This is a genomic window from Streptomyces sp. NPDC017979 (assembly GCF_044328175.1).
Lineage (GTDB): Bacteria > Actinomycetota > Actinomycetes > Streptomycetales > Streptomycetaceae > Streptomyces.
In genome coordinates, this window is sequence record NZ_JBIRGU010000005.1 from 334,148 (window position 1) to 391,377 (window position 57,230).

51 protein-coding genes (2 of these 51 running past the window's edge) are annotated in these 57,230 nt (G+C 72.2%); 24 read left to right on the forward strand and 27 right to left on the reverse strand.

What is annotated here, in order from left to right; all coding sequences use genetic code 11:
• The 3 genes from ACH4E8_RS17075 to ACH4E8_RS17085 form a co-directional block, all read right to left on the reverse strand.
• On the reverse strand, window positions 1-604 hold the 5' portion of the coding sequence (locus ACH4E8_RS17075) for a methyltransferase domain-containing protein (protein ID WP_398448856.1). The gene continues 497 nt to the left of window position 1, outside the view; 604 of the gene's 1,101 nt are visible here — the first part of the coding sequence; its start codon is at window positions 602-604; its stop codon lies off the left edge, out of view.
• A 161-nt stretch (window positions 605-765) separates the two neighbouring features.
• Entirely contained in the window at window positions 766-1,002 is a 237-nt protein-coding gene (locus ACH4E8_RS17080) for a DUF397 domain-containing protein (RefSeq protein ID WP_398448858.1), read from the reverse strand.
• On the reverse strand, window positions 999-1,841 hold the full coding sequence (locus tag ACH4E8_RS17085; protein ID WP_398448860.1) for a helix-turn-helix transcriptional regulator: 843 nt from the start codon (window positions 1,839-1,841) through the stop codon (window positions 999-1,001). The genes ACH4E8_RS17080 and ACH4E8_RS17085 overlap by 4 nt, the downstream gene beginning before the upstream one ends.
• A 146-nt stretch (window positions 1,842-1,987) precedes the next feature.
• On the opposite strand from ACH4E8_RS17085, the gene ACH4E8_RS17090 reads away from it, so the two are divergent.
• A complete protein-coding gene (locus tag ACH4E8_RS17090) occupies window positions 1,988-2,422 on the forward strand; it encodes a hypothetical protein (RefSeq protein WP_398448862.1) in 435 nt (144 codons plus the stop codon).
• 135 nt (window positions 2,423-2,557) lie between these two features.
• A complete protein-coding gene (locus ACH4E8_RS17095; RefSeq protein WP_361967846.1) occupies window positions 2,558-2,935 on the forward strand; it encodes a helix-turn-helix transcriptional regulator in 378 nt (125 codons plus the stop codon).
• A gap of 190 nt (window positions 2,936-3,125) precedes the next feature.
• Here the strand turns inward: ACH4E8_RS17095 and ACH4E8_RS17100 are convergent, their stop codons facing one another.
• From ACH4E8_RS17100 to ACH4E8_RS17120, 5 genes are all read right to left on the reverse strand, one after another.
• On the reverse strand, window positions 3,126-3,392 hold the full coding sequence (locus ACH4E8_RS17100; RefSeq protein ID WP_398448864.1) for a hypothetical protein: 267 nt from the start codon (window positions 3,390-3,392) through the stop codon (window positions 3,126-3,128).
• Between the two features lie 179 nt (window positions 3,393-3,571).
• On the reverse strand, window positions 3,572-4,612 hold the full coding sequence (locus ACH4E8_RS17105) for a hypothetical protein (protein WP_398448866.1): 1,041 nt from the start codon (window positions 4,610-4,612) through the stop codon (window positions 3,572-3,574).
• Entirely contained in the window at window positions 4,609-5,121 is a 513-nt protein-coding gene (locus ACH4E8_RS17110; RefSeq protein WP_398448868.1) for a hypothetical protein, read from the reverse strand. The genes ACH4E8_RS17105 and ACH4E8_RS17110 overlap by 4 nt, the downstream gene beginning before the upstream one ends.
• Window positions 5,122-5,307: 186 nt before the next feature.
• Window positions 5,308-6,327: a hypothetical protein gene (locus ACH4E8_RS17115; RefSeq protein WP_398448870.1), complete on the reverse strand. Its 1,020-nt coding sequence runs from the start codon at window positions 6,325-6,327 to the stop codon at window positions 5,308-5,310.
• 10 nt (window positions 6,328-6,337) lie between these two features.
• Entirely contained in the window at window positions 6,338-11,041 is a 4,704-nt protein-coding gene (locus ACH4E8_RS17120; RefSeq protein ID WP_398448872.1) for an RHS repeat-associated core domain-containing protein, read from the reverse strand.
• 234 nt (window positions 11,042-11,275) lie between these two features.
• Between ACH4E8_RS17120 and ACH4E8_RS17125 the strand changes: the two genes are divergently transcribed.
• Both ACH4E8_RS17125 and ACH4E8_RS17130 read left to right on the forward strand, forming a co-directional pair.
• On the forward strand, window positions 11,276-11,863 hold the full coding sequence (locus ACH4E8_RS17125; RefSeq protein WP_398448874.1) for an exonuclease domain-containing protein: 588 nt from the start codon (window positions 11,276-11,278) through the stop codon (window positions 11,861-11,863).
• A 75-nt stretch (window positions 11,864-11,938) separates the two neighbouring features.
• On the forward strand, window positions 11,939-12,565 hold the full coding sequence (locus tag ACH4E8_RS17130; RefSeq protein ID WP_398448876.1) for a hypothetical protein: 627 nt from the start codon (window positions 11,939-11,941) through the stop codon (window positions 12,563-12,565).
• 258 nt (window positions 12,566-12,823) lie between these two features.
• Here ACH4E8_RS17130 and ACH4E8_RS17135 read toward each other — a convergent pair whose 3' ends face one another.
• The 5 genes from ACH4E8_RS17135 to ACH4E8_RS17155 form a co-directional block, all read right to left on the reverse strand.
• Window positions 12,824-13,174 (reverse strand): hypothetical protein, encoded by a 351-nt coding sequence (locus ACH4E8_RS17135; protein WP_398448878.1) that lies wholly within the window; start codon window positions 13,172-13,174, stop codon window positions 12,824-12,826.
• A 13-nt stretch (window positions 13,175-13,187) separates the two neighbouring features.
• On the reverse strand, window positions 13,188-13,616 hold the full coding sequence (locus ACH4E8_RS17140; RefSeq protein ID WP_398448879.1) for a hypothetical protein: 429 nt from the start codon (window positions 13,614-13,616) through the stop codon (window positions 13,188-13,190).
• A 200-nt stretch (window positions 13,617-13,816) separates the two neighbouring features.
• Window positions 13,817-14,605: a hypothetical protein gene (locus ACH4E8_RS17145; protein WP_398448881.1), complete on the reverse strand. Its 789-nt coding sequence runs from the start codon at window positions 14,603-14,605 to the stop codon at window positions 13,817-13,819.
• A gap of 336 nt (window positions 14,606-14,941) precedes the next feature.
• Entirely contained in the window at window positions 14,942-15,718 is a 777-nt protein-coding gene (locus tag ACH4E8_RS17150; protein ID WP_398448883.1) for a hypothetical protein, read from the reverse strand.
• Between the two features lie 106 nt (window positions 15,719-15,824).
• Window positions 15,825-17,507, reverse strand: coding sequence for a serine/threonine-protein kinase (locus tag ACH4E8_RS17155; RefSeq protein ID WP_398449223.1), 1,683 nt, complete (start codon window positions 17,505-17,507; stop codon window positions 15,825-15,827).
• Window positions 17,508-17,754: 247 nt separating this feature from the next.
• Between ACH4E8_RS17155 and ACH4E8_RS17160 the strand changes: the two genes are divergently transcribed.
• Complete coding sequence (locus tag ACH4E8_RS17160) at window positions 17,755-18,303, forward strand: RICIN domain-containing protein (protein WP_398448885.1); 549 nt, start codon at window positions 17,755-17,757, stop codon at window positions 18,301-18,303.
• A gap of 691 nt (window positions 18,304-18,994) precedes the next feature.
• The gene (locus tag ACH4E8_RS17165) at window positions 18,995-20,383 is read left to right on the forward strand and encodes an aspartate aminotransferase family protein (RefSeq protein ID WP_398448887.1); all 1,389 of its coding nucleotides are present in this window, start codon (window positions 18,995-18,997) and stop codon (window positions 20,381-20,383) included.
• Window positions 20,384-20,586: 203 nt separating this feature from the next.
• On the opposite strand, the gene ACH4E8_RS17170 is transcribed toward ACH4E8_RS17165, so the two are convergent.
• Both ACH4E8_RS17170 and ACH4E8_RS17175 read right to left on the reverse strand, forming a co-directional pair.
• A complete protein-coding gene (locus ACH4E8_RS17170; RefSeq protein ID WP_398448889.1) occupies window positions 20,587-22,155 on the reverse strand; it encodes a TerD family protein in 1,569 nt (522 codons plus the stop codon).
• 1,397 nt (window positions 22,156-23,552) lie between these two features.
• The gene (locus ACH4E8_RS17175; protein ID WP_398448891.1) at window positions 23,553-23,990 is read right to left on the reverse strand and encodes a hypothetical protein; all 438 of its coding nucleotides are present in this window, start codon (window positions 23,988-23,990) and stop codon (window positions 23,553-23,555) included.
• 102 nt (window positions 23,991-24,092) lie between these two features.
• Here ACH4E8_RS17175 and ACH4E8_RS17180 point away from each other — a divergent pair, with 102 nt between their 5' ends.
• The 3 genes from ACH4E8_RS17180 to ACH4E8_RS17190 all read left to right on the forward strand — a co-directional run bounded on the left by ACH4E8_RS17180 (window position 24,093) and on the right by ACH4E8_RS17190 (window position 28,137).
• The gene (locus tag ACH4E8_RS17180) at window positions 24,093-24,782 is read left to right on the forward strand and encodes a GntR family transcriptional regulator (protein WP_398448892.1); all 690 of its coding nucleotides are present in this window, start codon (window positions 24,093-24,095) and stop codon (window positions 24,780-24,782) included.
• Window positions 24,779-27,400, forward strand: a complete 2,622-nt coding sequence (locus ACH4E8_RS17185; RefSeq protein ID WP_398448894.1) for a glycosyltransferase — start codon at window positions 24,779-24,781, stop codon at window positions 27,398-27,400. The genes ACH4E8_RS17180 and ACH4E8_RS17185 overlap by 4 nt, the downstream gene beginning before the upstream one ends.
• A gap of 86 nt (window positions 27,401-27,486) precedes the next feature.
• Entirely contained in the window at window positions 27,487-28,137 is a 651-nt protein-coding gene (locus ACH4E8_RS17190; protein WP_398448896.1) for a hypothetical protein, read from the forward strand.
• Window positions 28,138-28,465: 328 nt separating this feature from the next.
• Here ACH4E8_RS17190 and ACH4E8_RS17195 read toward each other — a convergent pair whose 3' ends face one another.
• Window positions 28,466-29,221: an SLATT domain-containing protein gene (locus ACH4E8_RS17195; protein WP_398448897.1), complete on the reverse strand. Its 756-nt coding sequence runs from the start codon at window positions 29,219-29,221 to the stop codon at window positions 28,466-28,468.
• 320 nt (window positions 29,222-29,541) lie between these two features.
• Between ACH4E8_RS17195 and ACH4E8_RS17200 the strand changes: the two genes are divergently transcribed.
• The 8 genes from ACH4E8_RS17200 to ACH4E8_RS17235 all read left to right on the forward strand — a co-directional run bounded on the left by ACH4E8_RS17200 (window position 29,542) and on the right by ACH4E8_RS17235 (window position 36,516).
• Entirely contained in the window at window positions 29,542-29,877 is a 336-nt protein-coding gene (locus tag ACH4E8_RS17200; protein WP_361542918.1) for a YbaB/EbfC family nucleoid-associated protein, read from the forward strand.
• A 142-nt stretch (window positions 29,878-30,019) separates the two neighbouring features.
• Complete coding sequence (recR, locus tag ACH4E8_RS17205; protein WP_398448899.1) at window positions 30,020-30,619, forward strand: recombination mediator RecR; 600 nt, start codon at window positions 30,020-30,022, stop codon at window positions 30,617-30,619.
• A complete protein-coding gene (locus ACH4E8_RS17210) occupies window positions 30,612-31,268 on the forward strand; it encodes a DUF5063 domain-containing protein (RefSeq protein ID WP_398448901.1) in 657 nt (218 codons plus the stop codon). Before recR ends, ACH4E8_RS17210 begins: the two co-directional genes overlap by 8 nt.
• A 224-nt stretch (window positions 31,269-31,492) precedes the next feature.
• Window positions 31,493-32,764, forward strand: a complete 1,272-nt coding sequence (locus tag ACH4E8_RS17215; RefSeq protein ID WP_361967886.1) for an aspartate kinase — start codon at window positions 31,493-31,495, stop codon at window positions 32,762-32,764.
• A complete protein-coding gene (locus tag ACH4E8_RS17220) occupies window positions 32,761-33,828 on the forward strand; it encodes an aspartate-semialdehyde dehydrogenase (RefSeq protein ID WP_398448903.1) in 1,068 nt (355 codons plus the stop codon). The genes ACH4E8_RS17215 and ACH4E8_RS17220 overlap by 4 nt, the downstream gene beginning before the upstream one ends.
• A 395-nt stretch (window positions 33,829-34,223) precedes the next feature.
• A complete protein-coding gene (locus tag ACH4E8_RS17225) occupies window positions 34,224-34,937 on the forward strand; it encodes a SigE family RNA polymerase sigma factor (protein ID WP_398448905.1) in 714 nt (237 codons plus the stop codon).
• A 167-nt stretch (window positions 34,938-35,104) separates the two neighbouring features.
• A complete protein-coding gene (locus ACH4E8_RS17230; RefSeq protein WP_398448907.1) occupies window positions 35,105-36,229 on the forward strand; it encodes a hypothetical protein in 1,125 nt (374 codons plus the stop codon).
• A gap of 2 nt (window positions 36,230-36,231) precedes the next feature.
• Window positions 36,232-36,516 (forward strand): hypothetical protein, encoded by a 285-nt coding sequence (locus tag ACH4E8_RS17235; protein ID WP_398448909.1) that lies wholly within the window; start codon window positions 36,232-36,234, stop codon window positions 36,514-36,516.
• A gap of 397 nt (window positions 36,517-36,913) precedes the next feature.
• Here the strand turns inward: ACH4E8_RS17235 and ACH4E8_RS17240 are convergent, their stop codons facing one another.
• The gene (locus tag ACH4E8_RS17240) at window positions 36,914-37,723 is read right to left on the reverse strand and encodes an SURF1 family protein (RefSeq protein ID WP_398448910.1); all 810 of its coding nucleotides are present in this window, start codon (window positions 37,721-37,723) and stop codon (window positions 36,914-36,916) included.
• A gap of 27 nt (window positions 37,724-37,750) precedes the next feature.
• Window positions 37,751-39,673: a S9 family peptidase gene (locus ACH4E8_RS17245; RefSeq protein ID WP_398448912.1), complete on the reverse strand. Its 1,923-nt coding sequence runs from the start codon at window positions 39,671-39,673 to the stop codon at window positions 37,751-37,753.
• A gap of 70 nt (window positions 39,674-39,743) precedes the next feature.
• On the opposite strand from ACH4E8_RS17245, the gene ACH4E8_RS17250 reads away from it, so the two are divergent.
• Complete coding sequence (locus ACH4E8_RS17250) at window positions 39,744-40,574, forward strand: class I SAM-dependent methyltransferase (protein WP_398448914.1); 831 nt, start codon at window positions 39,744-39,746, stop codon at window positions 40,572-40,574.
• Window positions 40,575-40,675: 101 nt separating this feature from the next.
• On the opposite strand, the gene ACH4E8_RS17255 is transcribed toward ACH4E8_RS17250, so the two are convergent.
• Both ACH4E8_RS17255 and ACH4E8_RS17260 read right to left on the reverse strand, forming a co-directional pair.
• Window positions 40,676-40,966, reverse strand: a complete 291-nt coding sequence (locus ACH4E8_RS17255; protein ID WP_398448916.1) for a DUF6191 domain-containing protein — start codon at window positions 40,964-40,966, stop codon at window positions 40,676-40,678.
• A 219-nt stretch (window positions 40,967-41,185) separates the two neighbouring features.
• Window positions 41,186-41,761: a TerD family protein gene (locus ACH4E8_RS17260; RefSeq protein ID WP_398448918.1), complete on the reverse strand. Its 576-nt coding sequence runs from the start codon at window positions 41,759-41,761 to the stop codon at window positions 41,186-41,188.
• A 151-nt stretch (window positions 41,762-41,912) separates the two neighbouring features.
• On the opposite strand from ACH4E8_RS17260, the gene ACH4E8_RS17265 reads away from it, so the two are divergent.
• Complete coding sequence (locus tag ACH4E8_RS17265) at window positions 41,913-42,332, forward strand: ArsR/SmtB family transcription factor (protein ID WP_398448920.1); 420 nt, start codon at window positions 41,913-41,915, stop codon at window positions 42,330-42,332.
• Window positions 42,333-42,385: 53 nt separating this feature from the next.
• On the forward strand, window positions 42,386-43,042 hold the full coding sequence (locus ACH4E8_RS17270) for an SRPBCC family protein (protein WP_398448922.1): 657 nt from the start codon (window positions 42,386-42,388) through the stop codon (window positions 43,040-43,042).
• A 61-nt stretch (window positions 43,043-43,103) separates the two neighbouring features.
• Here the strand turns inward: ACH4E8_RS17270 and ACH4E8_RS17275 are convergent, their stop codons facing one another.
• Window positions 43,104-44,498 (reverse strand): chloride channel protein, encoded by a 1,395-nt coding sequence (locus ACH4E8_RS17275; protein WP_398448924.1) that lies wholly within the window; start codon window positions 44,496-44,498, stop codon window positions 43,104-43,106.
• A gap of 261 nt (window positions 44,499-44,759) precedes the next feature.
• Here ACH4E8_RS17275 and ACH4E8_RS17280 point away from each other — a divergent pair, with 261 nt between their 5' ends.
• Both ACH4E8_RS17280 and ACH4E8_RS17285 read left to right on the forward strand, forming a co-directional pair.
• Window positions 44,760-46,157 carry a hypothetical protein gene (locus ACH4E8_RS17280; RefSeq protein WP_398448926.1) on the forward strand — a complete coding sequence of 466 codons (1,398 nt, stop codon included), beginning with the start codon at window positions 44,760-44,762 and terminating at the stop codon, window positions 46,155-46,157.
• A 232-nt stretch (window positions 46,158-46,389) separates the two neighbouring features.
• On the forward strand, window positions 46,390-46,860 hold the full coding sequence (locus ACH4E8_RS17285; protein WP_398448928.1) for a hypothetical protein: 471 nt from the start codon (window positions 46,390-46,392) through the stop codon (window positions 46,858-46,860).
• Window positions 46,861-46,950: 90 nt separating this feature from the next.
• Here ACH4E8_RS17285 and ACH4E8_RS17290 read toward each other — a convergent pair whose 3' ends face one another.
• From ACH4E8_RS17290 to ACH4E8_RS17300, 3 genes are all read right to left on the reverse strand, one after another.
• Complete coding sequence (locus tag ACH4E8_RS17290) at window positions 46,951-48,078, reverse strand: SMP-30/gluconolactonase/LRE family protein (RefSeq protein WP_398448930.1); 1,128 nt, start codon at window positions 48,076-48,078, stop codon at window positions 46,951-46,953.
• 404 nt (window positions 48,079-48,482) lie between these two features.
• The gene (locus ACH4E8_RS17295) at window positions 48,483-49,148 is read right to left on the reverse strand and encodes a response regulator (protein ID WP_398448932.1); all 666 of its coding nucleotides are present in this window, start codon (window positions 49,146-49,148) and stop codon (window positions 48,483-48,485) included.
• Window positions 49,142-50,602 carry a sensor histidine kinase gene (locus ACH4E8_RS17300; protein ID WP_398448934.1) on the reverse strand — a complete coding sequence of 487 codons (1,461 nt, stop codon included), beginning with the start codon at window positions 50,600-50,602 and terminating at the stop codon, window positions 49,142-49,144. Before ACH4E8_RS17300 ends, ACH4E8_RS17295 begins: the two co-directional genes overlap by 7 nt.
• Before the next feature lie 165 nt (window positions 50,603-50,767).
• Between ACH4E8_RS17300 and ACH4E8_RS17305 the strand changes: the two genes are divergently transcribed.
• Both ACH4E8_RS17305 and ACH4E8_RS17310 read left to right on the forward strand, forming a co-directional pair.
• A complete protein-coding gene (locus tag ACH4E8_RS17305; RefSeq protein ID WP_398448936.1) occupies window positions 50,768-52,123 on the forward strand; it encodes a glycosyltransferase 87 family protein in 1,356 nt (451 codons plus the stop codon).
• Between the two features lie 8 nt (window positions 52,124-52,131).
• Window positions 52,132-53,280: a glycosyltransferase family 4 protein gene (locus tag ACH4E8_RS17310; RefSeq protein ID WP_398448938.1), complete on the forward strand. Its 1,149-nt coding sequence runs from the start codon at window positions 52,132-52,134 to the stop codon at window positions 53,278-53,280.
• A 19-nt stretch (window positions 53,281-53,299) separates the two neighbouring features.
• Here ACH4E8_RS17310 and ACH4E8_RS17315 read toward each other — a convergent pair whose 3' ends face one another.
• From ACH4E8_RS17315 to ACH4E8_RS17325, 3 genes are all read right to left on the reverse strand, one after another.
• Entirely contained in the window at window positions 53,300-55,777 is a 2,478-nt protein-coding gene (locus ACH4E8_RS17315) for an ATP/GTP-binding protein (RefSeq protein WP_398448940.1), read from the reverse strand.
• Window positions 55,778-56,207: 430 nt separating this feature from the next.
• A complete protein-coding gene (locus ACH4E8_RS17320; protein WP_398448942.1) occupies window positions 56,208-56,993 on the reverse strand; it encodes a hypothetical protein in 786 nt (261 codons plus the stop codon).
• 119 nt (window positions 56,994-57,112) lie between these two features.
• On the reverse strand, window positions 57,113-57,230 hold the 3' end of the coding sequence (locus ACH4E8_RS17325; RefSeq protein WP_398448944.1) for a DUF488 family protein. It continues 572 nt past the right edge of the window; only the last 118 of its 690 coding nucleotides appear in the window; the start codon falls outside the window, past its right edge — the gene reads right to left on this strand; its stop codon occupies window positions 57,113-57,115.

Below are 57,230 nucleotides of genomic sequence, written 5' to 3' on the forward strand. Positions count from 1 at the left end.
CGTGCCCGAGCCGGCCCCACGGCAACACGATGCGCCCGCCGGGCCGGGTCTGCGCCACCCACGCCCAGGGCACGCGATCCACGGCGTACGTGGCAATGACCCGGTCGTACGGAGCGGTGGCGGGCGCGATGGGGTCGGAGGCCCCGAGCGACCCGTCACCGACGCGGCCCCGGACTCCCGGCGCGTGTTCCCGCAGCCGTACGCGTGCGGTCTCCGCCACCGTCGGGTCCGTCTCCACCGTGGTGACCCGCTCGCCACCGACCCGCGCCGCGAGCAGCGCGGCGTTCCATCCGGTGCCGGTCCCGAGTTCGAGCACCCGGTGTCCCGGCTCCAGGAGGAGCGAGTCGAGCATGTCGACCACGACCGCCTGGCACGACAAGCTCGACGTCGGAAGCCCGTCGATGACCTGGGTGACCGCGGGTGCGTCGGGGTCGGCGTAAAGAAGTTCGACCCACTGGGCGGGGTCCACGGCCCGGTCCACCGGGACGTAGGCGTTCCCGTCCCAGTGCCACAGCCGGTCCGGAGCGAACAGATCTCGCGGTAGCCCGGCGACGGCTTCCCTGATCCACGGGGACCGGCCGGGCCAGCCCCCGTGCTGCTCCATGACCCGGTCAAGCATCGCGCGTCGGGCCGGGAGTGCGTTTGCGATCACTTTTTCCCGTGCCTGCCGTCAGACGGTTCAGATACATCAGATGGAGGCGACGACAGGTGCGTACGCCCCCGTCCGGATCGAAGGCGGGCGCGTACGCACCTGTGTGCGGCGCCTTACTTGGTCCAGGTGAGGAAGGCGTCCCAGGCCGCCGTGTCGACGGCGAAGACGGGGCTGTCGGTGAGCTTGGAGTCACGGACGTGGACGGTGTGGGGGCAGGTGGCGACCTCGACGCACTCGCCACCGCTGTCGCTGCTGTACGAGGACTTGCGCCAGTCGAAGGCGACCTCGATGCACTCGCCACCGGCAGAGCTGCTGTAGCTGGACGTGAACCACCGGGGGGACTTGGTCATGGATTCTCTCCTGCCAACTGCTTGATGAGGCCCAGCGATGCTCGGGGATCCAGGGCCTGTGATCGGATCTTCGCATAACGCTGGGCGTAGGTACTGACCTTTCCTTGATCGCTGACCAGGACGCTCTCGTCCTGGATTTCCATGTAGACGACGCGGTCGTGGTCGGGCGTCTCCGCCAGTGTCATCCCGCCGCGAACACCAGCGTGCTTGCCACTGAGCCCACAGTCGAGCGGCAGTACCTGGATGGTGACGTTGTCCCGCTCGGCCTCCTCCAGCAGGAACAGGAGCTGTCGCCGCATGATCTCCGCACTGCCGATGGTGCGCCTCAACGCGGCTTCTTCCAGAATGAGTTCGATGTGGGGCAGTGGCTTGCGGTCGAAGAGCGCCTTCCGTCCCATCCTGATCTCGACGAGTTCGTTGACCTGCTGCTCGGACAGCGGTGGATAACCTCCGCCGATCAGTGCCTTGGCGTACTCCTCGGTCTGGAAGAGTCCATGCACGACCGTCGCCGTATACAAGAACAGACTCAGGACCTTCTGCTCCTCCAGCGACCAGTTCTTGAACTGCGCCGGCAGCTTCTCCAGTCGCACCGGCACCCGCGCCGCCTCGAAGAACCCCATCCCCTCCCCGAGGTGCTTCTCCAGCTTCTGGAGCATCTGGTCGCTGACCGCGTGCGTGTACGTCTCCAACGCGCTCACCGCCTGCGCGGTGTACCCCATCGCCTTGCCCAACTGCTCCTGGGACCACCCCTTCTTCAGGCGCAGCTTCCGAGTCATCTCGGCGATCATCCGTGCCGTCGGCCCGACGTACCCCTTGCTGGCGCTCTCTGAACCGGTCATGTTCGATCACTCCTTGTCGTGTTCGGACTCAAATGAACTCAAGTGAACTCAAGGTCTCCTCCGCGAATTCCATCCGCCGGCAAATTGCATTGAGGCGCACCTAAGGAAGCCCCAGGTAAACCGCGCAGCCATGGAAAACGCTATCCGTGCATCTCGACAATGTCCCTGTGAACAGAGAAAGTTGCCTCCTTGGTGCCGGTGTGAACTGGCTTCCGCACGCTGGAATCGACATCCGGAAGGCCGGGCTCCATTTCGATGCCATCCGCGTGGACGGCGACCCCGGTCGCCGCCTCGCGAATCTCCTCGAAGGCGTGACCGTCGGCGATCCCGGGCCCATCTACGTCCGTTCGTCCGGGAACCGCGCGGTCTACTTCCTCCTGGCGCCCGGGAGTACGAACCTGAGCGACTGGCCCGACGGGATGACGTGCTTCAACCGGGGCCCGAACCGGGTGTGTTACGTCCCGCTGCCCGCCGTCGGCGGCGGCACCTGGCCGCTGGGCTGGTGGTTCCCGCCGACCGGGCCGGACGACTTCGTGCACCCGTTGCTCCTGCGTAACGCAGGCTTGGCCGTGCTCAAGTGACGGCGGAAGCCTGTCCGGGACGCGTCCCGGACAGGCTCCACGACCCCAAAAGGGTTCCCACGCGGTTAGATTTCCCCTCGGGCGCTGTCCAACACACAGCGGTGTTGCAGCTCGCCCAAACAGGGGGAAGAAACGATGCTCCAGAAGCTCTACAGCATGCCCGCGTATCACCAGTCGAGCCTGTTCAAAAGGTCTCAGGAATTCGTCCGACAGAATTTGAAGGACCCTGACCTCTGCCCCGACGCGGTGGCCGCGGCGCACCATGTGTCCACCCGCCATTTACAGCGGGTGTATCAGCACCACGGTTACACCGTCGCCGCATTCATCCGCCACGAACGCCTGGACGCAGCGCGTCGCGACCTCGCCGACCCGATGCAGTCGCACCGCCCGATCCACGCGATCGCCACCCGGTGGGGCTTTTCCCATCCGGCCGTCTTCACCCGCACGTTCCGCACGGTCTACGGCCTCTCGCCGCGCGAATACCGGACGCACGCGTCCCTGGTCGCCTCCTAATGCTCTGACCAAGCACGGTCTCCCGGTCCGACCATGGACCGGGAGACCGGTAGCGGGGCGGGCACAGGGCGGTCGGCCGCCGCCCGGCCCGGCGTGACCCGTCACGTTCAGGACCCGGACGCGAGCGTGACCTCGACGAGAACCCCGGGAGGGCAACCCTCACCCGGGACCATCGGGAGCACGGGATCCCTCACATGCGACCCGCGCACTCTTCCGGCACTCCGTACCAGCGTTGAGTGATGCCGGATCTTCCGTCGGACTGCCGAGCGGCCTCCGCGAGGGCCTCGTCCTCCTCAAGCCGCAGTGCCAGCAGCTCGCAATCCACCTCCAGGGGCGGCCTGATGGAGGGCGCCGGTTTCTCAGGCGCCCGGCTCTCGCCGTCCAGGAGCGTGGTGGCCATGAGCCCGCCGACGCACAACACCGCCCAGAAGGTCACGAACCAAGAGCGGGCGCTCATCGACGGGCCGGACGGTGGGCGAGCGACCTGCCACCTGTTGCGACCTGATCCCCGGTGCGAACCCTCGTATCCAATGCCTCTCCCCTGGCACGTCGGTGCCAGCACCGTACTCCGGCGCATGGTGCACGCGGCGGGCCGGGCTCAGGTGGACGGGGGGCCAACGTGTGTCGTCAGAGGTGTCAGACCGTGGTGCGCCAGCGGTGCACGATGTCGTCGTGGACGGTGAGCCAGGTGCCGTCGCCGAGGGGGAGCGGGTCGAGGAACGTCGTTCCCGGGTAGTCGACTTCGGCGACGGGCACCAGGGTGCGGGCGTCGAGGAGCAGGTGCCTGGAGGCGGGGGCCCAGTTCTCCTCGGCGATGGCTGCGAGGACGTGGTCCTTGTCGAGGAAGCCGGGATGGAACCCCACGAACTGCATTCCCTCGGGAAGGACTGCCTCGGCGTCCGCGGTCGCCTCGGTGCCGTCGACGTTGTAGCGGCTCAGCCACTGGCCGCCCACGTGGAGCATGAGGGTGGCGTCGCTCGTGGGCGGGCCGGCGAACAGTTCGTCGTCGACTCCGGCGGCTTCCCAGCCGAGGGAGCCGTCATCGACGGAGATGGTGAAGGCGTAGAAGGTGTCGCCTTGGGCTGCGTTGAGAGTGATGTGCGAAGGGTCCGTCAGGGATTGCTGGAAGACGTACCCGGCGCCGGCCGACGGGAGCTTCGCTTGGAGCACGGGACGTCCGTCGGAGAGGTCGAGCGCGACGCACAGATCGCCGTCGTAGGAGAGGGGCGGGGCCGACGGGTCCGGAGTGGTGACAAGGAGCAGCCGGCCTGAGCCGTCCGGCACACAGGCGCCGTAGCGGTCCTCGTCGCCCCAGGGCTCGTGCTCGTACCGCCAGCGGATCGTGCCGTCGGCTCCGTACACCGTGACGGCTCCGGCTCCGGTCACCGCCAGTCCGCCGTCCGCCAGCGGGGAGGCGAAGCCGTGGTCGAACCCTCGACGGAGAGACGGCCAGGTGCGGACCTCCTCGAAGACACGGGACGGGTCACGGCTCACCTTGCCGACGACGATGTCGAGGTCCGCACCGGTCTCGGAGACGAGCCAGGTCGCGCCCTGGCGCGCCAACCAGGCGTCGTAACGCCCGTGGCGGTCACCGAAACCGGGGAAGGGCTCCCGGGCGACGAGTTCGGCGGGTGGGGAGCCGGGTGGGGCCGGGCGGGGCCTCGGGGGGTTGGTCACTGGTCGAGTCGGCCCATTTCGCGCAGCACTTGCAGCCAAGGGTCGTCTTCTTCGGCGTCGGTGACGGTCCGGAAGCGGGGGCCGAAGACGGTGTCCCGGAGGAACGTGTCCAGGTCCTTGCCCCATTGTTCGAACACGTCGCTCTGCCACCAGGTGACGCCCTGGTCGGGGAAGCCCCAGACCGTACCGTCCGAGCGCTTGAGGAAGAGCGGGTCCTCGTGGACCTTTCCGAAGCAGAACCAGCCTTCCCGACCGAGGGCGACGGGGGCCCCTTGCACGGTGTCGGCGAAGACCTGACCGCCGGCGGTGTCCTCGGCTGCGAAGAAGACCACGTTGCTGAAGATGCCGCCGTTGGCCACGGTGAGGCAGTCGCGGTACGCCTCGGGCACGGTGGGGTCGATCTCGTCCGTGCGTCCGGCAGGGACGGAGTTCATCACGTCCCACTCCGCTTCCCGCGGCAGCAGCGTTCGTGCGGTGTCCAGCAGGCGGCGCACTTCCGGGCTGATCATGAGGGTGGTCCTTCGATCTCGATCCTGTTCGGCGGGTGAATTCGAGCCGGTCTCTGAACTGCGGCCGGACCCGCTACGGCGCCAAACGCATGCCCTGAACCGGGGCACCCGGATCCCCGCCTCAGGTGGACGGGAGTCCGTGTCTCGTCGTTGTCGGGACAGGTTGAACGCCCGTCGTCACAGGTGTCAGACCGTGGTGCGCCAGCGGTGCACGATGTCGTCGTGGACGGTGAGCCAGGTGCCGTCGCCGAGGGGGAGCGGGTCGAGGAACGTCGTTCCCGGGTAGTCGACTTCGGCGACGGGCACCAGGGTGCGGGCGTCGAGGAGCAGGTGCCTGGAGGTGGCGGACGAGTCCTCCTCGGCGACGGCCGTGAGGACGTGGTCCTTGTCGAGGAAGCCAGGGGAGGATCCCACGAACCGCAGCCCCTCGGGGAGGACCTCTTCGGCTTCGGCGAGGACCTCGGTGCCGTCGGCGTCGTAGCGGCCCATCCATTCGCCGCCCACGTCCAGCTTGATGGCCGCGTTGTCCATGACGGGGCCGGCGAACGGCTCGTTCTCCAGGCCGACCGTCTCCCACCTGAGGGCGTCGTCGTCGACGGAGATGGAGAGACCGTAGTAGGTGTCGCCCTGGAGCGCGGTCAGATAGAGCTGGGGCGGGTCGGTCAGGGATTGCTGGAAGACGTACCCGGCACTCGCTGACGGGATCGTCACCCGGGCCACGGGACGTCCGTCGGTCAGGTCGAGGGCGACGCACAGATCGCCGTCGTACGGGAGGTCCGGGTCCGGGTCCGGACCCGGGGTCGTGACGAGGAGTAGCCGGCCGGCGCCGTCGGGCACGCACGCGCCGGAGCCGAGGCGCTCGTCGCCCCAGGGCTCGTGCTCGTACTGCCAGCGGATCGCTCCGTCGGCTCCGTACACCGTGACGACGCCGGAGCCGGTCACCGCGAGCCCGCCGTCCGGCAGCGGGGAGGCGAAGCCGTGGCTGTGACCCGGTCGGGGGGAGGGCCAGGTGCGGACCTCCTCGAAGATCCGGGACGGGTCACGGCTCACCTTGCCGACGACGATGTCGAGGTCCGCACCGGTCTCGGAGACGAGCCAGGTCGCGCCCTGGCGCGCCAACCAGGCGTCGAAGCGCCCGTGGCGGTCGCCGAAGCCGGGGAACGGCTCTTGGGCGACAAGTTCGGCGGAGAGGGAGCGGAGTGCCATGGAGCGCACCTCATGGTGAGTGTCGATCGGGCCAGTAGAACTGTCGTTGCTTGGTGCCTTGCGTACCTGGGTGGACCAACCCGTACATGGCCCCACCCGAACCACGGATGACGGGGGCGCAGAAGTCCGCGCACACGACCTTCGACGCCCCGCCGTGAGTGGGCAGCCAGGTGGGTTTGGCCTTGCCGTCGTTGAGTCTACTGAGGTAGTTGAGGATGTTCTGTTCCGCGTGGCCCCCCTTCTTCCCCGGCGGGACCTTGATGTAGGAGTCGTCCGGGATGGGGATGAGACCGAGCTTCTGCGCCAGCTTCACCTGGTCGTCGGTGAGTTTGGCCTTGCTGTTGCTGGCGACGAAGGTGACGGGACCCTTGGGCGTATCGGCGTGGATGATGGCGACGGTCTGGCTGTTGCGTGCCCTGCCCTCAGGCTTGAGGTTGTTGATCTGTACCGCCATGTCCTCCAACTGCTGCATGCAGGGCGCCAGCCCCATGGGATCCGCGCCCGTCGCCGGATTCTCGACGTAGCCCACCGGGTTCGGCGCCGGGTCGAGGCCGAGCGGATCGGGGGTGGTGTACTGGCCGGCCTCGGGGTCGTAGTGGCGGAAGTGGTTGTAGTGCAGACCGGTTTCGGGGTCCGCGTACTGTCCGGGGAAGCGCAGCGGGGTGTGGGCGATTGCGTCCCGGTTCCAACTGGTGATGCCCCACGCGGTGGACTGGCTGTGCCAGGCGATGGAGCCGTTCTCGTCGACGAGTTCGGTCGGGGTGCCGATCAGGTCGGTGACGATCGCGAAGAAGCGGGTGTCGGTGTCCTGGGAGCCGGGTTGGGCGGCGCTGCCGGCACGGTCGACCCCCGGCCTCGCTCGCGCCTCGGCCTGGGCGATCGGCCGCATGCCGTCGTATTCCCAGGTCAGGGTGGTGTTGGTGATGCTGTCGGTCTGCTCGGCCAGCCTTCCGCCGTCCCAGCTGAAGACCGTCTCTTCGACGACCGACCCGTCCGACCCGTGCCGGCGCTTCGCGGTCCTGCGGGCGAAGGCGTCGTAGGCGTAGGTCCACACCGTGCCGTCGGGAGTGGTGCAGGAGACCAGTCGGTCCTCGGCGTCCCAGGCGTACTGCCAGACCTCCGGCTTGCGGGACAGCCGTTTGCGGCGGCGCTCCACGGTGCGGCCCGCCGCGTCGTAGGTGTAGGAGACGGCGCCCGCCGTCAGCAGCCGTCCGCCGTCATGGGTCCGCGGGCCCCTCGCGTCGGTGTGCGGCGCGCGGTCCGGCCAGGTCGCGTCGGTCTGGTTGCCCTCACCGTCGTACTGGTACCGCTCGCTCCACCCCTGGGCGTCCACCCCGAGCGGGCGCCCGTCGGCGTCCAGCCGGTAGTGCCGGCTCAGCCCGGTCGTGCGCTCCGTGACGGACCGGAGCCGATGGCCGCCGTCGTAGGCGTACGCACGGGAGCGGAGGGTCGTCCCGCGGGCGGTCAGGCTCTGCTCGGTCACCCGCCCGCGGCCGTCCCACGACGTACTGAGGACGATCGGCCGGTCGGCGGTGCCGAAGGACCGGCTGACCTCCTGCCCACGGGCGTCGTGGGCGAACGTCACCGGTCGGCCCGCCACCTCCACCCGTGTGCGGTTGCCCGCCGGGTCGTACGTCCCCTCCGTGATCACTCCGGAGGGGGTCACGCGCCCGGTGCAGCGGCCCTCGGGGTCGTACGAGTACCGGACGGTGCGGTCGTCGACGGTCTCCGCGACGAGCCGGCCCGCCGCGTCCCGCTCCAACACCGTCGTCGAGTGCGGGGAGCGGGCGCCGACCAGCCGGCCGGCCCGGTCGTGGACGAAGGAGGTGACCTCGCCGTCGACGTCCTTCGCCACGAGCCGGCCCATGACGTCCAGGTGCTGGGTGACCGTCTGCCCCAGGGGGTTGGTGCGGCTCACGGTCCTGCCGTCGGCGCCGTAGGCGTAGGTGAGGGTCCTGCCGTGGAAGTCGGTCTCCGCCACCACCCGTCCGGTGCGGTCGTAGTCGTACGTCCATGTCTGCCCGGCCGAGTTGGCGACCTGGGTGAGGCGGCGCTCGGTGTCGTAGCGGAACTCGTAGCGCGCGCCGCCGGGGTCGGTGCGGGCGGTGAGCAGGTCGAAGTGTCCGTACTCGAAGCGGGTGGTGCCCCCGCCGTCCGCGGTCTCGGACAGGCAGTTGCCCTCGCCGTCGTAAGTCCAGGCGCGAACGGTGCCGTCCGGCTCGGTGCGCCCGGCCGGCAGGCCCTCGACGGTCCATTCGAGCAGGGTGACGGCGCCCAGCGGGTCGGTGATCCGCACGGGGCGGCCGAACGCGTCCCGTTCGACGGTGTGGACGCCGCCGAGAGGGTCCTCGTGGGCCACGGGCAGACCCGCAGCGTTCGGGGTGAGCCTTTCGACGGCCCCCGTGGCGTCGGTGACGGCGACGACCGCGCCACGGGCGTCATGGGCGAACCGGGTCGTGGCGCCGTCCGGGGCGAGGATCGCGTCGTTGTTCCCCGCGTCGTCGTAGGAGTGCCGCCAGACCGCCCCGTCGGGCCCGGTCGTCCTGGTCGGCATGGAGCGGGCGTCGTACTCGGCGACGGTGACGGAGCCGTCGGCCTCGCGCACGGCGGTCAGGTTGCCGTGCTCGTCCCAGCGCCAGGCCGTGGTGGCTCCGAAGCCGTCCGTACGGCTGACCAGCCGGTCGTGTTCGTCCCAGGTCTGGACGGTCGTCTGCCCGGAGGGGGCGGTGACGGCGGTGATCAGCAGCCGCTCGTCGACGCGGTAGACGGTGGTGGCACCGGTTGAGTCGGTGAAGCGGGTGACCGTGTCGGTGGAGTCCGGGACCGTTTCGTACGTGAAGGAGGACGAGAGGTAGCCGTCGGGGCCGACGGTGCGGGTGACGCGGCCGGCGGGGTCGTACGCGTAGCGGTAGGTGGAGTCGTTGCGGTCGGTCCACGAGGTCATGCGGGCGTCGGTGTCGTAGCCGAACCTGAGCGGCAGGCCGGAGGAGTTGGTGACGGCGTCGAGGTTGCCGTCGTGGTCGTAGCCGTAGGTGAGGACGGTGACGGGGCCGTCGGGGGTGCGTAGTGAAAAATCGGTGATGCGGCCGTTGCGGGTGGTGAGGGCGACTTGGTAGCCGCCGTCGTGGACGACCCTGGTCGGGGCGCCGTCGGGGGTGCGGTGGAGGGTGATTCCGTTGCCCTGCCGGTCTTCGACCTCGGTCAGCCAGTACGCGGTGGAGGCGTGGTAGGGGCTGCCGGAGAAGCTGCGGACCAGGCCCGACTGCGGGTCGGTGACCGCGTAGGTCGTGACGTCGCCGGCCACGCCGGCGTGGGTGAGGGGCAACTGCTCGCCCTCCAGCGGGAGGACGCCCTCGGTGTCGTCGGGGGCCGGCAGTCGCGGGTACAGCAGGACGGTGCCGTCGTCGCGCGCCCACAGCGCACTCCGGCCGCGGGGGTCGAGTTCGATGCGCTCGTCCAGGGTGGAGGCCCAACTGCGGCCGAACCAGTGCCCGTAGCGGTACCCCGACAGATGCGTACGGCTCAACACCAGCGGGAGCACGCCGGGCAGCGAGAGGTCCGTCTGTGCGAGCTGCATCTCACCCGAGGCGACGTCGACGGGGTCGGTCTCGCAGGTCCGCTTCGACGGCGGAATGCTGTTCGCCCGCGCGTTGAGCTGTGCTCCGTTGAGGGAGTTGGGTTTGGTGCGGACGTCGTCGGGGTGTTTGCGGGCGGGGTCGCTGGGGTTGGTGCGTTTGCGGGTGAGGTCGTCGTCGTCGCGTTTGCCGCTGCCGGTGATCTTCTTGAGGCGGTCGTCGATGTCTTTGTCGGTGTTGCGGTGGGTCTTGGAGCTTTGGCCGAGGGCGTCGGGGAGTTTCTTGCCGAGGTGGTTGCCGAGGTGGTTGTGGCCCTTGATGAGTTTCTCGACGACGCCTTCGATGGTGCCGTCGAGGACGGCGGTGAGGGAGTCCTTGCCCTTGGCGCGGCCGTGGTGTCCCTTGGCCTTGTCGATCTTGCCTTTGGCGCGGCCGTTCATCGAGATCTGGACGCCTGCGAGCTTTCCGCCGGTGTTGCCGTGGGCGTCGTGGTCGATGCCCAGGGTGCCGCCCGCGCCCCCGCTACCGCCGCCGCCGGCGGAGTTGAGTTGGGTGCTGTCGTCGGCGCCGGTGACGTCCATCGCGGTCTGGATCGCCAGATCCGTGACGATGCTCTCCAACGCGGCGACGGCGGGTTGGGTGAGGGTGGCGGTGATCTCGGCGACCGCGGCCTCCGCCATCTCCTTCAGGATCTTCTTGAACGCGATCCGGGTGGCGACGATCTTTCCGCCGGCGAGGAGGGCGGTGAGTCCTGCGGTGAAGGGGGCGGCGGCGAGTGCGATGCCGATGGTGGCGCAGAGGTCTGCGAGTTCGCCGACGGCTGCGATCTTGCGGGCGACGATGATGTCGGCGACGCGGTCGAGTGCGCCGGCGATGATGCGGGCCGCGCCGGCGAGGTCCTTGTTCTTGCCCTGGACTTTCTTCCAGTGTTTGTCGAGGGCGGTCAGGGACTCGCTCTGCCCGGTCGACAGCAGTCGTTGGATGTGGCCGTGTGCGGTGCCGGCGTCGTCGTCCGCGTCGTCCGCGAACTCCCGCAACGCGTCCGCCATGTCGCGGTACGCGTCCTCGTCGACGTTCGGCCAGCCCACGCCCACGACGTCCAACATCGTGTCGACGCCCTCAGGAATCGTGTAACCCACGACTCATCAACCCCCGTTGAATCGCCCTTTCTTGGGACGCTTCCAAGCATCGCACGGACTCGTTGTGGTGCCCATGTGTCGCAAAACCGGTGCTCGGGCGCGGTGGTGCGGCCCGTTCCCGGCGGGGAACAGCTCTCGGCGGGGAACAGCCCCTGCCCGACACGGACCCGTTGGGGTCCCCGCCCGTCGAAAACCCGGATGCTCGGCCGCGGTGGCGCGGCCTACCCTCGGCGCATGCGAACCGACGCCGCGCTCCTCAACGTCATCGACGTCGAAGCGACCTGTTGGGACGGGCAGCCGCCGCCGGGTTCGGTCAGCGAGATCATCGAGATCGGGCTGACGGTCGTCGACGTGCGGGAGCGGCGCCGCGTCTCCCGGCACCGGGTGCTGGTGCGGCCCACGAGGTCCGTGGTCAGTGAGTTCTGTCGCGAGTTGACCGGGCTGACGCAGGACGAGGTGGCGCGGGGCGTGAGCTTCGCGGAGGCGTGCCGGATCCTGGTCGAGGAACACGGGGCGGGGCGGCGGCCCTGGGCGAGTTGGGGTGACTACGACCGTCGGCAGTTCGCCCGGCAGGCCCGCGCCGACTCGGTGACGTACCCCTTCGGATATCCGGTGGAGCGGCTGCACACCAACGCCAAGGCCGTCTTCACCGAGGCGTACGGGCTGCGGCGCCGGCCGGGGATGGCACAGGCGCTCCAGATCGCCGGGCTGCCGCTCGAAGGGCGGCACCACCGGGGGGAGGACGACGCGTGGAACATCGCCGCGCTCGTGTTGGACCTGGTGGAACGGGACGCTTGGGCGGGCGCGAGCGGCCGCGGATGAGCACGGGGCGGTGGCCGCGGATGAGTACTGGGCGGTACTGACAGACTGGCCGGGACGTGAGCGACGGGGGTGCCGGTGCGTAAGAGGCTCGTGCGGAAGCTGTTGCGGGAGATGGGCGGCGGGGAGCCCGTCCGGCTCGCCCTCTCCGCGGTGAAGATGACGGAGGTCGCCCGGATCGCCTTTGTGGCACGGCAGTTCGGGTACGAGTACGCGGACCTGAAGCAGACCGCCAACAACAGGCTCGCGCTGTTCGTCGTGCCCGACCCCGGCCCGCAGGCCCGGGAGCGCGCGGCGCGGAACTGGGCGCGGTATCCGGACGCGGCCGACGGGGGCGCGCTGCCGCCTGTCGAGCCGGCTGCGGTCGAACTCCTCAAGGCCCGCATGGCGATCGACCTCGGACGGCAGTACAGCGACGCGCTACGCGTGGTGCTCAGCGTGCTCGCCCTCACGCCGATCGCCGCGGCCGTCGCCATCAGGTTCCGCGAGGACACCGCCGTCGTCGTGATCGCCGGCCTCGTCTGGGCCGTGCTCATGGCCCTGCTGCCCGTCGGCATCCGCGCCGGCCGACGCAGTCGGGAGGAGCACGCCGCCCGACTGCTGGCCGCCGGTTTCACCTCGGTGACCGACCGGAACGGGCGGCTGCGGTACGTGCCGCCGGGCGGGCTGCCCGGCCCGGGCGAGCCGATGCCCAGAGGGACGTAGCGGGACGCGGGCAGGCGCGGCCGGTCTCGTGCAGCAGGGCCGCGACGCGCGCACCGAGTTCGGCGTGCGGTCGGAAGCGCACAGCCGACGCACGGCCAGTGCACAGCCGGCGCGCAGACGTCGACGGTGCGTTCGCGCCGGCGGCACGGGCGCCAGACTCACGACGTCTGACGAAACGGTCGGCACGGCTGGTGCGGCGGCGCCGGAGCTTTGAAGCGTGCCCGGTTCAGGGGACCCGGGGAGCGCCGCCGACCGGGCTCAACCCAGCTTCTTGAGCTGCGCGTCCACGATCGCCTTGGACGGCTTCGCCTTGCCGCCGAGCAAGCTGGTGGTGAAAGTGGCGATCGTCGAACCCTTGCGGACGACCACCAAGTGGATGTCGGCGTTCTCGCTCGCCTCTTGCTTCACCACCTTCGTGGTGTAGGCGAGTGCCTCGTCCCCGGCGTTGTACGCCACGGGAACGATCTTCGAGTACTTGGAGGTGTCGTCGACGCCGTTGAACACGGTGAGGCCGGTGGCGCAGGTCGTCGCGGCCTTCTTGAGGTCCGCCATGGCGTCTTCCGCGCCGGTGCCGACGTGCGAGCTGAGCGTGGTGAGGACGATGGACATGCGGGCGAGGGCGTCAGCGACCTGTTCCTCCTTTGAGGGGGGAGGGCGCCGAGGACGCATGGGGAATCGGCGCGACCCCGCGCGTCGCGACGGCGCTGGCGACGCTGGGCGCCCCCTCGGTGAGGGCCATGGCCAGGGCCTGGCAGTTGGGGTTGTCCGTGACGGTGCTCCCCGGCTCCGGGAGTTCGTCGGGCGTCGGGGTCTTGAAGTGGTGGTCCTTCAGATCGGCCTTGGTCAGAAGCAGCTTCTCCAGGTCGGCCTGCGTCAGCGTCTTCGACACCGGGGCGGCCGGGGCGGCGGACACGGCGGCCGACGGTGAGCTCTTCGCGTCCTTCTTGGCGTCCTCCCCGCTGTCGCTGTCGCTGCCGCACGCGGCGAGCAGCAGGCTGAGGGAGACGGCGGACGCGGCGACGGCCGCTCTCCGGGCAGAGGTGTTCGACAACGTGCTTCCTCCGAGGTCTTCAGGGCTGCAGGTCTTCACGGCATGCAGAACCGTTGCGCCGTTTGTCCGGCTCGTACTCGGTCGGGAACGGCGCTCGTGGGACATCGCGACGCCCCGCTTCGGCGGCCGTGGCGTACGGCTGCCGAAGCGGGGACACGGACAGTCGGGCCGGCGAGCCTCGCGGCCGGCCCGGTGACGGCTCAGCCCAGCTTCTTGACCTGCGCGTCGGGGATCGCCTTCGACGGCGCCGCCTTCTCGCCGAGCAGCATGGTGAAGAAGTTCGCGATGGTCCCGCCCTTGCGGACCGTCACGAGCTGGGTTTCGGTGGGCTCGCCGTCGATGTCCATCGTCAGGGTGTGGGCGATCGCCTCGTCCCCGCCGCCGTACGCGGCCGGCGCCACCTTCGTGATCTTGGTCTTGTCGCCTTCCACGGTCACGCCGAAGCCGGCGGCGCAGTCCGTGCCCGCCTTCTTCAGGGCCGCCATCGCGTCTGCCGCGCCGGTGCCGTCGTACGTGCTGAGCGTCGTGAAGGTCATGCTGATGCGGTCGAGGGAATCGGCCGCGTTCTTGAGCCCGGTTTCGATCTTCTCGTCCGTCGAGGCGCCGGAGGGCGTCGGGGCGGTCTTCGGCACCGGCATGATCATGCGCGACACGCGGGCGACGGCGGTGCCGGGGGTGCCCTCCATGGCGGCTGCGGCCAAGGGGCGACAGGCAGGCTTGTCGGCCACGGCGCTCCCGGACTTCAGGATGTCGCCCGGCTCCGGGTCGGTGAACTCGTGGTCCTTGAGATCGGCTTTTGCCAGGGCGAGCTTCTCCAGCTCGGCCTGGGTCAGCGCCTTCGCCGCGGGTGCGGCGGCGGCCGACGGGGAGCCCTTCGCGTCGCCCTTGGCGTCCTTCTTCTCGTCCTCGCTGCCGCAGGCGGTCAGGGCGAGGCTCAGCGAGATCAGGGACGCGGCGACGGCAGTTCTTCGGACGGGGACCTTCGACACTTCGGTTCCTTCGAGAGTTCTGGTGTGGCAGGCGGGACGGCCTGGGGCCGTGCCCCGGGTCGGCGTGCGGCCGACGGGGTTGCCGCGACCTTCTTACTCGAACGGACAGACGAGTCGGGGTGCTTCGCGGTATTCGGGCCTATCACGCCGTATATCTGGCCTGGACTGGTCTGGCCTGGGCTGGAGTGACCTAGGTCGGCCTGGCGGTGAGGGCCTGGAGACGGCCTGGTCCGGAGCGGTCCGGAGTGGCCCGGCGGCGACTGGAGCGACGCGGCGGGCGTCGAAAGTTCCCGCGCCGGCAGCCGTGTCGTGACGGCTGCCGGCGCGGGGACGCACTCAGCCCAGCTTCTTCAGCTGCGCGTCGGCGATCGCCTTCGGCTGCTCCGTCTTGCCGCCGATGCTGAGGGTGTAGAAGTTCGCGACCGTCGCGCCCTTGCGGACCGTCACCAGGTGCGTCTCGGACGGCTTGCCGTCCATGTCCATCGTCAGGGTGTAGGCGAGCGCCTCGTCCCCGCCGCTGTACGTCGCCGGCGCCACCTTCGTGACCTTGGTCGTCTCGCCCGCCGCGGACACGGTGAAGCCGGCGGCGCAGTCCGTGGCCGCCTTCTTCAGCGCGGCCATCGCGTCCTCCGCGCCCTTGCCCTCGTAGGAGTTGAGCGTGGTGGCGGTGAAGGACAGGGTGCTCAGCGCCTTCAGCGCGGCCTCCGCCTTCTGCTCCTCCGTGGTGCCGGTGGACGAGCCGCCCGCCGGCATCGGCATGATCTGGCGCATCACCGCGGCGGTGGCGGGGGCCGGCGCGCCCGCGATGAGGGCCGAGGACAGGGGCTTGCACTCGGCCTTGTCCGAGGAGGCGTCCTTCGTCTTCGCGAGGTCGGCCGCCTTCGGGGTGTTGAACTCGTGGTCCTTCAGGTCGTCCTTGGTCAGGGCGAGCTTCTCCAGCTCGGCCTGCGTCAGCGCCTTCGCCGCGGGCGCGGTGGCGGCCGACGAAGAGCCCTTCGCGTCGCCCTTGGCGTCCTTCTTCTCGTCCTCGCTGCCGCCGCACGCGGCGAGCACCAGGCTGAGGGAGACGACGGAAGCGGCGACGGCGGCCCTGCGGACGGGGGTTCTGTGCACTTTCAGGTCCTTCTAAGCGGAGTGATGAGAACGCGGGGATTGCCGGGACCACGACTCGACTCCGGTGGGTCCACTGGGTCCGGCCGTGCTCTCGGGGCGGGGCTGTCTACTGCTTGGTGTAGCGGAGCGGGGCCCCGCTGGAACCGACCAGTTCCCGGATGACGGTGTCGTCGTCGGGCATCACCAGACGGCTCCACTGTCCCGGGGAGCACTTCGCCGGATCGCCGGACTCGACCTTCGTGGGGCCGAGTTCGAGGGGGGTGCGACCCGACTTCAGGACCGCCGACCACGTGCAGCTGTAGTCGGGGCCCGTGCCGGTGAGCTCCATGACCTTCTCGCCGGACGAACCGGCTGTGATGGTCATCGTACGGGCGTTCTGGCCATTTGCGGATTCAAAATTCGCGCGCCAGGTCCCGAGGTACGCATCGGGGACCCCGCCGTCGGTGCTGCCGCCCTCGACCGGGGCGTTCGCGGACGTCCGCGGCGACGCCTGGCCCTGCCCGCCGTCGGAGCTGTCGGAGTCGGAGTTGGCGTTGGCGTTGGAGTCGGATCCGGAGCCGGGGTTGGAGTCGGGGTACGCGGCGTAGAGCACGCCGCCGACCGCGGCGACGAACACGACCGCGGCGACGGCCACCAGGGCGACGACCGCCTTCCGCCGACCGGGCCGACGCGGGGGCGGTGCTGCGGTGCCCACCGCGGTGGGTTCCCTGGGCGGCAGCGCGGGCGCCTGCATCGGCGGCGTCGGCGCGGACGTCTGAACGGCCGCCGGGAATACGTGGGCCAGGGCCGGGACCGGGCCCGGGGGCGTCTGCGGCGGTGCGGGGGCGGGCCGGGCGTTCGCCGCCGCGTACGCCGCCGCCGCTTCCGCCGTGACCTGCTGCTGCGGCCCGGTGTGCTCCACCTCCAGCAGCCCTACGGCGTGCCGGCCCAACTCGGCCACCAACGCGCCCGGCAGCCACGGTTCCGGGCTCGGCTCCGTCGCCGTGCGCGCCAGTACGGCGGCGAGGTCCGGGCGTTCGGCGGGCTCCTTGCGCAGACAGTCCCGTACGAGGTCGACGAGCCCGTCCGGCACGCCCGTCAGGTCCGGCTCCTCCTGCGCGATCCGGTACATCACCGCGTGACCGCTGCTGTCGGTCGAGCCGAACGGCGGGCGCCCGGTGGCCGCGAACGCCAGGATCGACCCCAGGCAGAACACGTCCGCCGCGGGTGTGACCGGCCCGCCGCGCACCTGCTCGGGCGACATGTAGCCGGGGGAGCCGACGATCGCGCCGGTGCGCGTCAGGCCCGAGTCCGTCGCGGCCTCCAGGGCGCGCGCGATCCCGAAGTCGATGACCCGCGGCCCGTCGATGCCGATGAGGATGTTCGACGGCTTGAGGTCGCGGTGGATCAGCCCCGCGCCGTGGATCGACCGCAGGGCGTGCGCGAGGCCCGACCCCAGGATGCGCACGGTGCGCTCCGGCAGCGGGCCGTGGGCGCCGGCCACCACGGAACTCAGCGCGGGCCCGGCGACGTACCCCGTCGCCACCCACGGCACGGCGGCTTCCGTGTCCGCGTCCAGCACCGGCGCGGTCCACTCGCCGCCGACCTTGCGGGCCGCGGTCACCTCGTGCCGGAAGCGCTCGCGGAAGGACTCGTGCGCGGCGAGTTCGGGCCGTACGAGCTTCACGGCCACGGTGCGGCCGCGGTTGCTGCGGGCGAGATAGACCTGACCCATGCCGCCGGCGCCGAGGCGGGCGAGCAGTCGATAGGCGCCTATGCGGGTCGGATCACCCGGCGCGAGCTGTTCCATCGCCATCCCCCCGACCCCGTCCCGCGTTGCTGGCTGGGAAGAGGATAGGCGTCGATCGCCGGGGTGCGTCCGCCGACCCTGGTCAGGACGGCGTGAAGGTGTGCTCATACGACCGGGGTTAAGGCGGCGATCGCGCGTTCATCCGATGGCGGGAAGATCGCCTGCCGTGCCTTTCCCTTGGCCTCGTGCAGCCGAACACTTTGCGGGCGGGGCGAACGGTTCGCCCGCGATTCCGAAGGGTGTTCTCATGCGTGCGGTGCGTTCCGGCATGAAGGCGAAGAGGTCGCTGCTGGGCCTGGCGGCGGCGGGCGCCGTCGCAGCGGGTCTCCTGACGGCGCCGGGCGCGCAGGCGGCGCAGCCCGAGCTGTACGCCGTCCAGACCTTCGCGGACCTCTGCTTCGAGGTGCGCGCGGGCACGCCGGGCGCGGCGGGGGCGGCGGCGGACCCGGTGCTGGTGCAGGAGAGCTGCTCGTCGCTGGCGAACCAGCAGTTCGAGTTCCTGCCCGCGGGCAGCCGGCTCTTCCAGATCCGCAACCTCGACACCGAGCTGTGCTTGGACGTGAAGGGCGCGAGCGCGGAGAGCGGGGCGCGGGTCGTGGGCGCGGCGTGCGGGGCGGCGCCGAGCCAGCGGTTCGAGGTGCTGCCGAACGGGGAGGGCTTCGAGATCCGCACGTTCGCGGACCAGTGCCTGGACGTTCGGGGCGTGAGTACGACGGCGGGCGCGCCGATCGTCCAATCGGCCTGCGCCCTGGCCAAGGAGAACCAGATGTTCGTCATCGAACCGATCCAGCCGTAACGCTGCGGTGCGCTGCGCGGGCTGCGGTGCGCTGCGCGGGCTGCGGTGTGCGGTGCGGGTCGCGCTGTGCGGTGCGGGTCGCGACGGGCGGCCCGCGCCGTTCCCCCGCGGGAGCGTTGGTCCCCGCGGCCCGGTGGTGGGCTTGTCGCGCAGTTCCCCGCGCCCCTGAAACCCACTTGCCGTTCCCCTGCGGGAGCGTTGGTCTGTGTGGCCTGGTGGTGGGCTTGTCGCGCAGTTCCCCGCGCCCCTGAAACCCACTCGCGGTTCCCCTGCGGGAGCGTTGGTCTGTGTGGCCTGGTGGTGGGCTTGTCGCGCAGTTCCCCGCGCCCCTGTGCCCTGCGGGCACGGGGGGACCCCAGCGCCCCTAAACCCCCCTGCCTGGGCCCGCAGACGAAGCACTTGGGGCAGCGAAACAGGGGCGCGGGGAACTGCGCGACCAGCCACCCACGGCCCGCAGACGTCAACGCAGCCCGCAGGGCTACGGCGAGTGGGTTTCAGGGGCGCGGGGGCGCGACAAGCGCACCGCCGGGCCGCAGAGGCCGGCGCACCCGCGGTGCAGCGGCGAGGTTGCCGGTTTGCCGGGCTGGCCGCGGCAGGGTGCGGGTGGTGGACAGAACGACGGGGCTCGCAGCCGCACCGCAGACAACATGTACCTTTTCGCCCCCGGCACGGCCTCCCTACCCTGGCGTTCATGACCCCTCATGACGCTCCCCAGCCGCCCGCCCGGGGCTCCGCTCCGGACCCCGCCCGAGGCGCAGCCGTACGCGCCGCGGACCGTGCGCACGTGTTCCACTCGTGGTCCGCCCAGGGGCTGATCGAACCGCTCGCGGTCGCCGGCGCCGAGGGCTCGTACTTCTGGGACTACGACGGCAAGCGCTACCTCGACTTCTGCAGCGCCCTGGTCTACACGAACATCGGCTACCAGCACCCGAAGGTCGTCGCCGCGATCCAGGCGCAGGCCGCGAAGCTCGCGACGTTCGCGCCCGCCTTCGCGATCGAGTCCCGCTCCGAGGCCGCCCGGCTGATCGCCGAGCGCACCCCGGGCGACCTCGACAAGATCTTCTTCACCAACGGGGGCGCGGAGGCCGTCGAGAACGCGGTGCGCATGGCGCGGCTGCACACGGGCCGGCCCAAGGTGCTCTCCGCGTACCGCTCGTACCACGGCGGCACGCAGACCGCGGTGAACGTCACCGGCGACCCGCGCCGCTGGGCGTCGGACAACGGCACCGCCGGGGTCGTGCACTTCTGGGCGCCGTTCCTCTACCGGTCGCCGTTCCACGCGACCACCGAGGAGGAGGAAGGGGCGCGCGCCCTGCGGCACCTGGAGGACACCATCGCCTTCGAGGGGCCGGGCACCATCGCCGCGGTCGTCCTGGAGACGATCCCGGGCACGGCCGGGATCATGGTCCCGCCGCCCGGTTACCTCGCCGGGGTGCGGGAGATCTGCGACCGCCACGGCATCGTCTTCGTCCTCGACGAGGTGATGGCCGGCTTCGGGCGCACCGGCGCCTGGTTCGCCGCCGAGCACTTCGACGTCGTACCGGACCTGCTCACCTTCGCCAAGGGCGTGAACTCGGGGTACGTGCCGCTGGGCGGCGTCGCCATCTCGCCGGAGATCGCGGCGACCTTCGAGACCCGGCCGTACCCGGGCGGGCTGACCTACTCCGGCCACCCGCTGGCCTGCGCCGCCGCCGTCGCCACGATCGAGGTGATGGCCGAGGAGCGGGTCGTGGAGCGCGCGGCCGACATCGGGGCGACCGTGCTCGGCCCGGGGCTGCGGGAGATCGCGGAGCGCCACCCGTGCGTGGGCGAGGTGCGCGGCACGGGCGTGTTCTGGGCGTTGGAGCTGGTGCGCGACCCGGTCACGCGCGAACCGCTGGTGCCGTACAACGCGGGCGGCGAGCAGAACCGGCCGATGGCGGCGTTCGCCGCGGCCTGCAAGGAGAACGGGCTGTGGCCGTTCGTCAACATGAACCGGACCCACGTCGTCCCGCCGTGCACCGTCAGCGAGGCGGAGGCGAAGGAGGGCCTGGCGGTCCTGGACGCGGCGCTGTCCGTCGCCGACGAGTACGTGGTCTGAGGACCGGACCCTGGGACCGACTCTAGAAGAACCGGATCCTGGGACCGGATCCTGGGACCGGATCCTGGGACCGGATCCTGGGACCGGACCCTAGAAGGGCCGGACCCTGGGACCGGACTCTAAAGGACCGGTACGCCGGGACGCCCGCACGGCGCCCCGGCGTACCGGCCGTCAGCGGGGCCGATCGCCGGTGGGGTCGACGGTCAGTGCGTCGGCCGGGCCGTGATCGACCAGCGGCACTCCGTCGCCTGCACGGTCAGCAGCCGCGTGCCGCCCTGGAGCCGCACCGTCTGCCGGAACGGCCCGGTCGCCCCCGACAGCAGGAACTCCACGCCCTCGAAGTCCGCCGCCGCCTCGTCGATGTCGTGCGGCGACATGGCGACGAGCGTGATGAAGCCGCCGGCCATGCCGGGCGCGTCCTCGATCGCCACCTCCAACTCCGCGTCCGGACCGGCGTAGGCGAGGACGTCGTACGACTCCCCGTGCACCGGCTGCCCCGGCAGCAGCCGGCGGGCCGCCGACAGCGGCAGCGCCGTCACCGACCAGTCCGCGTCGCCCGCCAGAACGTTCAAGCACAGGGCGTACGTGCCGGGGGCGACGGCCGGGGCGCGGCTGTGGACCGCGGGGCCGGACTCGCTCAGCAGGTCGTAGCCGGGTTCGCGACGCAGGTTGAGCTGCTGCACCTTCACCCAGTCGTCGTTGTTGTACGTCGCCTCCAGGATCACCGGCCCGCGGGCGAAGCCCTCCGGGAAGGAGACCGTGCCGTAGCCGCGGCCGTGCATGGTCTGCGGCGGGAAGGAGTGGAAGCGCTCGAACGGGTCGTCCGCGGCGGGCGCGTTCTGCACCGCGGGCGCGCCCGGCGCGGCGGACCCGGCCGAGCCGACCGACGCGCTCGACCCGACCGGCGCGGCGTAGGACGCCGGCTGGTAGTCGTAGGCGGGCTGGTAGTCGACCGCGGGCGCGTACCCCTGCGCGGGCACGGCGCCTTCCGGCAGGTGCACGGGCGCGACGTAGTCGATGATGCGGTGCCCGGGGGAGTACGAGTGGCCGGGCACGGGCGGCCGCGGGGACCCGACCTGCGGCGCGGCCAGGTAGCCCTGCGCCGCGTAACCGCCCTGCGAGGGGTAGCCGTTCGACGGCTGGTAGCCGCCCTGCGCCGGGTATCCGCCCTGGTGCTGGTACGCGGACGCCTGGAACGCGGGCGGCGGCGGCGGGGGCGCCGGCACCGCGGACAGGAACCGGGACGCCGCCCCCGGCAGCCCGAACTCCGCGGCCACCGCTGCCAGCCCGCCGGCGTACCCCTGGCCCACCGCGCGGAACTTCCACGTGCCGTCGCGCCGGTACAGCTCGCCCAGCACGATCGCCGTCTCGGTGGTGGCGTTCATCACGTCGTAACGGGCGACGGGCACGCCGTCGTACCCCTGCACCTGTACGTACAGGCCCGGCACCGCGCCGAACGCGGTGCCCTCGACCGCGGCGACCACCACGATGCGCTGCACTTCGGGCTCCACCACCGGCAGGTTCACGTCCAGCCAGACCGCGACCTGGCCGTTTCCTTCGGTGCGACCCGCGTACGCCACCGTGCCCGAGGGGTGCGGGGTTTGGGACGCGGCCACCACGTCGCCGCGGCCGGGGCGGGTGGTGCCGCCGGCGTCCAGCAGCAGCACGAGCGCGTCGAACGCCGGGACCGCGGGGGACAGGGCGTGCCCCACGGCCAGGCGCAACGGCGCGGTCGGTACGGGGGCGTTCGCGCCCCACGGGATGTTCGCCATGGTGCACATGCTGACATCCGGGACAGGACCCAGTCGACGATTACTCCGCCTGTGTTCTCGGGGAGGTGTCAACGGGCGACGCCCGGGCTCGATGCGGCGGAGGGGGCCGGTGGGGGGGTGGCCGGAGTCAACGGGCGCCCTGCCGGGGCACGTTCGCCGGGCATGTGCGCCGCCGGACGCGGCCGAGCCCGCCGTGGAGCGGGGGCGCACGCCGCGCGCCGCCGCGCCGGGGCGCCAACGGAACCGCCCGGTGGGTGGGGTGCGCGTCGATGACCTGCAACTCCCGCCCGGAGAGCAGGAACACGTGCGTTCGCCGCGCTGGTGCGGTGGGCTCGGGGTGGGAGGGGCGCGTCGGGGGAGTGCGTCATCGCCGTGCCTCGACGCCGGGTTCGGACGGCCCCGGTGCCGTGCGCCAGCGTGCGACCGTCCGGCGGAAGGGTGGGCGCCAGTGCACGTCCGCCCCGCCGGACGGGGGTGGCGACGGGGGCGCGGACATCAGTGCGGCGGCCGACCGGGGGCGGTGGGGGCGGGTGGCTCGGGGCGAACGCTGCTGCGTGCGCGGCGTTTTGGGGTGGCGGTGAGGTGCGGTCGGGCGGCCCCGCCGCCGCGCGCCCGGCCCGCGGCCCCGCCCCGGGCCGGCCTCGGGCCCGTCACCCCCCGATACCGTCAACCGCGAACTCCCTCCGGGGTCAAGCGACTCGCCCCGATTCCGCCCGGTCGTGTACCGCCGCGCCCCGTCTGCCCCTGCCCGCCAGCCGCCCTGCGGGCGCGTTCGCCTCTGCGGCCGCGGTGGGGCTTGAGGGCGTGGTGGTACCCCCCAGGGCCCCAAACAGCACCACCGCCGTTTCCCTGCGGGAGCGTTGGTTCCTGCGGCCCGGTGGGTGGCTTGTCGCGCAGTTCCGCCCCCTACGCCCAGGGGGCGTGGGGGGACCCCCAGGGCCCCAAACAGCACCACCGCCGTTTCCCTGCGGGAGCGTTGGTCCCTGCGGACCGTGGGCGGTTCTCGCGCAGTTCCGGGAGCCCAGCGCCCCAAACCCCCCGTCAACCTGCGGGCCGCAAGTGGTGCGCCGATGGACGGGAACGGTCCGCAGTCAGCCGACGGGCAGCGGGCGCAGGGGGTTTAGGGGCGCTGGGGGTCCCCCCACGCCCCCTGGGCGTAGGGGGCGGAACTGCGCGACAAGCCCACCACCGGCCGGCAGGGGCCAACGCTCCCGCAGGGGAACGGCGAGAAGGGCTGGGGACCGCGGCCAGCACACCACCAGGTCGGAGGCGGCGGAGCGCAGGGCGTCGCCGGGCGGGACCCCCGCGGGTACGCGAACGCAGCCGCGGGGCGTCCTCGCAAGAACGCGCAGCCGCGGGGCGTCCTCGCAAGGACGCGCACCCGCACCCGACCTCGGCTACCGCCCTCCGCCCCGCGGAGTCGCTCGGATCTCCACCTCCAGGAACCACTTCCCGCGGCCCGCGCGGTACAGGAGGGCCTCCCAGCCGCCCGCCGACTCCAGGGCGCGGGCGCACTCGCGTAGTTTCTGCTCGGTTTCGGCGGGGGCGCCCAGCCAGTCGACGCGGGTCACGTGGGGGCGTTCGCCGGGGGTGACGCGGTAGCCCGGGGCGACGCGGGCGCCGGACGCGTCGAGGGCGGACGGGGGGAGGCCCGACGCCTCCAGGGTGATGGCCACCGCACGCGCCGGCTGCCTCCGCTCCCACGCCGCCGGTACCGCGCCCGTGACGTCACGGATCTGCCGCAGCCCGGCGTACGCGGCGCGCACCTCCGCAGCCCGGTCGCCCGTGCCGTCGGCCACCCCGTCCCCGTACGCCGCTTCGAAGACCTCGCCCACCGCTCCGCTCCCCTCTCCCGTTCTCCCGCGAACTCCGTGATCCGCTCCGCGCTCCTCGCTGGCCTATCGTGTCGGGAGCCCCTGGCGAAGGAGAAGCCATCGATGCCCGGTCCCGGCAGCACCTCTGTCACCCGCAGCACGCTGCGACAACAGATCGCGGACGCACTGCGTGACGAGGTGCTGGCCGGGCGCCTCCAGCCCGGGCAGGAGTTCACGGTCAAGCAGATCGCCGATCAGTACGGCGTCTCCGCGACGCCCGTTCGCGAGGCGCTCGTCGACCTCTCCGCGCAGGGGCTGCTCGAATCCGACCAGCACCGCGGCTTCCGGGTGCACCAGTTCTCCGTCACCGACTACCGGGACATGGTGGAGACCCGCTCCTTGGTCGTCGACGGGATCATCCAGCACGCCGAGCGCCTGGGGCGGACCCAGGTGAACGCCAGCGCGGTCGTGCCGGTCCGCCGGCGCGCCGAGGAGGCGAGCCGGGCCGCCCGCAGCGGCGACCTCGACATCCTGATCGGCTACGACCTGCGGTTCTGGCATGAACTCGGAACGATAGTTTCAAATCGCTACATCTCAGACTTTCTTCATCAGCTACGCGTTCAGACCTGGGTGTTCGCCGTTCCGCACCTCAAGGGCGAGGCGGACTGCCGGCGCTGGCTCTTCAGCGGGTACGAGGACTTGATCGAAGCGCTCGTCAGGGGCGAGATCACCGCGGCGCGCGACGTGCTGTGCGGCTACACCGAGCTGTCGCTCTCCTGGGCGGACCGACTGGACGAACGGATCGGCTCATGAGCCCGCAGTCGCAATCGAAGTCCCCCTCCCCGTCCTCGGCACAGCCGCCGGCGGAGCCGGAACCGAAGCCGTCGCCACCCGGGACCACCGACGACGCCCGCACCACCGACGACACCCGCACCACCAGTGACGTCGGCCTCAGCATCGTCGTCCCCGCGTACAACGAAGAACACCGCCTGCGCCCCACCCTCGACGCCATCCGCGCCCACCTCGACGCCGACCCCGAGCGCTGGGGCGGCTGGGAGCTGATCGTCGTCGACGACGGTTCCACCGACGAGACCGCCCGCGTCGCGCGCGAGGCCGCCGCCGAAGAGCCCCGCATCCACGTCATCACCAGCCCCCGCAACCGCGGCAAGGGGCACGCGGTGCGCAGCGGCGTGCTCGCCTCCTACGGGCGCCGCGTGCTGCTCACCGACGCCGACCTCGCGACGCCCATCGAAGAGCTGGACCACCTCGACAAGCTGCTCGCCGCCGACGACGTCTGCGCGGCCATCGGCTCCCGCGCCCACCCGGACTCCCGGATCGACGTCCACCAGTGGCGCGGTCGGGAGTGGCTGGGCCGCGCCGGCAACCGGCTGATACGGCTGGCCGCCGTCCCCGGGATCCACGACACCCAGTGCGGGTTCAAGCTCTTCGACGGCGACCGGGCGCGCACCGCCTTCGCCGCGTCGCAGCTCGACGGCTGGGCGATCGACGTGGAGATCCTGCGGCACTTCCAGCGCGCCGGCTGGCCGGTGGTCGAGGCGCCGGTGAACTGGTCGCACCGCTCCGGTTCCAAGGTGCGCCCGCTGGACTACGGGCGGGTGCTCGGCGAACTCCTCCGGCTGCGGCTACGCACCGCCCGTGCCACCCGCCTCCCCGCCCAGGCCACCACCGGTGCCGAGACCGCGCCGCGCGCCGCCGCCCGCCGCACCCACCTGCTCGTCGCCCTGCTGTTCTGCGTCGCCTCGTTCGTCCTCTACCAAAACCTGTGGCAGGACCTCGACCGCGGCTACCTGGCCGACGCCGGCCAGGACCAGAACCAGTGGGAGTGGTTCTTCGCCGTCACCGCCGACAACGTCACCAACCTGCGCAACCCGCTGTTCACCACCCTCCAGGGCCATCCGGACGGCGTGAACCTGATGGCGAACACGGTGATGCTCGGCCTCTCCGTGCCGCTCGCGCCCGTGACGCTGCTCCTCGGGCCGACGGTCACCTGGGCGATCGTGCTGACCTTCGGCCTCGCGGCCACCGCCTTCGCCTGGTACTGGCTGCTCGCCCGTTGGACGGTCGCCCACCGCGGGGCCGCCGTGCTCGGCGCGGCCGTCGCCGCCTTCGCGCCGCCGATGATCTCGCACGGCAACGCGCACCCCAACTTCCTCGTCCTCTTCATGATCCCGGTCATCCTGGACCGGGCGCTGCGGCTGTGCGAGGGCCGGGCGGTGGTCCGGGACGGGGTGCTGCTCGGGCTCTTCGCCACGTACCAGATCTTCCTCGGCGAGGAACCGCTGCTGCTCGCCGCGATGGGCATGCTGCTCTTCGCCGGCTGCTACGCCCTGCTCGACCGGGACGCCGCGCGCCGCTGCTGGCGCCCCCTGCTCCAGGGGCTCGGCTGGGCCCTCGCGGTCTGCCTGCCGTTGGTCGCGTTCCCGCTCGGCTGGCAGTTCTTCGGCCCGCAGAGCTACTCCGACGTGATGCACGGGGCGAACACCTTCAACAGCCCGCGGGCCTTCGTCGAGTTCGCCGGCCGTTCCCTCTTCGGCACGGACGCCACCGCGGACCCGCTCGCGATGAACCGCACCGAGCAGAACGCCTTCTACGGCTGGCCGCTGCTCGTGCTCGCGCTGGTGGTCGTCGTCCAACTCTGGCGGCGCACCCTCGTCCGGGCGCTCGCGCTCACCGCCGCCGGGGCCGCGCTGCTCTCGTTCGGCAAGGACGTGCACGTCCCCTTCACGGACCTCTCCTTCCCCGGCCCGTGGGCGCTGCTCGGCAAGGCGCCGCTCTTCGAGGCCGTCATCGAGTCCCGTACGGCCCTGATCTGCGCGCCGCTCTTCGGCATGCTCGTCGCCCTCGCCGTCGACCGGCTGTCGGACGCGTCCGCCCGGTCCTTCCGCACCGCGGGCCTGGTCGCCGTCGCCGCGGCGCTGTTGCCCGTCGTCCCGACCCCGTACCCGGTGCGCGAGCGCGCCGAGGTGCCGGCCTTCATCACCGAGGGCCTGTACCGCACGTACCTCGGCCCGGGGGAGTCGCTGGCGATCGTGCCGCTGCCGAACCCGGGTTCCGCGGACGCGCTGTACTGGCAGTCCTCCACGGAGCTGGACTTCCCGATCGCCGGCGGCTACTTCAACGGCCCCTGGGGCCCCGACGACGTCGGCATCTACGGCGTCGCGCCGACCCACACCTCCGCCCTCCTCGACGACGTCCGCGGCAGCGGCGACGTCCCCGACATCGGGCCCGCGGAACGAGAACAAGCCCGCGTCGACCTGGCGTCGTGGAAGGCGGGCGTGGTCGTGCTGCCGCCGCAGGACAACGAGGAGGCGCTGCAAACCGCCGTGGAACGCCTGCTGGGCCGGCCCGGGCAGTGGGTCGGGGGAGTGCTGGTGTGGGACCTCGACCCCCCGGGCGCCCCCCGTCCGTAACCCCTTGCTCCGCCACTTGCCCTTCGCCACCGGCCCGTCGACACCTACGCTGTTACGACGCGTCCCCGTTGGAGAGCGAGCGTCCCTTGGCATGTGACCTGTGGCTGGTCCCCCTCGTCGATGTGCTCTGTCACAGCCCCGACAACCCCTTCGCGGAAGAGCTGGCGTCGTACGACAAGGCGCTGACGGAGGCGGGCCTGCCGACGGTGCCCGTGTTCGCGTACATGCCCGGGCTCTCCGGGGACGTGGCCCCGGTCGCCGGGTTCGACTACGACGCCCTGCACTTCCTGCGCCGGGCCTACCTGCTCCAGCTCTGCGGCCTCGCGGTCACGCCCGTCGACGAACTCGGCGGCGACTACGAGCAACTGCTGGAGATGTTCGAGCCCACCGCGCAGCAGTCGCACCTGGTGTGGCACTACGACCACGCGGGCGCGTACGTCCCGGTCGACTTCGCCGCGCCCCTGGCCAACGACGAACTCCTCGCCGGCAGCGGACCGTTGGGCTCCAGCCAGGGCCTGCTGCGCGAGCTGGAGTACGTCGCCCCCGCGATCGGCATCGACCCCAAGAACCCGCCCCCGGCCCCCCGGCCCCCGGAGCGCGGCACGGCCCTGGAGGAACCCGCGGCCCCCGTCCCGTACGACGAGAGCCCCTTCGCCCGCGAACGCCACGTCTGGCTCGGCCTCCACGCCGCGGCGACCCGAAGCCTCGGCCAAGGCTCCATGATCCTCTTCAGCTAGCCCCCGGGTGCTGCGCCGGGAGCCCCACCCGCCGTTTCCCCGCGGAAGTATCGGTCCCTGCGGCCCGGTGGGCGGTTCCCGTGCAGTTCCGGACCCCAGCGCCCCCAAGGTTTAGGGGCGCGGGGAACTGCGCGAGCAAGCCCCACCGGGCCGCAGGGGCCAACGCTCCAGCGGGGAAACGGCGGGCATGCCAGGTGGCGCTGGGGGTCCCCCCACGCCCTCTGGGCGTAGGGGGCGGAACTGCGCGAGCAAGCCCCACCCCGGCCGCAGAGGCGAACGCTCCCGCAGGGCTACGGCGAGTCGCACCCAGGAGCGCGGCCGCGGTCGTTCACGGTCGCTCCGGTGGGCGTTGGCGGGGCATGTTCGGGCGGCCCGGCGGCAGGCCGGGGCGGGGCGGGGCGCCGGGTTCTCCGGGGCGCCCCGTCCCACCCGCACCGGCACCACCCAGCGGCGGCAGCGCCGTCGACTGGAGCACCAACGCGTCCAACCCCCCGTGGAACGACCGCATCCAGTCCGCCGTCTCCGCCCGCACCAACTCCTGCACGTCCTCGGAGAACTTCCGCAGCACCCCCAAGCACCGCTCCGCCGCCTCGCTCGCCGTGCCCTCCGCCGGGCCCAGCACCTCCCGCACGCTCTCCGACGCCCAGTCGAACTGGAGCGTCTGCAACCGCCGTTGCACCGCCTGCGCCGTCGCCATGTTCCGCATCCACCCGGCCGTCACGCCGAAGTACCGGTCGCACGCCAGACAGGCCGCGCCCAGCAGCAGGGAGACGTAACCCCACCCGGCGGCGCCGTCCACCAGGCCCGTGACGTCCAGCAGCGGGAGCGCCGCGCCGGCGATGGTGCCCAGGGCCGTACCGATGCGCAGCACGCGGCCCGTACGCCGCTTCCAGACGCGGTCCGCGAGGTACCAGTCCACCGTGCGCAGCGCCGCCGTCTCGACCCAGCGGAACAGTTCGTCGAGCCGGTCCGCCGGCTCGCCCCAGTCACCCAGCGGGAACGGCCGGCCGGTCAGGTCGCCGCGCGGCACCTCGCCCCGCTCCTCCCGGGCCGGCCCCCCGGGCTGCATCTCCGGCTGGCTCACCGGGGCACTCCTCTACGCGTTCGTATCCGTTGCAGGTTTCCGTTGCACGCTGCACTGCACTCCGTCTGCAACCACTTCTTACCGTCGAATGCTGGGCCGTGTGGTGGAAATCCCGGTATTTCCGTCCCCGGAACGGCCTTGATCAGGTAGAGGCCCGCAGCCTAATCCCTCGAACGGGTCCCCGCCGCCCCGGGCGGCGGGGGATCTCGCCCGACCCGGCGCCCCGGTGCCCGACCACGTAGGCTCGCTATCGGAGCGGTTCCGCAGCGGCGCCGCCCGTGGAAGTACGCGCAAGTGTCGTCGACGTGCCAGGAGTGACCGTGTTCCCCGGTGGTGGCCAGCCCAACATGCAGCAGCTCCTCCAGCAGGCCCAGAAGATGCAGCAGGACCTCGCGCAGGCGCAGGAGGAACTGGCCCGCACCGAGGTCGAGGGCCAGTCGGGCGGGGGGCTCGTGAAGGCCACCGTGACCGGCTCCGGCGAGCTGCGCGCCCTGGTGATCGACCCCAAGGCGGTGGACCCGGAGGACACCGAGACCCTCGCGGACCTCGTCGTCGCCGCCGTCCAGGCCGCGAACGAGAACGCCCAGCAGCTCGCGCAGCAGAAGCTGGGCCCGCTCGCCCAGGGCCTCGGCGGCATGCCGGGCCTGCCGTTCTGAGCCCGTCTGCGGGCCGTCGGCGGGTCCGTCGGGCCCGTTGACCCCTTCTGTACCCTGCTGAACCCTTCTGAACTGGGCGGTTCAGCCACTACCGTACGAGCCGTAGGAGTCGTACGACCCGAGCCGGAGGAAAGGCAGTCCGTTGTACGAAGGCGTGGTCCAGGACCTCATCGACGAGTTGGGCAGGCTGCCCGGCGTCGGTCCCAAGAGCGCGCAGCGGATCGCCTTCCACATCCTCCAGGCCGAGCCGACGGACGTGCGCCGCCTCGCCCACGCCCTGTTGGAAGTGAAGGACAAGGTGCGCTTCTGCGCGGTGTGCGGGAACGTCGCCCAGCAGGAGCACTGCAACATCTGCCGCGACCCGCGCCGCGACCCCGCGGTGATCTGCGTGGTGGAGGAGTCGAAGGACGTCGTGGCGATCGAGCGGACCCGGGAGTTCCGCGGCCGCTACCACGTGCTCGGCGGGGCGATCAGCCCCATCGAGGGCGTCGGCCCCGACGACCTGCGGATCCGGGAGCTGCTGGCCCGCCTCGCGGACGGCGCCGTCACCGAGCTGATCCTCGCCACGGACCCCAATCTGGAGGGCGAGGCCACCGCCACATACCTGGCACGCATGATCAAGCCGATGGGGCTGAGGGTCACCCGGCTGGCCAGCGGTCTGCCCGTGGGGGGAGACTTGGAATACGCCGACGAGGTCACGCTGGGGCGTGCCTTCGAGGGGAGACGACTTCTCGATGTCTAACGCCATGCTGCACGCCGTGAACCAGGACCCGGCCGACTTCGCGGTCCAGATCGCGGACTCGATCGAGTCCTTCATCGTCGCCGTGACCGAGGTCGCGAAGGGCGACGAACCGGACAGCGCCGTACCGTTCCTGCTGCTGGAGATCTCCCAGCTGCTGCTCACCGGCGGCCGGCTGGGCGCGCACGAGGACATCCTCCCGGACGAGCGCTACGAGCCGGACACCGGCCCGGAGCCGGACGTGGACGACCTGAGGGAACGCTTCGCCCGGCTGCTGGACCCGGTGGACGTGTTCTCCGAGGTCTTCGACCCGTACGAGCCGCGGAAGGCGCCGGTGGCGTTCCGCATCTCGGACAACCTCGCGGACATCGTCACGGACCTGCGGCACGGCCTCGCCCACTACCGCAGCGAGCGGACCACCGAGGCGCTGTGGTGGTGGCAGTTCTCGTACTTCTCCAACTGGGGGCCGACCGCGTCCGCGACCCTGCGCGCGCTCCAGTCCCTGGTCTCCCACGTCCGGCTGGACCAGCCGCTCCAGGAGCTGGACGGCCTGGACACGGACGAGGACCTGACGGAGGAGGCGCTGGCGGAGGAGGCCGGCAAGGTGATGGCGGCCGAGATCGCCGCGCCGCTCGGCCTGCGCACCAGCTAGGGCCCGGACGCCCGCTCACCGAAGGCGCGCACTCGCTGTGACGCCGCACACATACCGCGTATCGGGCCGTTCGCCGGGCAGGTAGTGAGCCGAGCGGGGCTGATCACCAGGTGAGCGGCGCATCTCAGCATGTGATGTGCCGGGGGCCGGCGCGGTACCGCTCGTTAAACTGAGCCGACCGCAGCACTCATGGACTGCGGTGGAGAACCGAGCGAGGAGCGCACGTGGGCCTTGTCGTGCAGAAGTACGGCGGCTCCTCCGTCGCCGATGCCGAGGGCATCAAGCGTGTCGCCAAGCGGATCGTGGACGCCAAGAAGAACGGCCATCAGGTGGTCGTCGTGGTTTCCGCGATGGGCGACACGACGGACGAGTTGATCGATCTCGCCGAGCAGGTATCCCCCATCCCTGCCGGGCGCGAATTCGACATGCTGCTGACCGCCGGAGAGCGCATCTCCATGGCACTGCTGGCCATGGCGATCAAAAACCTGGGTCACGAGGCCCAGTCGTTCACCGGTAGCCAAGCGGGCGTCATCACCGACTCGGTCCACAACAAAGCGCGCATCATCGATGTGACGCCGGGCCGGATCCGTACCGCGCTGGACGAGGGCAACATCGCCATCGTCGCCGGCTTCCAGGGCGTGTCCCAGGACAAGAAGGACATCACGACCCTGGGCCGCGGCGGCTCCGACACCACGGCCGTCGCCCTGGCCGCGGCGCTGGACGCCGAGGTCTGCGAGATCTACACCGACGTGGACGGCGTCTTCACCGCCGACCCCCGGGTGGTCAGCAAGGCCCGGAAGATCGACTGGATCTCCTTCGAGGACATGCTGGAGCTGGCGTCCTCCGGCTCCAAGGTGCTGCTCCACCGCTGCGTGGAGTACGCCCGCCGATACAACATTCCGATCCACGTCCGCTCGTCCTTCTCGGGACTGCGCGGCACCTGGGTCAGCAACGAACCGCAGGGAGACCAGAAGATGGAGCACGCGATCATCTCCGGAGTCGCCCACGACGTCTCCGAGGCCAAGATCACGGTCGTCGGCGTGCCCGACAAGCCGGGCGAGGCCGCGGCCATCTTCCGCGCGATCGCGGACGCCGACATCAACCTCGACATGATCGTCCAGAACGTGTCGGCCGCCGCCACCGCGCTCACCGACATCTCCTTCACGCTGCCCAAGACGGACGGCGCGCGGGCGATCGAGAAGCTGGAGAAGGCGAAGGACCGCATCGGCTTCGAGTCGCTGCGCTACGACGACCAGATCGGCAAGATCTCCCTCGTCGGCGCCGGCATGAAGACCAACCCGGGCGTCACGGCCTCCTTCTTCGAGGCGCTCACGGACGCGGGCGTGAACATCGAGCTGATCTCGACCTCCGAGATCCGCATCTCGGTCGTCACCCGCGCCGACGACGTCAACGAGGCGGTGCGCGCCGTGCACACCCGGTTCGGCCTCGACAGCGAGTCCGACGAGGCCGTGGTCTACGGAGGCACCGGCCGATGACCCGCAAGCCGGCGCTCGCGGTCGTCGGTGCGACCGGGGCCGTCGGCACCGTACTGCTCCAGTTCCTGTCCCAGCACGCGGACGTCTGGGGCGAGATACGACTCGTCGCCTCCCCGCGCTCGGCCGGCCGCAAGCTGGCCGTGCGCGGGGAGGAGTGCGAGGTGGTCCCGCTGGCCGAAGAGGCGCTGGCCGGCGTGGACGTGGCGCTCTTCCTGGTGCCCGCGGAGGTCTCCGCGCAGTGGGCGCCGATCGCCGCCGCCAAGGGCGCGGTGGTCGTGGACGCCTCCGCCGCCTTCCGACGGGACGCGGACGTCCCGCTGGTCGTGCCGGAGGTCAATCCGCACGCCGCCCGGCTGCGCCCGCGCGGCATCGTCGCCGGGCCGCACGACACCACGCTCGCCATGGCGCCCGCGGTGGGCGCCCTGCACGCCGAGTTCGGGCTGCGGGAGCTGGTGGTCTCCTCGTACCAGGCCGTCAGCGGCGTCGGCCGCGACGCGGTCACCGCGCTGCGAGAACAGTTGTCGCTGGTCGCCGGTACGGAGTTGGGGTCGACCACCGGCGACGTGCGGCGGGCCGTGGGCGACTCCTTCGGCAACGGCTTCGGGCCCTTCCCCGCGCCCGTCGCCCTCAACGTGGTGCCCTGGGCGGGCGAACTCGCCGAGGACGGCTGGTCGTCCGAGGAACTGGGGCTGCGCGCCGAACTCCGCAAGGTGCTCGACCTGCCCGCGCTGCCGGTGGTCGCGACCTGCGTACGGGTCCCGGTGCTGACCGCGCACTCGCTCTCGGTGCACGCCCGCTTCGAGGCCGAGGTGACGGTCGCGCGGGCGCACGAGATCCTGGCGACCTCGCCCGGGGTGGTGCTCTTCGACGACCCGGCGGCGGGGGAGTTCCCGACGCCGGCGGACGTGGTGGGGACCGATCCGACGTGGGTGGGGCGGGTGCGCAGGTCGCCCGACGACCCCTGTGCGCTGGAGCTGTTCGTCTGCGGGGACAACCTCCGCAAGGGCGCTGCCCTGAACACCGTGCAGATCGCCGAGGCGATCGCCGCGGAACTGCACGGCTGAGCCGGCCGCTCCCTCCGTACGGTCGTACCTCCTTCACCGCTTGCCGGCCGCACCGCCGCCCGCCCTGCTCGCCCGCGCCCTTTCCAAGATCGGAAATCTTCCCCGATTTGCGGTTGAGCCCTGTCTAAGAGGGCCGCGAACTTTGTAGGATTCGTGAACGCCCCGTGAGAACGTCGCAGGTCCGTACCGTTTCGGTCCGGGGGCGGGACGATGATCGACAGTTCCTTCTCCCCGGCCTGCAACCGCCAGTCGGGCCGGGAACGTCTTTGCGAGCACCGCCACCGATCGGTGCCGCAGACTTGGGGCAGGCAAGTACGCATGGCTGGAATCCATCCACTGTCAAAACCGCTGGCGTGCGCGTACAACCCCGGCAGGGGGGAGCGTGTCCAACAGGCGTGGCAGAGGTACTCGACTTCACGAGGGCGACGGCGCCCGGCGTTCCGGTGCGTCCCCTCCGCAGGCCCCGCCCCCGCGGGGGCATGCCGGTGATCGCGCCCGTGCCGTCGACGCCTTCCGGCCCCCCGCCGTCCCCGTCGTCCGCCGCGCCCGCCCTGCGGCCGGCAGCGACCACCGGCGCGATCCCCACCCAGCGCGGTGCCGAAGAGGCGCCCGCCGCGGGCACCACCGTCGACCACCTCACCGAGACCTACCGCGCGCACTACCGCTCGCTGCTCGGCCTCGCCGCGCTGCTCCTCGACGACACCGCCTCCTGCGAGGACGTCGTGCAGGAGGCGTTCATCCGCGTCCACTCGGCGCGCAAGCGGGTGCGCGAGCCGGAGAAGACCCTCGCCTACCTGCGACAGACGGTGGTCAACCTCTCCCGGTCCGCGCTGCGCCGGCGCATCCTCGGCCTGAAGCTGCTCTCCAAGCCGATGCCGGACATGGCGAGTGCGGAGGAGGGGGCGTACGACCAACTGGAGCGGGACGCCCTGATCAAGGCGATGCGCGGACTCCAGCGCCGCCAGCGCGAGGTGCTGGTGCTGCGGTACTTCGCCGACATGACGGAAGCCCAGGTCGCCCAGGCCCTGGGGATATCGCTGGGTTCGGTGAAGGCGTACGGTTCCCGGGGCATCGCGGCGCTGCGCGTCGCGATGGAGGCCACGTCATGAGCGGGCACGACACGACGCCCGGGCCGCCACCGCGGTCGGACGGGCCGTTTGACGACCTGACTGGAAACGGAACTGTGAACAACGCGCCGGAACACCGAAACGGCGACGAGGCGCCGGCCCACGGCCCCGACGCGGACTCTTGTCCCGACGCGGGCGACGGCCCTGACGTGGGCCCTGACCCGGGCTCGGGCTTCGGCTCTGGCTCGGGCGTCGGCTCGGACTCGGGGGCCGGCTCCGGGTCGGGCTCCGACTCCGGCTCCGGGTCGGCCTTCGGTTCCGACTCCGACTCCGACTCGGACTCGGACTCGGACGAGCAGGGTCTACGACTGCTCTTCCAGGGTGCGGTGGGCGACCTCCAGCCCTCGGCCGGGGCGCTGGACCGGCTGCACCTCGCGGTGCCCGCGCGCCGGGCCCGCAAGCGCCAGTTGCTGATCGGCGCGGTCGCCACCGCCGTCCTCACCGCGACCGCCGTGCCCGCCTTCGTCACCGTGGCGAACTCCGGCGGCGGCAGCAGCCACAAGACCGTCAACACCGGCCACGGCGAGGTCTCCGACGGCGGCCGCGGCGAGGGCCCCGGCGCGACCGGCGGGGACCACGGCCCGGGCGGGCACGTCGAGGGGGAGCGACCCGACCGGGACGTCGACCCCGGCCGTTCGCCCGCCGACCCCTCCGAGGCCAGCAGCGGCGCGAGCGCCCCGGGCGGCTCCGCCTCCCCCTCGAACGAGCCCGCGGCCCAGGCCCGGGCCTGCGACGCCGCCCAACTCGGCGTCACCACGGCCCGGGCGGACCGGCCCGACTCCGACGGCCGGGTGTACGGGACCTTCCGCGTCGCCAACGTCTCCGCCACGGACTGCGAGGTCAACGGGCGCGGCACGGTCGACTTCCAGGCGCTCGGCGCGGCCGACAAAGACAAGATCAAGGTCGTCGACCACACCGCGGGCGACCCGGCGCCCGGGCTGCCCGACCCGTCGAAGGAGAAGCCCGCGCTGCTGCTGAAGCCGGCCTCCGCGTACGAGGTGCGGTTCGCCTGGGTGCCGGACGAGACGTGCACGCCCGGGCCGTCCCCGACCCCGACCCCCTCCGACGGCGACGCCTCGGGCGGCGGCAACGGCGGCGGCGCCGGCACTCCGCCCGGCGGCCAGGAACCACCGGCCAGCACCTTCGAGAGCGCCGGCAGCGACGGCAGCGTGGCCGTCACCCACACCGCGCAGCCGGGTGCCCCGACGGCCGAGGCGACGATCCCGAACGCCTGCGCCGGCACGATCTACCGGACCGGCGTCCTGGAGGACTGACCGTGGTGCGCGCCCTGCACGACTACCTCACCGAGCGCGCGGCCCGGGCCGACAAGGTCGGCTTCACGCTCCGGGACGGTCGGGAGTTCCTTGGCTGGTTGGTGGAGGTGTCCGCCGACCACGCCCTCCTGAGCTGGGCGCCGAGCCCGCTGTACGCGCAGGCGACGGGCGGTGCGGAGTGGGAACCGGAGGACGAGTGGCTCCCCCTGACCGAGATCGTTCCCACGACCCCCGCGCACTACTCCCGCGCCGAAGGAGGCTGGATCCCCTTCGCCCGGGACCCCTGACGTCTCCCCGCCGCCGCTACGGGGCCGCCGCCCCCGCGACCCTGTGCGACGTGCCCGCGCAGGACCTCGCGCCCCTGGACAACCCCACGGTTTCCCTGCGGGAGCGTGTGTCCCTGCAACCCGGTGGTGGGCTCGTCGCGCAGTTCCCCGCGCCCCTAACCCCTCGTTCATCCGCGGGTCGTGATGGGCTGGTCGCGCAGTTCCTCCCCCTGTGCCCTGCGGGCACGGGGGCACCCCCACCTACGCCCAGAGGGCGTGGCAGGCTCCCAGCGCCCTGAACTCCTCCGTCTGCACCCGCAGATGAGTGACGGGGGAAGCGACACAGGGGCGCGAGGAACTGCGCGATCAGCCCACCATCGAGCCGCAGCGACACACGCTCCCGCAGGGAAACGGCAGGCTACTGGTGGGCCGGCTCGCGGTCCGGCGAGGGGGCCGGTTCGGGCTCGGGCGCGTTCGACGGGTCCAGGCCCAGCGCCTGGTCCTTCACCAGCTCCACGTCGCGGCGGAAGAAGCGGAACCACATGAACAGGATGAAGGCCACCCCCGCGAACCACTCCCCGGAGTAGCCCAGGTTCTGGAACGCCTTCAGGTCCAGGCCGCTGCCCTCCGGGAGCGTCGCCGGGACGGCGCGCAGGCCGGAGTCCGCCTTGGTGAGCGTGATCCACGCGTCGTACACGTCGTCGGGGACGACGTTCACCAGCGACGCCGCGCTGATCATCGCGAGCTGCCCCGGCGGCAGCCCACCCGCCGAGTGGACCCCGTCCTTGCCGACGGTCTCGGACGCCTGGAGCGCGCCCTCCACGGCGACCGGACCCGTCGGCGCGGCGGGCGCCGCTGCGCCCTCGGGGAGCCAGCCGCGGACGACGGGGAGGGTCTTCCCGCCCGCGCCGTCCGTCTTCAGCAGGGTCAGCACGTACGAACCGCGCTCGCCCTCCAGCTCCCGTCCCGGCACGAGGAACTGCTCGCCGTACCGTCCGGCCGCGGTCGCGGTCCGGCCGGACGTCTCCTTGTCGACGGGCAGCAACTCGCCCAGCGGGGTCGGCTTCAGCTCGGCCGCCGTGGGGGCCCGCTCCGCCTCCTTCTGCGTGGCGGCGCGGTCCTCGAACCTGCCGAGCTGCCAGGTCCCCATGAAGATGCAGAACGGGATCGCCAGCACGACGAAGACATTGATCCCCCACCAGCGGGGCGTCAGCAGGAACCGATACACCCCTCCACGGTACGGAACGCCCCCGGGCTACTCCTGCGCGCCCCCCTCTCCGGCCCGGTCCGCGCCGGGCAGGTGCTTCTCGGCGAAGGCGATCTCCTGCGCGACCTGCTTGATCCGCTCCTCGACCACCAGCGAGCCGTGCCCCGCGTCGAAGCGGTAGACCTCGTGGACCGCGCCGCGGGCGGCGAGGCGGTCCACGTAGTTGTCCACCTGGCGGATGGGGCAGCGCGGGTCGTTGACCCCGGCTGAGATGTACACCGGGGCGCGGACCGCGTCCACGTACGTCAGCGGGGAGGACGCTGTGAACCGCTCGGGGACCTCCTCGGGGGTGCCGCCGAACAGGGTGCGGTCCAGCGCCTTCAGCGCCTCGATCTCGTCGTGGTACGCCGTGACGTAGTCCGCGACGGGCACCGCGGCCAGGCCCAGCGCCCACACGTCGGGCTGGGTGCCGAGGCCGAGGAGGGTGAGGTACCCGCCCCAGGAGCCGCCGGACAGGACGAGTCGCCGCGGATCGGCGAGGCCGGACTCCACCGCCCACGCGCGGACCGCGTCGATGTCCTCCAGCTCGATCAGGCCAACCCGGTGCTTGAGCGCGTCCGTCCACGCGCGGCCGTACCCGGTCGAGCCGCGGTAGTTGACCCGGACGACGGCGTAGCCGTGGTCGACCCAGGCGGCGGGGCCGGCCGCGAAGGCGTCGCCGTCGTGCCACGTCGGGCCGCCGTGGATCTCGAAGACCGTCGGCAGCGGGCCCGTCGTCCCCGCCGGCCGCTGCACCAGCGCGTGGATCAGGCCCCCCGGCCCCTCCACCCAGGCGTCCTCCACGGCGACGGACTCCGGCGCCCGCGCCCCCGGCGGGTCCAACACGGCCCCGCCCGCCGTCGAACGCACCTGCGGCGGCAGCGCGGCGGACGACCACATGTACTCCACCGAGCCGTCGGGGCGGGCGGTCGCGCCGGAGACGGAGCCCGCGGGCGTCTCGATCCGCGTCAGCTCGCTCGACGCGAGGTCGTAGCGCCACAGCTCGCCGCGGGCCTTGAAGCTGTGCGCGATCAGCAGCGCGGAGCCGTCCGGGAACCACTCCGCGCTGACGTCGCCCGGCAGGTCGACCGCGAGCGCGGTCTGCTCGCCGGACGCCACGTCCCACACCATGGGCTCCCACCGGCCCCGGCGCTGGTGGCCCACGAGCAGCCGGGTGTCCCCCTCGACCGGGGCGAACCCGAGGGCCTCAAGGCCCAGCTCCTCCGTGCCGCCCGCGGTGTCGTCCAACTCCGCGACCGGGGAGCCGTCGAGGCGGACGACGCGCAGCGCCGAGTGCATCGCGTCGCCGTGCTCGGTGTGCTCGACGGCGATCAGGGTCCCGTCGTGCGACAGGGCGCCCACGCCGGCCGACTCGCGGTGCCGGTAGATCTCCACGGGGCCTTCGGGGGAGCCGTCGCGCACCACGTGGATCGTCGTGCCGTGCTCGTCGGTGGAGCGTCCGACGACCGCGACGCCCTGCCGCCCGATGGCGAGCCCGGCGGGGTAGGACGGGGCGAGCCCTTCGGCGGCGGGCTCGTCCGGCCCGCCGCCGAAGGGCTGCCGCAGCCATATCCCGAACTCGTCCCCGTCCGTGTCCGAGAACCACCAGATCGAGGCGCCGTCGGGCGCGAGGACGCCGTCCGTCGTGCCGTTGGGCCGGTCCGTGACCTGGCGCTGCTCGCCCGTCGCGCGGTCCCAGGCGTAGAGCTCGAAGGTGCCGGTGGCGTTCGACACGAAGAGCGAGCGGTCCGGCGCGTCCTCCGCCCAGTCGGGCAGGGAGACGCGCGGGGCGCGGAAGCGCCGCTCCCAGTCGGGCCCGGCGGTCGGCCCGGCGGTCGGCGCGGCGGGCTCGGTGGCGGCGTCCGTCACTGTCGCGGTGTCCGTCACGGACGGGGCGTTCGTCGCCTGCGCGGCGGGCGTGGTCTCAGTCATGACCCCATTCTGCGCCGAGGGCCCGACAAACCGTTCGCTTCGTCCTCAGCCTGTGGATAACTTCGGGTCCATGTATGCATCAAGCCACCCCGAGGACTGGCGAGAGCTCAACCGGGCCAACTGGGACGACCGCGTCCCCGTCCACGTCGCCAGCGACTACTACGACCTGGACTCCTTCCGCGCGGGCAAGGACCCGCTGCGCGACTTCGAGGTCGCGGAGGTCGGCGACGTCAGCGGCCGTAGCCTGCTGCACCTCCAGTGCCACATCGGCCTCGACACGCTGAGTTGGGCCCGGCGCGGCGCGGCCCGGGTCGTCGGATTGGACTTCTCCGAGCCGGCTGTGGTCGCCGCGGGCAGGATCGCCGGCGAGATCGGCCTCGGCCCCGAGCGGGCGAGCTTCGTGACGTCCGACGTGTACGACGCGGTCGCCGCCGTGCCCGACGAGTCGTACGACATCGTCTACACCGGTGTCGGCGCCCTCGGCTGGCTCCCCGACGTCGACCGCTGGGCCGAGGTCGCCGCCTCGCTCGTGGCACCCGGAGGCTTCCTCTACCTCGCCGAGTTCCACCCGTTGACCGACGTCCTCGACGACGAGACCGGCTCCCGGATCGTGCACGACTACTTCTCCCGCGACGCGTGGGTGGAGGACGTCGACGGCACGTACACCGACGTGGACGCCCGGATCGCCAACAAGCGCACGGTCGAGTGGCAGCACCCGATCAGCTCGGTCGTCTCCGCGCTCTGTGCGAACGGGCTGCGGTTGGAGTTCCTCCACGAGCACGACGTGTCGCTCTTCCAGCGGTTCGGCGCGCTGGAGAGCCAGGGCGGTGGCTACTACCGCTTCCCGGCCGACCGTCCGCGGATCCCGCTGATGTACTCCCTCAAGGCGTCGAAGGTCTGACGCGCCCGGCGCGTCGCATGGTCGAGCCCTGTGCGTCGCATGGTCGAGCCCGGTGCGTCGGACGGAGGCGCCCTGCCCGCCGGGCGGGTGCGGCGCCGCGGTCAGCTTCGGGGCAGCCGCACTATCGCGCGGCCCGCGTCCAGGTCGACGGAGGAGCGGTGCGGCGGGGCGCCGTCCTCCTCGTCGTCCTTCAGTAGCAGCGCGCTCTGACGTTCCTTCAGCTCGCTCTGCTTCCCCGGCGAGAAGGTGGCGTGCAGCTGCTCGAACCCGGTGGACGACACCTGGCCGGACCGCTTCCCCAGCCCCACGGCCCGCAGGATCTGGTCGAAGAAGGCGATGACCGTCAAGAGGATCACCAGGCCCGGAAGCGTCATGAAGACGATGAACTCCATGCCGGCAGTCTCCTTCGGCGGCGGGCGGTAGGGCCAGGGGCAGGAGCGGGGGAAGCGGGCGGCACAGGCGCCGAGAACGCGCGACGCCCCGGGAGCAGGACGTCTCCCGGGGCGTCGCGCAAACGCCTTGGGCCAGTTGGCCTGCTGGACCGGCGCCGCGACGGGCCGATGGTCCAGCGGCCTGCTGACCCGGTCTGGATCAGAACGCCAGCGGCGAACTCAGACGTTGACGCCGAAGTCCTGGGCGATGCCGCGCAGGCCCGAGGCGTAACCCTGGCCGACGGCGCGGAACTTCCACTCGGCGCCGTGGCGGTACAGCTCGCCGAAGACCATCGCGGTCTCGGTCGAGGCGTCCTCGCTGAGGTCGTAACGGGCGAGCTCGGCGCCGCCGGCCTGGTTGACGACGCGGATGAAGGCGTTCCGCACCTGGCCGAAGGACTGGCTGCGGCTCTCGCCCTCGTGGATCGAGACCGGGAAGACGATCTTCTGGACCTCGGCGGGCACGCCCGCGAGGTTCACCTTGATCTGCTCGTCGTCGCCCTCGCCCTCACCGGTGAGGTTGTCACCGGTGTGCTCGACGGAGCCGTCGGGGCTCTTGAGGTTGTTGAAGAAGACGAAGTGGCCGTCGGACAGCACCTTGCCGTTCCCGTCGATCAGCAGCGCGCTGGCGTCCAGGTCGAAGTCGGTGCCGGTGGTGGTGCGGACGTCCCAGCCGAGGCCCACGACCACCGCAGTCAGGCCCGGGGCCTCCTTGCTCAGCGAGACATTGCCGCCCTTGGAAAGGCTGACACCCATGGAAATCCCTGCGCAATCCGGCGCGGGCCGCGCCTCTTGACGTTTCCTTTGCCCACCGTGCCCAACGAGTCGTGGGCGACTCCGGTTCCCGCCCCCCTCGGACGAGTGATTAAGTTTTGACTTATATAAGTCGAGGCTGCACAGTGGGATCGTGCACGCATTCGATGTCCTGGGGGATCCGGTGCGACGCCGGATATTGGAACTGCTCGCGGCCGGAGAACAGCCGTCGGGCGCGGTCGCCGCGGTGATCCGCAAGGAGTTCGGGATCTCGCAGCCGGCGGTCTCGCAGCACTTGAAGGTGTTGCGCGAGGCCGGCTTCGCCTCCGTACGGGCCGACGGCGCCCGCCGGCTCTACGCCGTCGAGCCGGCGCCCCTGCGCGAGGTCGACGCCTGGCTCGACCGGTTCCGGGGCTTTTGGGAGCAACGGCTCGACGCGCTCGGCACGGAGCTGGCCCGCGGCAAGCGCGAACGGCGCATCGCCGCGGAGCGCCGGCCGTCGACCGGCGCCCGGCCGCCGGACGGCCGACGATCGGAAGAGGACGAACGACGCGCAGCCAGCGGCGGCCCGTGAAGCGGGTACCCGCCCCGACGGAACGACAAGGGAACGACAGAGGAGCAACAGCGATGAGCGACATCGTCGACCGGATCAACCAGGTCCACCGCGAGGTGGGCAGCCGGCCCGCCCCCGGCGGGGAGGCCCACACCGTCCTGCTCCGGCGCACGTACGACGCCGGCGCCGAGGACGTCTGGGACGCCTGCACCGACCCCGAGCGCATGCGGCGCTGGTTCCTGCCGGTCACCGGTGACCTCCGGCTCGGCGGCACGTACCAGTTGGAGGGCAACGCCGGCGGCGAGATCCTGCGCTGCGAGCCCCCGAAGCTGCTCCGCGTGAGCTGGCTGTACGGCCCGGACCCGGGCTTCAGCGAGGTCGAGGTGCGGCTCACCCCCGAGGGCCCCGACCGGACCGTCTTCGAGCTGGAGCACGTGGCCGTGGTGCCGGAGGAGTTCTGGGGCAAGTTCGGCCCGGGTGCCACCGGGGTCGGCTGGGACCTGATGCTGCTCGGCCTCGGCATGCACCTGCACGCCCCGGACGAGATGCCCGACCCGGCGGAGTGGGAGCGCACCGAGGAGGCCCGCGCGTACACCACCCGCAGCAGCGAGGAGTGGGGGCGGGCGTACACGGCGTCCGGCGCGCCCGACGAGGTCGTGGCCTCGGCCGTACGGCAGACGACGGCGTTCTACGTGCCCCCGCTGGACGGACCGGACGCCCCGGGATCCTGAGGCGCCGGACGGAGGTGGGAACTCGGGCCGGTACGGGGGACCGGCCCGGGCCCGCGCCCCTTCATGCGGCCGCCGGCCCCTTCACCCGGTCCACCAACTCCGCGGTCAGGAACCCGACCACCGACGCCACCGCGATCAGCGGCATCTGGTTCGTCGAGTCCGGCCCCATCAGCAGCGCCGCCAGGACGGCGCTGGTGACCGGCAGCCGCGTCACCACGGCGGTGGCCGCCGCGATCCCGATCGCCAGCCCCGGCGTCGCCCCCATCCCCGGCAGCCCCGCACACGCGATCCCCAGCGCCGCGCCGAGCAGCACGGCCGGGAAGATCGGCCCGCCGCGCAGCGCACCGAGCGCGACGCCCCAGGCGAGCCCCTTGCACAGGACGAGCACCACCAGCGCCCCCACCGACCAGGCGTGCGGATCCGCCGCGAGCGCGCCCAGCGTCATCTGCCCGGAGAGCGCGGCCTCCGCCGGCGAACGGCCGGTGATCAGGGCGTACGCCGAGATCAGCACGCCGACGGCGACGGCGCAGACCACCGTGCGCCACGCGGTGCGCCGCCCGGTCCAGGTGGCCGTCGCGTAGCCGAGGCGGTGCGCCGACGACACGACCACGCCGATCAGCACGGCGACGGGCACGCCCCACAGGAAGTCGCCCGCGTCCGGAGTGACGTCCGGCGGCACCTCCGGCAGCGAGAGCGCCCCCACCGACAGGCCCGTCCACTGCCCGAAGCCGGTGAAGACGAGGGCGCCGACCCCGCTCGCCAGCAGACAGGGCAGCAGCAGGACGACCAGTTGGGGCCCGGCGAGTCCGGCCGCCTCCACCATCATCACCACCGCCACCAGCGGTCCGCCGAAGATCGTGGAGATCGCGGTCGTCGAGCCGCTGGTGGCCAGGACCGTGGCCATCTTCGGGTGGGCGTCGCGCTTCGCCTCCCGCACGGCGAGCAGCGCGAGTCCGCTGCCGAGCGCCATCAGCGGGGCCTCGGGGCCGAGCACCACGCCCAACGGCAGCGTCACCAGTGCCGCCAGGAGCACGCCCGGCAGCGCGTTCGGCCCGAGCGGCGGGCCGCCGAGCCCGTTGACCGGCCGGTGGCCGCCGCCGCCCGGCAGGCGGGTGACGATGGGCGCGAGGACCAGCCCCGCCAGCAGCAGCGCGGGCAGCGGCCACCACCAGGGCGGCTCGGCGTAGCCGACGGCCTCGGGCAGGTCCTCCCACACGCCGCGCTGGATGAGGTGTTGGAGGCTGACGAAGAGGAACGCGGCGAAGGCGATCGGTGCGCCGATGACGACCGAGAGGACCAGCAGCAGGGCGTAGCCGCGGCTGCTGAGGACGGCGCGCAGCGACAGGTCGCTCGCTGTGCCGCTGCCGACGGGCGCGACGCTCTCAGCGCCTTGAGCGCCCTTCGCGCCCTCTGCGCGTTCCGCCCCTTCGGCACCCTGCGGTGCGGATGGCGTCATACGGCCCCGCCGGCGTCCGGGCGCCCGGGCCGGCGCTGCGGTGCGCCTGTGTCGTACGTACGCATGCTCCCACTGAAAGCCCGGGGGAGGCCGGGTGCGCGGGGGCGGGGCGCCGGCCGGGGCCGTACGGGTGAGGTCCGCCCCGTACGGGGCACTGCGGCTCGCCCGCGCGGCGCGGCGCGGTTTCGCTGGCTACAGGGCCGGCAGCGCCGATGGTCGGCGTCGGCGGCGAGTGCGCTCGGCGCGGTGGAGGTGGCGTACATGGCGGAGGGAACACCGGGCGCCGGGGACCGGCCTGACGACGTACCGGGCTCCGACGACGTTCCGGGCTCCGGCCGCGTTCCGGGCTCCGACGACGTACCGCGGGCCGGTGGCCCGCCTCCGTCGAGGGACGAGGAGCTGCGGCAGCTCCACGCCCGCGTCGCCGCCCTCGAAGGGGCCCGGGCCCGCCCCCGCCACCACCGCGTACGCGCCTTCTGGTCCGCCCTCTTCATCGTCGTGGGCTGCGTGCTCGCCCCGTTGAGCGTGGTCGCCGCCTGGGCGTCGCAGGAGGTCGGCAACACGGACCGGTACGTCGCCACGGTCGCGCCGATCGCCCGCAACCCCGACGTCCAGGACGCCGTCGCCACCCGCGTCACCGACGCCCTGATGCAGCACATCGACCTCAACAGCCTGTTGGAGGGCGTCGCCCCCGCCGACCGGCCGCGGGTGGCCGCCGCGCTCGGCCGGCTGGGCGGCACCCTGGAGAACGCGCTCAAGAGCTTCGTCCACGACAAGGCGAAGGCCGTCGTCGCGTCCGACCGGTTCCAGACCTTCTGGACCGAGGCCAACCGCAAGGTCCACGACTCCCTCGACAAGGCCCTCACCGGCAGCGGCGGCGGCGCCGTCACCCTCACGAACAACGCCGTCGAGATCGACCTCGGCCCGGTGATCGACCAGGTCAAGGAGCGCCTGGTGGCGGACGGCCTGACGGCCGCCGGCAAGATCCCGGAGATCCACACCCAGTTCACGGTCGTCCAGTCGGACGACATCGGGAAGGTCAAGACCGGCTTCCGGCTGCTCCAACTCGCTGGCTTCTGGCTGCCGGTGATCGCCGTGCTGCTGGTCGCGGCCGGGGTGCTGCTCGCCCTGCGTCGACGGCGCGCCCTCGTCGCCGCCGCGCTCGGCGTCGCCTTCGCGACCCTGCTCCTCGGCGGCGCGCTGACCGTCTTCCGCGCCGTCTACCTGGACGCGCTGCCGGCCACCGTCTCCCAGCCGGCGGCCGGCGCGGTGTACGACGCGATGGTCCGGCTGATGCGGGTCACCGTGCGGATGGTCGTCGCCCTCGGCGTCGTCGTCGCGCTGGGCGCCTGGCTCAGCGGCCCGGGTCGGCGGGCCGTCTTCGTCCGCGGGCTGTGGCACTCGGGCATCCGGGCGGTGCGCTCCACCGCGGACCGGGCGGGGCTGCGCACCGGCCCGGTCGGGCGGTGGGTGCACCGCCACCGCCGCTGGATCGTGTGGGTGCTGGTGGCCGCGGCGCTCCTCGCGTACCTGCTGTGGAGCTATCCGACGGGCTGGGTGGTGGTCGGACTGGCGCTGGCGCTGCTGTTCGCGCTCGCCGTCGTGGACTTCCTGGACGAGCCGCCGGAGGCGGGCACCACGGGGGACGTCGCTCCCTGAGCCCTTCGGACGTCCACGGACGCCCTGCCGACGCCCCTCCGACGCCCTTCCGACGCCCTTCCGAAACTCGCCTGGCGCCTCCGTACGAATTCACCCGAACGGGTGCATCTGGATGGCGGTGCCGTGGTCCCGGTCACACGCTCGAAATCCGGAGCAGGTCGGCCCGGACCCGTCCGGCCGGCCCCCGGAAACCCGTGCGCGGCAGGCGTACGGGACGACGAAGGGAAGTCCCATGACCCAGGCATCACAGCCGACCGGGACCCCGCCGCACAGGTCGAGCCATGGCTCGGGCCACGGTTCCGGCCAGCACGGGAACAGCGCTTGGGCGGCCGGCGGGGTCGTCTTCGCCGGGGTTTTGATGCTGTGCAGCGGTGTGCTCGGGATCCTCCAGGGCATCGCCGCGATCAGCAAGGACGTGGTGTACGGCACGGTCGGCGACTACGTCTACCGGATCAACCTCACCGGCTGGGGCTGGATCCACCTGATCATCGGCGTGCTGCTGGTGATCACCGGTTACGGGGTGCTCAAGAACATGGAGTGGGCCCGCTGGTTCGGCATCTTCCTCGCCGGGATCAGCCTCGTCGCCCAGTTCCTGTTCCTGCCGTACCTGCCGGTCTGGGCGCTGATCGTGATCGCGATCGACGTGTTCATCATCTGGGCGCTGGCGGTGTACCGACCGGTCGACGACCGACCGCTGCTCTGACCGACCGACCGCTGCTCTGACGAGGACGCGGCGGTCGCGACCAGGGTCCGCTTCCACACCGGGTGACGGCCGGGGCTGACGCTCCGGCCGTCACCCGGTGAGCCGTGCGCTGAGCACGTTCGGATCGGTCAGCGTGTACGCGGCGGAGCTCGCCACGTGCACCGTCGAGCCGTGCCGGGCCAGCGCCGTGGGGTTCTGCAGGCCGTCGTCCTCGGTGAGCACGTCGACGGCGTCGACGCTCCGGCCGTCGTCGCGTACGAGGACGACGCGGCTGTCCGTGACGCCCGTGACGAGGAAGGCGTCGCCGCGGCCGACGAACTCCAGGTCGTCGATCTCGCCGAGCCCTTCGACGACGGTCTCGGGCGCGGCGCCCGTGCCCGTTCCGGTACGGGGGAAGCGCAGCACCGTGCCCCGGTCGTGATTGGTGACCCAGACGGACCCGTCGTGGATCCGGATGCCGTTGGCGCCGAGGAAGTACTCCTCGTCGGAGGGGGCCAGCGCGGGGTGGTCGTTCCACTTCACGGCCCGCCCACCGGCCAGCGGCGCCCGCCAGACGGCTCCGCCGACGGAGTCGGTGACGTACAACTGCCGGGCACGGGCGTCGACGGCGATCCCGTTCGGCAGGGAGTCGGCGGGCAGCGGGGTGGTGCGGCGCGCCTTTCCGCCGTCCGGGGGCAGCCGCCACACGCCGGTCAGCTCGGCGGTGCCGGTGGCGTAGACGACGTGCAGGGCGCCGTCGTCGGTCCGCGCGATGCCGCCGAGGAACGGCTCGCCGACCGCGGGGGTCTCCGCGTGCGGCGGGGGAGCGGGCAGGGTGGCGAGGACGCTCACGGTCCCGTCCTGGTGGATGCGGGCGATCTGGCGCGCCTGCGAGAAGGTCGCGACGACCGAGCCGTCCGGCTCCACGACGACGCCTTCCGGCTGCTGCCCGGAGTCCAGGTCCAGCTCGGCGAGGGCCTGCGGCTCGACCAGCCCGAGCGACGCGGACGCTTCGGCCGGCTCGGCCGCCTGCGCGGTCCCGGCGGCATCTCGGGGGTCCGCCGGTGCGGTCGGCGGTGGCGCCGTGGCGGCGGGGGCTCTGAGCGCCGACTCGGGCGGACGGTGTTTGACGCGTTCGTCCTTGGCGGCCAGCGGCGCCGCACCGGCCTGCGTGGCGTACAGACCGGCGACCACCGCCACGGCGGCGACGGCGGTGAGCTTGCGCGGGTGCTTGGGCATCGGGGTCTCCTGAGCGGACGCGGAAGCGGATGCGCGGGCCGCGTCCGGCATGCGGATCCGACCGGAGGATCCGGGGGGAGGGACCGGGGCGGGGCCGGCCGGGGGCATCACCATACGAGCCGGAACCGGTCGAATCCCCGCAACGCTCCAACTCGGCCGCGGCCTTGCAGTGCTGTCTGGTCAGACTGTGCTGTCCAAGCCCGTGCTTCCCGACTCTCCCCGACGCAAACCTTGGGCGCATGGCGTACGGCTGCCATTCAGGTGACGCCGAACGGTCGAGCCGGCCCCCGGGGACGCAGAGCAGCAGAGGGGCTGCCGGGCGAAGGGACGGAGGGACGGAGGGACGGAGGGACGGCCGGAGACCGGAGACCGGAGAGGCGGACGGAGACGGCCGGCCGGGGGTCTCAGGCGTTCTCGGGCGTGACGAGCCCCGTTTCGTACGCCAGGATCACCGCCTGCGCCCGGTCGCGCAGGCCCATCTTGGCGAAGATGCGGTTGATGTGGGTCTTCACGGTGTGGTCGGAGATCGTCAGGGAGTCGGATATCTCGGCGTTCGACAGCCCGCGGGCGATGAGCACGAGCACGTCCACCTCCCGCGGCGTGAGGTCGGCCGTCGCCCGCCCCGGGAGCGCCGGCGGCCGGTGCAGCCGTGCGAACTCGGCGATCAGGCGCTTGGTCACGGCCGGTGAGAGCAGCGCCTCGCCCGCGGCGACCACCCGCACCGCGTGCAGCAGCTCGGGAAAGGTCGCGTCCTTGAGGAGGAAGCCGCTGGCGCCGGCGGCGAGCGAGTCGTAGATGTACTCGTCGAGGCCGAAGGTGGTGAACATCAGCACGCGGGTGGCCGCACCGGCGTCGGCGACGATGTGCCGCGCCGCGTCCACACCGCTCATCACGGGCATGCGGACGTCGAGCAGCGCGACGTCCGGCCGCTGCTGCCGGGTGATCCGTACGGCCTCGGCGCCGTCCGCCGCCTCCCCGACGACCTCGATGTCCTCCTGCGTGGCGAGGAGGTTGACGAACCCGGCGCGGACCACGGCCTGGTCGTCCGCGACGACCGCCCTGATCACCACGAACGCACCGCCTCTTCCCGCTCGTCCCCGTCGCCGCCGCCCCGGCGCTCCGGGCCGATGACGCTCCACTCGTTCGTACCGTCGGGGGCGGACACCGGCAACTCGGCATGGACGACGAAGCCACCGCCCCGGCCGGGGCCGCAGCTCAGCAGCCCGCCCGCCAGGGACACCCGCTCCCGCATCCCGACGAGCCCGTGCCCCTGCCCGTCTTCGCCCGCCGCCCCGTGCGCCGCCCCCGCGCCCGGTCCGTCGTCCGCCACCCGTACCACCAAACGATCGGCCTCGAAGCGGAGTTCCACCTCCGCGGTCGAATTCGGCGCGTGGCGGCGGACGTTCGTCAGGGCCTCCTGGACGATCCGGAACGCGGTCAGCTCGGCGGATGCGGGCAGGTGCCGACGCCCGCCGGTGACCGTGAGCCCGGCCCGCCCGCCGCCCGCGCCGTGCTGCGACAGCAGTTCGTCCAGCCGGTCCAGGGTGGGCTGGGGCGCCTCCGCGCCCCGTCGGGCCGGTTTGCCGTCCGCCGACCGCGGCACCCCGTCGGACGACCGCAGCACGTTGAGGAGTTGGCGCAGCTCGTTCAGCGCCTCGCGCGAGGAGCCGGCGATCTGCTGGAAGCCGGCGCGGGCTTCGGGCGAGAGCCCCGGCGTCGTGTACGTGGCGCTCTCCGCCTGCACGGCGATCACCGACACCGAGTGCGCCACGATGTCGTGCAACTCGCGTGCGACGGCCCGCCGTTCCGCCTCGGCCGCGTCCTGCCGCGCCAGCCTGATCAGTTCCGCCTGCGCCGCGGACCGCTCCCGGCTGGCGCCCTCCCGGCTGCGCACCGCGTCGCCCGCGCTGACCGCCGCCACGATCGCCACCCCCATCAGGAACGACTCGGCGAAGTACGCGAGCGAACCGGGTGCGCCGAGCGGTACGGGATCGGAGGACGGGCCGTCGAAGACGTCCGTCGCGACGTGCAGCAGATCGACGACGACCATGAGTGCGACGCCGTACGCCGCCACCGCGCCCGGGTGGTGCACCCGGTGGCGGGCGAGGGTGTAGAAGCCCAGCAGCCCGCCGATGCAGACGGCGACGAACAGGTTCGGCCGGACGAGGAAGTTCAGCGGTGCGGCCAGGATGACGAGGTGCCCGGCGAGCCCCGGGTGTGCCCGTCGCCACATCAGCGGCAGCGTCGCGGCCAGCGCGGTCGTCACGGCGGCGACGGCCGTCGCCTCGCCCATGCGCAGGGCCTCGCCGAGCCCCAGCGCGCCGAGCAGGGCACCGCTCGCCCGGGGGAACGCGGGGGTGTCGAACCACGCCTTCGCGCGGTGCGCCCGGGTCCGGCCGGGCGGGGCTTCGGAGGCGGACGGCGGTCTCGGAGCGGTGCGTTCCATGTGCTGCTGCGGCGAGAGCAGCAGGAAGCGCGCCAGCCGCCCGACGGGGCGGTCGCGGTGTCGGGCCCATCCGCTCATGGGGACATCGTGCAGGTCACGGGGGCGCGGCCGCGTCGAACCAGGGGTTGATTCCGGCGCGGCCATGGACCCCAGGGGTGACGCGGAAGACCGCACCCCGGTGTGACGAGTGCATGCCCCTCGCGTTCCTAGCCTGCATCGACATCGACAGACAAGGGGGGGCCAGTGACCGCATGCCCGACGGCACCGGCGCGACCGAAGCGGCGCGCGGTGTTCGGCCCGCTGCATCCGCCGGGCCGGTCGTACGTGTTGTACGCGGTGCTCGCGGCCGCCTTCGCGCTGGTGACGCACCTGCCGACGCACCGCTTCTGGGGCGCGGTGGCGGCCGTCGGCTATCTGCTGGCCGCACTGGTCCCGGCCCGCCGCGCGCCCGCGGTCGCCTCCGCCGCCTGCGCGCTGCTGCCGCTCGTCGTGCTGGCCGCGACCGGCGGCGCCCAGTTGGAGGTGCGGGTGGTCGAGGAGTCCGCGGCCCGGCTGCTGGACTCCGGCACCCCGTACCACGGCGCGCCGGCGCACGCGCCGGACTACAACCCGTACCTGCCCGGCATGGCGCTGTTCGGGCTGCCGGCCGCGGTGTTCGGCGACGGTCCCTTCACGGACGCGCGCTGGTGGTTCGCGCTCTTCTTCGCCGTGCCGCTGCTGATCGCGATCCGCACCGCCGGGACGCCCGGGGCCGGGGCCGTACGGCACCCGAACCTACTCGCGCTGCTCGCCTGTCCGCCCGTCGCGATGTCCCTCGCGGTCAGCGGCATCGACCTCCCCCTCATCGGCCTGACGTGCCTGGGCCTCCTCCTCGCCGCCCGCGGCCGGGCCGGGAGCGCGGGGCTGCTCCTCGGGCTGGCGTCGGCGATGAAGTGGACGGCGTGGCCCGCGCTCGCGGTGGCGTGCGCGGTGCTCGGGGCCGTGCGCGGAGGCCGCGCGGTCGGCCGTTGTGCACTCGTCGCCGCGGCGGTGCTCACCGCCCTGGTCGCGCCGGTGGCCCTGCGCGACCCCGCCGCCTTCGCCCAACACGTCATCGCGTTCCCGCTGGGTCTCGCGGACGCACCGACGCCCGCGGCCAGCCCGCTGCCCGGCCAACTGCTGGCCACCGCGCTGCCCGGCGGCAGCGGAAGGGTCGTCGCGCTGGCGCTGCTGGCGGCGGGAGCGCTGCTGATGGCCGTATCGCTGTACGTACGCCCGCCCGTGACGGCGGTCGCCGCGGCGAACCGGGTCGCCCTCGGGCTCCTGCTGGCACTCACCCTCGCCCCCGCGAGCCGCTTCGGCTACCTGCTCTATCCGCTCGTGCTCTTCCTCTTCTTCCGCCCCGACTCCTTGCGCCCCGACTCCGCCCGCGGCGCCCTCTCCCGCCGGGCCCCCTTCCGCTCCGCCCGCGGCGCCCTCTCCCGCCGGGCCCCCTTCCGCTCCGCCCGCGGCGCCCTCTCCCGCCGCGCCCCCTTCCGCCCCACCCGCGGCGCCCGACCGGGCCGAGGCCGGCCGGTCCTCCGGGCACAGGCGCCGTCGCCCTCCCGACCAGGAACGTGAGACCACCCGTGCCCAAGACGCTGATCGTCACGAACGACTTCCCGCCCCGCCAAGGCGGCATCGAGACCTTCGTCCACGCGATGGCCGTGCGCTTCCCGCCGGACGAGGTCGTCGTCTACACCTCCGCCGAGCCGGGCGCCCGCGCCCACGACGCCGAACTCCCCTTCCCCGTCGTACGGGACCGGGCCCGCACCCTCCTGCCCACGCGCCGCGTCACCGCCCGCGCCGCGGACCTCGCCCGCGCCCACGGCTGCGAAGCCGTCTGGTTCGGCGCCGCAGCACCCCTCGCCCTCATGGCGGGCGCACTGCGCCGCCGCGCCCCGTCCGTACGCCGCATCGTCGCCACCACCCACGGCCACGAGGTCTGGTGGGCGCGCACCCCCGGCACCCGCCAGGCACTGCGTCGCATCGGCGCGACCGTCGACACCGTCACCCACCTCGGCGACTACACGCGCCGCGCGATCGCCCCCGCACTGGACCGCGCCGCCGCCACGCGCATGCGCCCCCTGACGCCCGGCGTCGACCCGGACGCGTTCGCCCCGCACCCGGCCGCACCCGCGCTCCGCACCGCGTACGGCATCGCCCCCACCGCCCCCGTGATCCTGTGCGCGGCCCGCCTCGTCCCCCGCAAGGGCCAGGACACCCTCGTCCGCGCCCTCCCCCTCGTCCACCGCAGCGTCCCGAACGCCACCCTCCTGCTGGTGGGCGCCGGCCCCTACGAACGCCGCCTCCGCCGGCTGGCCGCCGCGAAGGGCGTGGCCCACTCCGTGATCTTCGCCGGCGGCCACCCCCACACCGCGCTGCCCGCCTTCTACGCCGCCTCCGACGTCTTCGCCATGCCCTGCCGCACCCGCCGCGCCGGCCTGGAAGTGGAGGGCCTCGGCATCGTCTACCTGGAGGCCGCCGCCACCGGCCTCCCCACCCTCACCGGCACCTCCGGCGGCGCCCCCGCCACCACCCTCGACGGCGAAACGGGCTACGTCGTCGACGGCCGCGCGATCCCCACCGTCGCCCACCGCCTCACCCACCTGCTCACCCACCCCGAACTCGCCCACGCCATGGGCCACAAGGCCCGCTCCCGCATCCGCTCCGCCTGGACGTGGAACCACACCCACGACACCCTCCGCACCCTCCTCGCACCTGCTCCGTCTCGTTGAGCGGCTGCCGCCCGGTTCGTCACGTCCGACGGCGACGCAGCAGAACCAACTCGCGCCAGCGCTGTCGGGTCCGCTGCGCCCCGTCCGTCCACCGTGCGCGACCTGCCTGCGCGGGCAGCGGCAGATCGGCCATGAAGTGGGCGATCTCGACGTAGTAGGCGTAATTGTCGTTCTGGGTGAGCTCCCGGAGGCGGACGATCCCGGCAGCGACTCCTTCGCCGTCGTCGAGGACCGCGTGGTGGAAGCAGAGCGCCAGTTGCAGTTTGGCGGCGGCGTAGGAGATCCCCGAGTTCTCGATCTCCACGAAGAGAGCGGAAGCCCGCACTGACAGGTCCGCTGCCCGTCCTGCATCCCGTACGACATGGGCGATGCGGGCGGTCGTCTCACTGGAGTGCGTACTGATCCGGGACAGCAGCCGCTGCGCCAGTTCCAGTTCGGGCTCTGCTCGCACGGGGTCGGCGAAGGCGCTCGCGAACGCGAGGTGTGCCTGCACCATGGCGGCTTCGCCGATGGCACCGTGCTCCTCGGCTTCGCGCCGCGCCGCCAAGTACGCGGCCACTGCGCGTTCCGTGTCCCCCTGGACCCACCACACGTCCCCCAGCACCCGGTGGCCCCGCCCCTCCCAACCCAACTCGCCTCCGGTCTCCACGGCCGTGGGGAAGTCGCCGGACAGCCGGCTCAGGTGTGCCAGGCCCCGTCTGGCGGCGAAGGCCAGCCGCCCGTTGGCGGCGGCCACGCGCTCCATGCCCCGGCGGGACTCCTCGTTCAGCCCGAGGTCCCGCTGGGCCTTCGCCAGGTAGTACGCGGCGAGTTCGACCAACTCGTCCGGGAGCTGTCCTGACGAGAGCACGGCCGAGAGCCGATCTGCGGTGCGCCCACGGTGTTCGTGTTGGCGTCGGGCAATGGCACTCAACGTCTCCACCAGGGCGTCAGCGGCACCGTACGGAGTGACCGACGGCGGGGCGCTCGCTGGCGGAAGCACCAGGGGTTCGCCCACCGAGTCCGCCACGTACTGGAAGGCAGCATCGGCGAGCCAGCCCAGATCGAGCCGGAAGTCCCGGGCGAGCAACAGCCCTTGCTGGAGACAGCCGACGAGGACGACGCGATCGCGGCGGGGTGCCTCGCGCCACTGAGCTTCCAGGGCACGGAAGGCGCGCTGTGCGGCCCGCAGCCAGTCCTGCTCCGACCAGCGGTCGTCACTGCTGTCGTCCGCGTGTCGAATCGCCGCCCGGATGAGGTCGTGCAGGTGGAAGGGCCACAGCTCCGACGACGACGTCCGGACGAAGGGGCGCTCGACCAGACGCAGGGCGGGTGCGTCGTGTCCCGTACCCGCGACTTCGGTGGCCAGGGGAACGGAGAACGCACCGAGCAGGCTGACGGACCGGAGCACGAGGCGCTCCTCAGGCGTCAGATCACTGAGCGTCCGGGCGATCAGCGCCGGGAACTCGTGGTCGAAGTCGCTGATCTGCGGCTGCCGGCCGGTCCGTTGGAGATGCAGGTACCGCGTCACCGCAAGGTCCAGGTAGAGCGGCAGGCCGTGGGAGCGTTCCGCGATCACCTGCCTGGTGGGTTCGTCGATCAGCGGTTGCCCGTTGCGTACGAGCCTGCGCGCCAGGTAGTCCTCGCAGTCTTCGGGCGAGAAGTCGCCGGTGAGGATCTGGTCACCGGCCTCCCCCGGCACGACGCCCCCTGCCCGAGCACGGACGAGACCGGGCCAGGCGTCCGGTCCGACCCAGTCGAGTTGCCCCTCCAGGCTCGGCTCCGCCCACTGGAGGCGGTTGCGGCCCGTGATCACGAAGTACGCATTGGGCATCAGCCACACGATGCGCTGGAGCAGGTGCTCGTAGTCACGGTGATTGCGGTCCCCGACGCCTTCGAAGGTGTCCAACAGGACCACCAGCAAGGCACTCTTGCCCTCAGGGACCCGGGCCAGGTCCCAGGCCAGCAGGTGTGGATAGAAGCTGAGCGCCTCCAAGTCAGGTTCGGCCTCCAACAGATCGGCCAACCGCTCGCACCCGGCGAGCGCCCGCACGGCCTGCCGCCGCTCGCGCAACGCCCTGACGAGCACCCCGACCCCGTGCCCGAGCGCACTGCCGACGGTGCCGGGAAGGGCGAGCGACTGGGCGACGTCGCTCAGCGCGGCCTGCATCTGCTGCGGCAGCGCGGCAGCCGCGCTGAAGCGTCGAAGCAGCCCACCCGTGTGCAGGTACTCCTCGATCGACTCGCCCGGATGGTTGTGCTCCCAGTACCGACGCAGGGCGAGGTCGAACGCGGGCATCGGCCGCCCCAGCGCGGCCACGGCGAGCCGCATGCTGAGGACGATCCGCTCGAAGTCCACCCCCGCAGAACGAGCGAGGTCGACCCGGACTGGCACCACCCGCTGCTCCAGGCTGGGCACGGACTCCCAGTGCGCGGGCCGGTGCTCGCCGTACGCGAGCGACGCCTCGATCTTGCGGGAGAGCGTCGACTTGCCTATCCCGCCCACGCCATGGAACACGACCACGTTCCGCCGCGGATGTTCCACATCGGCCACGTCGAAACCCGCGCCGTTCACCACCTCCGCATGCGCTGCGAGCCGGGACACGACCGCGTGCCACTGCGCCTGTCGATCCGTGAACGCCTCATCCGCTTGGACGCTCCGGTCGTTCGAGCTGAACAACGTCCGAAGATCCCGACCTGCCACGTCTCACCCTCCCGCCGATCACCGGACGCCAATCTATTGCCCCCCAGGTGGAATGGGCCCTCCATCCACGGTCAAGTGGCGCCTCCGCGGGGAGCGCCACTCCGAGCGCAGCCATGCCAGACGCCACTTTTCCCGGCGCCCAGGGATACGGAGGCGGCCCTCGCCGCCTGCCGAGCGATGTGCCCCTGGTCGCCGGTGCGCGTGCTGAACCGGCTCCTTTCCGCGCTCTGACGGGTCGAGCCGCCTATACCGAGAACAGGTCGTCCTGGACGAAGTCGACGACGTTCCGCTGGGGATAGAAGAGTCCCAGCAACATGAACGTACGTGGATGCGCTGCGATGTTGCCGACGAAGCAGTGCACCGCCTTGTCAGGGGTGATCATGCGCTCGAACCATCGCTCACGCAGCTTGACCAGGACGGCCTGCTCGCCGTAGGCGCGCAGGTACTTCCGGTAGGACTCGCCGGCCTCCCAGTCCTTCAGCCCCATGTCGTGCCCCGTGCAGGCGTCGTCCGCGCAGCGGAACCGGTACCGAAACTCGAATGGCACCCACTCCAGCCGCCGCAGGTCCTGGTCGAACAGGTCCAACTGGTCCGCGAGGGCTGCCTTCGAGGCGGGCCAGGGTTCCGCTTCCGTCAGGCGGAAGCCAGTGATCTCCGCTGGCCGGAAGACCCGGAGGGAGGTTCCGTTGGCCTCCTGATCGCGCTTGATGGCGCAGAGAGATCGAGTGACGAGCGGTTCGACGTACGAGTAGCGCCGCTTCCAGCCGTCGGAAGTCGAAAGCTGCTCGATGACTTCCAGCGTTTCAAGGTCGGGCCGCAGGCTCTCGGGGCGCCTGTCCCCATGGTGCGGTCGGACATCGACCTCGACGATCGAGTACTTCTTGAACTGGGCGCTCTGCCGTAGCAGTCGGAATGGAACCGGGAAGAGCCGAACATGCTCCGGGCGTTCCTGGTCGAGCCGAATCCCGGCCACACAGCTCGTCTCACGGTACTTCGACGACAGTTCCGGATAGGTCTTGACCGTGATCATGATCCTCGCTCGCTGTCGATCGCCGGCCACGCTGTCCCCCTCCTGTGAATCTCCCCATTTCAGAGGAGAAGGGAGGGTCAGTCGGCGGTCAAGACCCACGACATAAGGTCTCGCCGGGATCAGGCCAGCGGCCGCACGTCCACTGCGGCTCGCTTGCGGACCGTGTCCAGGACGACCTTGCGGTGGCAGCGCTCCTCGTCCTTCTCGAAACACAGCACAGCCACGCGGGACCGTGCG

Coding starts and splice junctions, on each gene's coding strand:
- ACH4E8_RS17180 (WP_398448892.1), top strand. CDS start 24,093: ATGCCCGGTCCCGGCAGCACCTCTGTCACCCGCAGCACGCTGCGACAA.
- ACH4E8_RS17220 (WP_398448903.1), top strand. CDS start 32,761: ATGACCCGCAAGCCGGCGCTCGCGGTCGTCGGTGCGACCGGGGCCGTC.
- ACH4E8_RS17320 (WP_398448942.1), bottom strand. CDS start 56,993: ATGATCACGGTCAAGACCTATCCGGAACTGTCGTCGAAGTACCGTGAG.
- ACH4E8_RS17185 (WP_398448894.1), top strand. CDS start 24,779: ATGAGCCCGCAGTCGCAATCGAAGTCCCCCTCCCCGTCCTCGGCACAG.
- ACH4E8_RS17285 (WP_398448928.1), top strand. CDS start 46,390: ATGACCCAGGCATCACAGCCGACCGGGACCCCGCCGCACAGGTCGAGC.
- ACH4E8_RS17160 (WP_398448885.1), top strand. CDS start 17,755: ATGCGTGCGGTGCGTTCCGGCATGAAGGCGAAGAGGTCGCTGCTGGGC.
- ACH4E8_RS17100 (WP_398448864.1), bottom strand. CDS start 3,392: ATGAGCGCCCGCTCTTGGTTCGTGACCTTCTGGGCGGTGTTGTGCGTC.
- ACH4E8_RS17115 (WP_398448870.1), bottom strand. CDS start 6,327: ATGGCACTCCGCTCCCTCTCCGCCGAACTTGTCGCCCAAGAGCCGTTC.
- ACH4E8_RS17280 (WP_398448926.1), top strand. CDS start 44,760: ATGGCGGAGGGAACACCGGGCGCCGGGGACCGGCCTGACGACGTACCG.
- ACH4E8_RS17095 (WP_361967846.1), top strand. CDS start 2,558: ATGCTCCAGAAGCTCTACAGCATGCCCGCGTATCACCAGTCGAGCCTG.
- ACH4E8_RS17290 (WP_398448930.1), bottom strand. CDS start 48,078: ATGCCCAAGCACCCGCGCAAGCTCACCGCCGTCGCCGCCGTGGCGGTG.
- ACH4E8_RS17210 (WP_398448901.1), top strand. CDS start 30,612: ATGTCTAACGCCATGCTGCACGCCGTGAACCAGGACCCGGCCGACTTC.
- ACH4E8_RS17110 (WP_398448868.1), bottom strand. CDS start 5,121: ATGATCAGCCCGGAAGTGCGCCGCCTGCTGGACACCGCACGAACGCTG.
- ACH4E8_RS17255 (WP_398448916.1), bottom strand. CDS start 40,966: ATGGAGTTCATCGTCTTCATGACGCTTCCGGGCCTGGTGATCCTCTTG.
- ACH4E8_RS17165 (WP_398448887.1), top strand. CDS start 18,995: ATGACCCCTCATGACGCTCCCCAGCCGCCCGCCCGGGGCTCCGCTCCG.
- ACH4E8_RS17125 (WP_398448874.1), top strand. CDS start 11,276: ATGCGAACCGACGCCGCGCTCCTCAACGTCATCGACGTCGAAGCGACC.
- ACH4E8_RS17270 (WP_398448922.1), top strand. CDS start 42,386: ATGAGCGACATCGTCGACCGGATCAACCAGGTCCACCGCGAGGTGGGC.
- ACH4E8_RS17250 (WP_398448914.1), top strand. CDS start 39,744: ATGTATGCATCAAGCCACCCCGAGGACTGGCGAGAGCTCAACCGGGCC.
- ACH4E8_RS17155 (WP_398449223.1), bottom strand. CDS start 17,507: ATGGAACAGCTCGCGCCGGGTGATCCGACCCGCATAGGCGCCTATCGA.
- ACH4E8_RS17260 (WP_398448918.1), bottom strand. CDS start 41,761: ATGGGTGTCAGCCTTTCCAAGGGCGGCAATGTCTCGCTGAGCAAGGAG.
- ACH4E8_RS17080 (WP_398448858.1), bottom strand. CDS start 1,002: ATGACCAAGTCCCCCCGGTGGTTCACGTCCAGCTACAGCAGCTCTGCC.
- ACH4E8_RS17275 (WP_398448924.1), bottom strand. CDS start 44,498: ATGACGCCATCCGCACCGCAGGGTGCCGAAGGGGCGGAACGCGCAGAG.
- ACH4E8_RS17300 (WP_398448934.1), bottom strand. CDS start 50,602: ATGAGCGGATGGGCCCGACACCGCGACCGCCCCGTCGGGCGGCTGGCG.
- ACH4E8_RS17085 (WP_398448860.1), bottom strand. CDS start 1,841: ATGACCGGTTCAGAGAGCGCCAGCAAGGGGTACGTCGGGCCGACGGCA.
- ACH4E8_RS17245 (WP_398448912.1), bottom strand. CDS start 39,673: ATGACTGAGACCACGCCCGCCGCGCAGGCGACGAACGCCCCGTCCGTG.
- ACH4E8_RS17135 (WP_398448878.1), bottom strand. CDS start 13,174: ATGTCCATCGTCCTCACCACGCTCAGCTCGCACGTCGGCACCGGCGCG.
- ACH4E8_RS17170 (WP_398448889.1), bottom strand. CDS start 22,155: ATGGCGAACATCCCGTGGGGCGCGAACGCCCCCGTACCGACCGCGCCG.